This window comes from Bradyrhizobium sp. Crot121 (assembly GCF_059512385.1).
In genome coordinates, this window is sequence record NZ_JCAMOR010000009.1 from 1 (window position 1) to 55844 (window position 55844).

At 63.1% G+C, this 55844-nt stretch carries 55 protein-coding genes, 1 other RNA gene and 1 pseudogene (1 of these 57 running past the window's edge); 21 read left to right on the forward strand and 36 right to left on the reverse strand.

The window, feature by feature from the left end:
* The first annotated feature begins 327 nt into the window (after positions 1-327).
* Positions 328-1401, forward strand: coding sequence for a tartrate dehydrogenase (locus tag AC5ZGW_RS11025; protein WP_130228248.1), 1074 nt, complete (start codon positions 328-330; stop codon positions 1399-1401).
* Between the two features lie 176 nt (positions 1402-1577).
* Here AC5ZGW_RS11025 and AC5ZGW_RS11030 read toward each other — a convergent pair whose 3' ends face one another.
* The 8 genes from AC5ZGW_RS11030 to AC5ZGW_RS11065 form a co-directional block, all read right to left on the reverse strand.
* Positions 1578-2549, reverse strand: a complete 972-nt coding sequence (locus AC5ZGW_RS11030) for a Na+-dependent transporter (RefSeq protein WP_130228246.1) — start codon at positions 2547-2549, stop codon at positions 1578-1580.
* Between the two features lie 531 nt (positions 2550-3080).
* The gene (locus AC5ZGW_RS11035) at positions 3081-3575 is read right to left on the reverse strand and encodes a DUF2852 domain-containing protein (protein WP_130228245.1); all 495 of its coding nucleotides are present in this window, start codon (positions 3573-3575) and stop codon (positions 3081-3083) included.
* 120 nt (positions 3576-3695) lie between these two features.
* Positions 3696-4391, reverse strand: a complete 696-nt coding sequence (locus tag AC5ZGW_RS11040; RefSeq protein WP_130228244.1) for a TetR/AcrR family transcriptional regulator — start codon at positions 4389-4391, stop codon at positions 3696-3698.
* 287 nt (positions 4392-4678) lie between these two features.
* Complete coding sequence (locus tag AC5ZGW_RS11045; RefSeq protein ID WP_463327149.1) at positions 4679-5044, reverse strand: YciI family protein; 366 nt, start codon at positions 5042-5044, stop codon at positions 4679-4681.
* Between the two features lie 40 nt (positions 5045-5084).
* Positions 5085-5504, reverse strand: a complete 420-nt coding sequence (locus AC5ZGW_RS11050; protein ID WP_130228243.1) for a YciI family protein — start codon at positions 5502-5504, stop codon at positions 5085-5087.
* A 155-nt stretch (positions 5505-5659) separates the two neighbouring features.
* Complete coding sequence (locus AC5ZGW_RS11055) at positions 5660-6073, reverse strand: YciI family protein (RefSeq protein ID WP_130228242.1); 414 nt, start codon at positions 6071-6073, stop codon at positions 5660-5662.
* A 154-nt stretch (positions 6074-6227) separates the two neighbouring features.
* Complete coding sequence (locus AC5ZGW_RS11060) at positions 6228-6596, reverse strand: nuclear transport factor 2 family protein (RefSeq protein ID WP_130228241.1); 369 nt, start codon at positions 6594-6596, stop codon at positions 6228-6230.
* The gene (locus AC5ZGW_RS11065) at positions 6597-7250 is read right to left on the reverse strand and encodes a glutathione S-transferase family protein (protein WP_130228240.1); all 654 of its coding nucleotides are present in this window, start codon (positions 7248-7250) and stop codon (positions 6597-6599) included.
* 162 nt (positions 7251-7412) lie between these two features.
* On the opposite strand from AC5ZGW_RS11065, the gene AC5ZGW_RS11070 reads away from it, so the two are divergent.
* Positions 7413-8201: an SDR family NAD(P)-dependent oxidoreductase gene (locus AC5ZGW_RS11070; RefSeq protein ID WP_130228239.1), complete on the forward strand. Its 789-nt coding sequence runs from the start codon at positions 7413-7415 to the stop codon at positions 8199-8201.
* Here the strand turns inward: AC5ZGW_RS11070 and AC5ZGW_RS11075 are convergent.
* Positions 8198-8767, reverse strand: coding sequence for a histidine phosphatase family protein (locus AC5ZGW_RS11075; RefSeq protein WP_130228238.1), 570 nt, complete (start codon positions 8765-8767; stop codon positions 8198-8200). The two genes, AC5ZGW_RS11070 and AC5ZGW_RS11075, sit on opposite strands and share 4 nt — an antisense overlap.
* Positions 8768-8917: 150 nt before the next feature.
* On the opposite strand from AC5ZGW_RS11075, the gene AC5ZGW_RS11080 reads away from it, so the two are divergent.
* Complete coding sequence (locus AC5ZGW_RS11080) at positions 8918-9355, forward strand: hypothetical protein (protein ID WP_028163682.1); 438 nt, start codon at positions 8918-8920, stop codon at positions 9353-9355.
* Position 9356: 1 nt separating this feature from the next.
* Here the strand turns inward: AC5ZGW_RS11080 and AC5ZGW_RS11085 are convergent, their stop codons facing one another.
* Genes AC5ZGW_RS11085 through AC5ZGW_RS11095 form a run of 3 tightly spaced genes read right to left on the reverse strand, consistent with a single transcriptional unit; the run spans position 9357 to position 11449 of the window.
* A complete protein-coding gene (locus tag AC5ZGW_RS11085) occupies positions 9357-9770 on the reverse strand; it encodes a VOC family protein (protein ID WP_130228237.1) in 414 nt (137 codons plus the stop codon).
* Between the two features lie 36 nt (positions 9771-9806).
* Positions 9807-11084, reverse strand: a complete 1278-nt coding sequence (locus AC5ZGW_RS11090; protein ID WP_130228236.1) for an RNA polymerase sigma factor — start codon at positions 11082-11084, stop codon at positions 9807-9809.
* Positions 11081-11449: a YciI family protein gene (locus AC5ZGW_RS11095; protein WP_130228235.1), complete on the reverse strand. Its 369-nt coding sequence runs from the start codon at positions 11447-11449 to the stop codon at positions 11081-11083. The genes AC5ZGW_RS11090 and AC5ZGW_RS11095 overlap by 4 nt, the downstream gene beginning before the upstream one ends.
* A 404-nt stretch (positions 11450-11853) precedes the next feature.
* On the opposite strand from AC5ZGW_RS11095, the gene AC5ZGW_RS11100 reads away from it, so the two are divergent.
* The 3 genes from AC5ZGW_RS11100 to AC5ZGW_RS11110 all read left to right on the forward strand — a co-directional run bounded on the left by AC5ZGW_RS11100 (position 11854) and on the right by AC5ZGW_RS11110 (position 14154).
* A complete protein-coding gene (locus AC5ZGW_RS11100; RefSeq protein WP_130228234.1) occupies positions 11854-12819 on the forward strand; it encodes a 2-hydroxyacid dehydrogenase in 966 nt (321 codons plus the stop codon).
* A gap of 737 nt (positions 12820-13556) precedes the next feature.
* Complete coding sequence (locus tag AC5ZGW_RS11105) at positions 13557-13904, forward strand: hypothetical protein (protein ID WP_130228233.1); 348 nt, start codon at positions 13557-13559, stop codon at positions 13902-13904.
* Between the two features lie 64 nt (positions 13905-13968).
* Entirely contained in the window at positions 13969-14154 is a 186-nt protein-coding gene (locus AC5ZGW_RS11110; protein WP_028163688.1) for a hypothetical protein, read from the forward strand.
* A 256-nt stretch (positions 14155-14410) separates the two neighbouring features.
* On the opposite strand, the gene AC5ZGW_RS11115 is transcribed toward AC5ZGW_RS11110, so the two are convergent.
* The 3 genes from AC5ZGW_RS11115 to AC5ZGW_RS11125 form a co-directional block, all read right to left on the reverse strand.
* Positions 14411-14626 (reverse strand): hypothetical protein, encoded by a 216-nt coding sequence (locus AC5ZGW_RS11115; RefSeq protein WP_130228232.1) that lies wholly within the window; start codon positions 14624-14626, stop codon positions 14411-14413.
* A gap of 68 nt (positions 14627-14694) precedes the next feature.
* Positions 14695-14940, reverse strand: a complete 246-nt coding sequence (locus AC5ZGW_RS11120) for a transcriptional regulator (RefSeq protein ID WP_130228231.1) — start codon at positions 14938-14940, stop codon at positions 14695-14697.
* Between the two features lie 98 nt (positions 14941-15038).
* Positions 15039-15248, reverse strand: a complete 210-nt coding sequence (locus tag AC5ZGW_RS11125) for a cold-shock protein (protein ID WP_130228251.1) — start codon at positions 15246-15248, stop codon at positions 15039-15041.
* A gap of 528 nt (positions 15249-15776) precedes the next feature.
* Here AC5ZGW_RS11125 and AC5ZGW_RS11130 point away from each other — a divergent pair.
* The 3 genes and pseudogenes from AC5ZGW_RS11130 to AC5ZGW_RS11140 form a co-directional block, all read left to right on the forward strand.
* Positions 15777-16085: pseudogene (locus tag AC5ZGW_RS11130) on the forward strand (transposase); the annotation flags it as partial.
* A 495-nt stretch (positions 16086-16580) separates the two neighbouring features.
* The gene (locus AC5ZGW_RS11135) at positions 16581-18056 is read left to right on the forward strand and encodes a flavin monoamine oxidase family protein (RefSeq protein ID WP_165435405.1); all 1476 of its coding nucleotides are present in this window, start codon (positions 16581-16583) and stop codon (positions 18054-18056) included.
* A gap of 175 nt (positions 18057-18231) precedes the next feature.
* Entirely contained in the window at positions 18232-19923 is a 1692-nt protein-coding gene (locus tag AC5ZGW_RS11140) for an arylsulfatase (RefSeq protein ID WP_130228229.1), read from the forward strand.
* A 123-nt stretch (positions 19924-20046) separates the two neighbouring features.
* Here the strand turns inward: AC5ZGW_RS11140 and AC5ZGW_RS11145 are convergent, their stop codons facing one another.
* The 3 genes from AC5ZGW_RS11145 to AC5ZGW_RS11155 form a co-directional block, all read right to left on the reverse strand.
* Positions 20047-20964: a 5'-methylthioadenosine/S-adenosylhomocysteine nucleosidase gene (locus tag AC5ZGW_RS11145; protein ID WP_245474914.1), complete on the reverse strand. Its 918-nt coding sequence runs from the start codon at positions 20962-20964 to the stop codon at positions 20047-20049.
* Between the two features lie 115 nt (positions 20965-21079).
* Positions 21080-21850: a methanethiol S-methyltransferase gene (gene mddA, locus AC5ZGW_RS11150; protein WP_130228249.1), complete on the reverse strand. Its 771-nt coding sequence runs from the start codon at positions 21848-21850 to the stop codon at positions 21080-21082.
* Between the two features lie 199 nt (positions 21851-22049).
* On the reverse strand, positions 22050-22715 hold the full coding sequence (locus AC5ZGW_RS11155; protein WP_130228228.1) for a TetR/AcrR family transcriptional regulator: 666 nt from the start codon (positions 22713-22715) through the stop codon (positions 22050-22052).
* A 97-nt stretch (positions 22716-22812) separates the two neighbouring features.
* Between AC5ZGW_RS11155 and AC5ZGW_RS11160 the strand changes: the two genes are divergently transcribed.
* The gene (locus tag AC5ZGW_RS11160) at positions 22813-23457 is read left to right on the forward strand and encodes a glutathione binding-like protein (protein WP_130228227.1); all 645 of its coding nucleotides are present in this window, start codon (positions 22813-22815) and stop codon (positions 23455-23457) included.
* Positions 23458-23605: 148 nt separating this feature from the next.
* Here AC5ZGW_RS11160 and ybgC read toward each other — a convergent pair whose 3' ends face one another.
* The 6 genes from ybgC to AC5ZGW_RS11190 all read right to left on the reverse strand — a co-directional run bounded on the left by ybgC (position 23606) and on the right by AC5ZGW_RS11190 (position 28630).
* Positions 23606-24007, reverse strand: coding sequence for a tol-pal system-associated acyl-CoA thioesterase (ybgC, locus tag AC5ZGW_RS11165; RefSeq protein ID WP_080663688.1), 402 nt, complete (start codon positions 24005-24007; stop codon positions 23606-23608).
* A 116-nt stretch (positions 24008-24123) separates the two neighbouring features.
* Positions 24124-25044: a metallophosphoesterase gene (locus AC5ZGW_RS11170; RefSeq protein ID WP_130228226.1), complete on the reverse strand. Its 921-nt coding sequence runs from the start codon at positions 25042-25044 to the stop codon at positions 24124-24126.
* Positions 25045-25261: 217 nt separating this feature from the next.
* On the reverse strand, positions 25262-26305 hold the full coding sequence (gene ruvB / locus AC5ZGW_RS11175) for a Holliday junction branch migration DNA helicase RuvB (RefSeq protein ID WP_130228225.1): 1044 nt from the start codon (positions 26303-26305) through the stop codon (positions 25262-25264).
* A 253-nt stretch (positions 26306-26558) separates the two neighbouring features.
* Positions 26559-27176 (reverse strand): Holliday junction branch migration protein RuvA, encoded by a 618-nt coding sequence (gene ruvA, locus AC5ZGW_RS11180; protein WP_028163700.1) that lies wholly within the window; start codon positions 27174-27176, stop codon positions 26559-26561.
* Positions 27173-27700 carry a crossover junction endodeoxyribonuclease RuvC gene (ruvC, locus tag AC5ZGW_RS11185; protein ID WP_028163701.1) on the reverse strand — a complete coding sequence of 176 codons (528 nt, stop codon included), beginning with the start codon at positions 27698-27700 and terminating at the stop codon, positions 27173-27175. Before ruvC ends, ruvA begins: the two co-directional genes overlap by 4 nt.
* 183 nt (positions 27701-27883) lie before the next feature.
* Complete coding sequence (locus tag AC5ZGW_RS11190) at positions 27884-28630, reverse strand: YebC/PmpR family DNA-binding transcriptional regulator (RefSeq protein WP_130228223.1); 747 nt, start codon at positions 28628-28630, stop codon at positions 27884-27886.
* A 201-nt stretch (positions 28631-28831) separates the two neighbouring features.
* Here AC5ZGW_RS11190 and AC5ZGW_RS11195 point away from each other — a divergent pair, with 201 nt between their 5' ends.
* The 4 genes from AC5ZGW_RS11195 to AC5ZGW_RS11210 all read left to right on the forward strand — a co-directional run bounded on the left by AC5ZGW_RS11195 (position 28832) and on the right by AC5ZGW_RS11210 (position 34883).
* Entirely contained in the window at positions 28832-30595 is a 1764-nt protein-coding gene (locus tag AC5ZGW_RS11195; protein WP_496113914.1) for a methyl-accepting chemotaxis protein, read from the forward strand.
* 265 nt (positions 30596-30860) lie between these two features.
* The gene (locus AC5ZGW_RS11200; protein WP_207231038.1) at positions 30861-31325 is read left to right on the forward strand and encodes a (2Fe-2S)-binding protein; all 465 of its coding nucleotides are present in this window, start codon (positions 30861-30863) and stop codon (positions 31323-31325) included.
* A 10-nt stretch (positions 31326-31335) separates the two neighbouring features.
* The gene (locus tag AC5ZGW_RS11205; protein ID WP_130226468.1) at positions 31336-33543 is read left to right on the forward strand and encodes a xanthine dehydrogenase family protein molybdopterin-binding subunit; all 2208 of its coding nucleotides are present in this window, start codon (positions 31336-31338) and stop codon (positions 33541-33543) included.
* A complete protein-coding gene (locus AC5ZGW_RS11210; protein WP_130226469.1) occupies positions 33540-34883 on the forward strand; it encodes a c-type cytochrome in 1344 nt (447 codons plus the stop codon). Before AC5ZGW_RS11205 ends, AC5ZGW_RS11210 begins: the two co-directional genes overlap by 4 nt.
* Positions 34884-35130: 247 nt before the next feature.
* On the opposite strand, the gene AC5ZGW_RS11215 is transcribed toward AC5ZGW_RS11210, so the two are convergent.
* The 3 genes from AC5ZGW_RS11215 to AC5ZGW_RS11225 all read right to left on the reverse strand — a co-directional run bounded on the left by AC5ZGW_RS11215 (position 35131) and on the right by AC5ZGW_RS11225 (position 39271).
* Positions 35131-36414 carry an amidohydrolase family protein gene (locus AC5ZGW_RS11215; RefSeq protein ID WP_245474758.1) on the reverse strand — a complete coding sequence of 428 codons (1284 nt, stop codon included), beginning with the start codon at positions 36412-36414 and terminating at the stop codon, positions 35131-35133.
* A 533-nt stretch (positions 36415-36947) separates the two neighbouring features.
* Positions 36948-38477: a hypothetical protein gene (locus tag AC5ZGW_RS11220; RefSeq protein WP_130226471.1), complete on the reverse strand. Its 1530-nt coding sequence runs from the start codon at positions 38475-38477 to the stop codon at positions 36948-36950.
* A gap of 143 nt (positions 38478-38620) precedes the next feature.
* Positions 38621-39271, reverse strand: a complete 651-nt coding sequence (locus tag AC5ZGW_RS11225; RefSeq protein ID WP_130226472.1) for a LysE family translocator — start codon at positions 39269-39271, stop codon at positions 38621-38623.
* Positions 39272-39543: 272 nt separating this feature from the next.
* On the opposite strand from AC5ZGW_RS11225, the gene AC5ZGW_RS11230 reads away from it, so the two are divergent.
* Together AC5ZGW_RS11230 and AC5ZGW_RS11235 are read left to right on the forward strand one after the other, a co-directional pair.
* Positions 39544-40116 carry a hypothetical protein gene (locus tag AC5ZGW_RS11230; RefSeq protein ID WP_245474759.1) on the forward strand — a complete coding sequence of 191 codons (573 nt, stop codon included), beginning with the start codon at positions 39544-39546 and terminating at the stop codon, positions 40114-40116.
* Between the two features lie 272 nt (positions 40117-40388).
* Complete coding sequence (locus AC5ZGW_RS11235) at positions 40389-41138, forward strand: response regulator transcription factor (RefSeq protein ID WP_130226473.1); 750 nt, start codon at positions 40389-40391, stop codon at positions 41136-41138.
* A 21-nt stretch (positions 41139-41159) separates the two neighbouring features.
* Here the strand turns inward: AC5ZGW_RS11235 and AC5ZGW_RS11240 are convergent, their stop codons facing one another.
* The 9 genes from AC5ZGW_RS11240 to AC5ZGW_RS11280 all read right to left on the reverse strand — a co-directional run bounded on the left by AC5ZGW_RS11240 (position 41160) and on the right by AC5ZGW_RS11280 (position 49296).
* Positions 41160-42584, reverse strand: coding sequence for an HlyD family type I secretion periplasmic adaptor subunit (locus tag AC5ZGW_RS11240; RefSeq protein WP_130226474.1), 1425 nt, complete (start codon positions 42582-42584; stop codon positions 41160-41162).
* On the reverse strand, positions 42581-44335 hold the full coding sequence (locus AC5ZGW_RS11245; protein ID WP_130226495.1) for a type I secretion system permease/ATPase: 1755 nt from the start codon (positions 44333-44335) through the stop codon (positions 42581-42583). The genes AC5ZGW_RS11240 and AC5ZGW_RS11245 overlap by 4 nt, the downstream gene beginning before the upstream one ends.
* Positions 44336-44457: 122 nt before the next feature.
* Entirely contained in the window at positions 44458-44916 is a 459-nt protein-coding gene (locus AC5ZGW_RS11250; protein ID WP_130226475.1) for a hypothetical protein, read from the reverse strand.
* 173 nt (positions 44917-45089) lie between these two features.
* Entirely contained in the window at positions 45090-46478 is a 1389-nt protein-coding gene (locus tag AC5ZGW_RS11255) for a hypothetical protein (RefSeq protein WP_130226476.1), read from the reverse strand.
* 200 nt (positions 46479-46678) lie between these two features.
* The gene (locus AC5ZGW_RS11260) at positions 46679-47503 is read right to left on the reverse strand and encodes a TIGR00282 family metallophosphoesterase (protein WP_130226477.1); all 825 of its coding nucleotides are present in this window, start codon (positions 47501-47503) and stop codon (positions 46679-46681) included.
* Positions 47504-47509: 6 nt separating this feature from the next.
* The gene (locus AC5ZGW_RS11265) at positions 47510-48085 is read right to left on the reverse strand and encodes a 5-formyltetrahydrofolate cyclo-ligase (protein WP_130226478.1); all 576 of its coding nucleotides are present in this window, start codon (positions 48083-48085) and stop codon (positions 47510-47512) included.
* Positions 48086-48335: 250 nt separating this feature from the next.
* A non-coding RNA gene (ssrS, locus tag AC5ZGW_RS11270) (6S RNA) lies at positions 48336-48496 on the reverse strand.
* A gap of 96 nt (positions 48497-48592) precedes the next feature.
* Positions 48593-48976 carry a cell division protein ZapA gene (locus tag AC5ZGW_RS11275; protein ID WP_028163718.1) on the reverse strand — a complete coding sequence of 128 codons (384 nt, stop codon included), beginning with the start codon at positions 48974-48976 and terminating at the stop codon, positions 48593-48595.
* On the reverse strand, positions 48973-49296 hold the full coding sequence (locus AC5ZGW_RS11280) for a DUF4164 domain-containing protein (RefSeq protein WP_028163719.1): 324 nt from the start codon (positions 49294-49296) through the stop codon (positions 48973-48975). Before AC5ZGW_RS11280 ends, AC5ZGW_RS11275 begins: the two co-directional genes overlap by 4 nt.
* Before the next feature lie 396 nt (positions 49297-49692).
* Here AC5ZGW_RS11280 and tkt point away from each other — a divergent pair, with 396 nt between their 5' ends.
* From tkt to AC5ZGW_RS11305, 5 genes are all read left to right on the forward strand, one after another.
* A complete protein-coding gene (tkt, locus tag AC5ZGW_RS11285; protein ID WP_130226479.1) occupies positions 49693-51678 on the forward strand; it encodes a transketolase in 1986 nt (661 codons plus the stop codon).
* A gap of 142 nt (positions 51679-51820) precedes the next feature.
* Positions 51821-52828 carry a type I glyceraldehyde-3-phosphate dehydrogenase gene (gap, locus tag AC5ZGW_RS11290; protein ID WP_028163721.1) on the forward strand — a complete coding sequence of 336 codons (1008 nt, stop codon included), beginning with the start codon at positions 51821-51823 and terminating at the stop codon, positions 52826-52828.
* Between the two features lie 151 nt (positions 52829-52979).
* Positions 52980-54173 (forward strand): phosphoglycerate kinase, encoded by a 1194-nt coding sequence (locus AC5ZGW_RS11295; protein WP_130226480.1) that lies wholly within the window; start codon positions 52980-52982, stop codon positions 54171-54173.
* Positions 54174-54219: 46 nt separating this feature from the next.
* A complete protein-coding gene (fba, locus tag AC5ZGW_RS11300; RefSeq protein WP_130226481.1) occupies positions 54220-55287 on the forward strand; it encodes a class II fructose-bisphosphate aldolase in 1068 nt (355 codons plus the stop codon).
* A gap of 290 nt (positions 55288-55577) precedes the next feature.
* Positions 55578-55844 carry the 5' portion of a class I fructose-bisphosphate aldolase gene (locus tag AC5ZGW_RS11305; RefSeq protein ID WP_130226482.1) on the forward strand. Its footprint extends 759 nt past the window's final position, so 267 of the gene's 1026 nt are visible here — the first part of the coding sequence; the start codon lies at positions 55578-55580; its stop codon lies off the right edge, out of view.

Sequence of the window (55844 nt, forward strand, 5' to 3'; positions counted from 1 at the left end):
GACGATCGCGAGCCGCCCCTCATTCGGGTGAGACGCGCGGAGTTAAATCACTGATTTGCCCGACGACGGAAGCGGAAATGTTTTTTGTGTGAGGGCTGGACGGGGCAAATCAGGTTGAAATCGCTCGCGAATTTTTCTCCGTCATTCCGGGGCGATGCGAAGCATCGAGCCCGGAATCCATCCAACCACAGAGCATGCGGCGAAATGGATTCCGGGCTCGCGCTGCGCGCGCCCCGGAATGACGGACAAAACTTGGCGTGGGCGAAATGGTGGGTTACGCATCGGCCAAAGCTCGTCGAAGCCACAATCGCGCCCCGGGAGAAACTCATGCGCACCCATTCCATCGCTGCCATTCCTGCCGACGGTATCGGCCCCGAGGTGATCTCGTCGGGCATTCGTGTGCTGGAGGCGCTGGCGAAACGCTCCGGCGATGTTGCCTTCCAGTTCAAGACGTTCGACTGGGGCTCGGACTACTATAAGAAGCACGGCGTCATGATGCCGGCGGACGGGCTCAATGAGCTGAAGAAGTTCGATGCGATCTATTTTGGCGCGGTCGGCGCGCCCGATGTGCCCGACCACATCACGCTGTGGGGACTGCGGCTGCCGATCTGCCAGGGTTTTGACCAATACGCCAATGTGCGGCCGACCAAGATCCTGCCCGGCGTCGCCTCGCCACTGCGCAATGTCGGCGTCGGCGATCTCGACTGGGTGATCGTGCGCGAGAATTCGGAAGGCGAATATGCCGGCGCCGGCGGACGCGCGCATAAGGGCCTGCCCGAAGAGGTCGGCACCGAAGTTGCGATCTTCACCCGCGTCGGTGTTACGCGCATCATGCGCTATGCGTTTCGGCTCGCGCAGTCGCGACCACGGAAGTTTCTCACCGTGGTGACGAAATCGAACGCGCAGCGGCACGGCATGGTGATGTGGGACGAGATCGCCGCCGAAGTGGCGCAGCAATTCCCCGATGTCACCTGGGACAAGATGCTGGTCGACGCCATGACGGTGCGCATGACGCTCAACCCGAAAAGTCTCGACACCATCGTCGCGACCAACCTGCACGCCGACATCCTGTCCGATCTCGCAGGCGCGCTCGCCGGCAGCCTCGGCGTCGCGCCAACAGGCAATATCGACCCCGAGCGCCGCTTCCCCTCGATGTTCGAGCCGATCCACGGCTCGGCCTTCGACATTACCGGCAAGGGCATTGCCAACCCGGTCGCGACTTTCTGGACCGGCGCACAGATGCTGGAGCATCTCGGCGAGAAGGACGCGGCCATGCGTCTGATGGCGGCGGTGGAACGCGTCTGCGCCGCCGGCGTGCTGACGCCCGACGTCGGCGGCAAAGCGACGACGAAAGAGGTGACGGACGCCGTGATCGACGCGATTCAGGGATCGAATGTATGAAGCCCCCCTCTCCCCCGCTCTTGCGCAGAACTTCGGACGAATGACTGCCCAGCCGTCATTGCGAGCGAAGCGAAGCAATCCATCGAGCCGCGTGCGCGGAAGCATGGATTGCTTCGTCGCTATCGCTCCTCGCAATGACGGCGCTATTTCTGGCGGCAGTTCTGCCGCACCTGTCTCTACCGCCGCTTCGTCAGCCTGCCCATGATCGGCTTGAGCAGTTGCGGCGCAAGATAGATCGGGAATTGCGATAGCGCGAAGTAGAGCCAGGTCAGGCCCGGCAGCACGCCGTCGGTGGCGGCGACCATCAGGCCCATGTTCCGCTGCGACACCATCACGGCCAAGGAAAGCGCGCGCTCCATGCCGAAGCGGCGAAACACCAGCATGGTGCCGGCGAGCAGCGCAAAGAACACCGCAAAGGCGAGCAGCGTCAGCCCCAGCGCCTGCAGCGGTTCACGCCAAAAACTCGGCGCGACCGGACCCATGACTGCGCAAACGAACACCAGGAGGATCAGGATGTTGAGGCCGTCAATCGGCGCCTTGTGGCGCTCGATGGCGGCAAGCCCGAACAACCATCGGATGATCGCGGCGGCCGCGAGCGCGCCGGCCAGGATCAGAAACAGTTTTGCGCCGAGGGCGACCGGCGACAATGTCAAGGCAGAGCCGAAGAAGAGATAGGCGAACAGCGGCGCGGTGAGCGGCACCAGCGCGGTGCCGGTCACCAGCGTGATCAGCACCAGCGTGGCGTCCAACCCCATCAGCGCCGCGAGCGAGGGCGACGCCATCATCGGCGAAGCCACCGCCTGCAGCATCAGGCCCAGGAACAGATCCGGCGACGCCGTGCGCAGGCCCGTCGCAAGCCAGAACATGCCGGTGATGGCCGGGACCGCCAGCAGCGTCCATCCCGTCGCGGTCACAACGATCGCAGGCCGGCGCAAATAGAGCCGCAGCGCGGAGAGGTCCACGCGCATGAAGGAAATGCAGAGCAGGAGAAAGACGGCTTCGGTGACGAAGGGCCGCAAGGCTTCGCCGAGCGGCGGGATCGCGATGCCGATGAACACCAGGGCAGCAACGGCGCGTGTACCCTGGCGGCCAAGCCATGCAAGCGGCCTGACGATGGCGGCGATGATAGCAGTCAAGGCAACAGGCATCGGCGTTCTCCTGATAGAGCCGCAGCACGGGGAGACCTGTTGAGACAAGAACACGCGCCCGCCGGACCGCGGCGGCACTCGTTCATGTTTTGCAGATGAGACAAGACGACGTGCCGCTCCTTAAAAGGAGCGCCACCAGCGCGACGCAGTGAGGGTCAGGCAATCGTCCATGGGACTTGATTGGCATCGTGCGACGCCATTGGCAAGAGGCGCAGTGTCGTCCTGGCGAAAGCCAGAACCCATAACCACAAGCGGTTGTTGTGGCGTGCAAGTGGTTGCAGCGGAGCACACGCCAAACACTTGTGGTTATGGGTCCCGGCTCAAGGCTGGGACGACAGCGTCATTGCGGCAACGGAAGTGTTCAACACGGCCGCTTCAAAAACCAAACCGCCCGTCTGCTTTCGCAAACGGGCGGCTCAGGGCCATCAGGTTTTATGGGGGCACATCGCCTGAAGGCTAGCTCTCGATCTTATTCTTGACGCGTTTTCTTCACGCGAACCGGTGCCCACTTCGCTTGAAAACGCTATGGCTTTAGCCCTGCTGCGGCGGGGGCTGGTCGTTCGGCGGAGTCGGACGCTGGCGATGCTGGTTCATGAAGGCGTCGAACTCTTCCTTGTCCTTGGCGTGGCGCAGGCGGCTCAGGAATTCCTTGAACTCCTTCTGCTCCTCTTCGAGACGCTGCAGCGTCTCGGCGCGGTATTCGTCGAAGGCGCGGTTGCCGCTCGAGGGCGAACCAAAGCCCCAGCCGAAGCCGCGGCGCTCCATGCGGTCGCGCATGCGATCCATCTTGTACTGCATCCGCTCCATCTTGTTCTGCCAGCGATCCTGATCGTGGTGACTCCAGCAACCCATTCTTCTGCTCCCGAGTGTGAAAAAGAGGAGGGCGAGCCCGATCGGCCACCAAATGATGAAGCCGAGAATGGTCACGGCAATCCAGCCGGGGTGCCACGGGCTTTCGAACATGCGTGGGCGGTAGGGTTCTTCCACAGGGCCGCGCCATCGATTGACATCTGCGGTGTAGGCCATTTCCCTTCTCCATCACGGCATCACGCCGTTGTGAATGTAAATAACATTTACATACTTGGCCGATCCATTCCGAAAGTCAAGCCGACCCCACGGGGGTGCGACAAAATTATTTCGGCAATTTTATTTCGGTTTGCCCCAAGGACCAGCGGGCTTCTCCTCCGCCGGCTCGGGTGTGCGCTCGGTGGGGAAGCCGAGGCCGCGCAGATAGATCAGGACTTCGGCCTCCAGCAGCTCTTCCGGCGTCATCGGCAGTTTGCGACGCGCGGCGTCACCACGGCCAAATAACGAAGCGACACCGTGCGACATCGCCCAGATGTGCAGCGCCATCATCATCGCCGGCGGACGCGGCACGCCGGGCGGCGCCAAAGCCGCAAGCCGCTCGGCGGCGGCACGAATGACGGCAAAGGCGCGTTCGCTTGCCGCCATCAGTGCAGGAGTTGTCTCGACCGGAACGCCGGATTCGAACATCGCCGAATAGAACGCCGGCTCCTCGCGGGCGAAGGCTAGATAGGCCTTGCCGACGCGCTCAAACGCAGTGATCGTGTCCGGACGGCCGTCGTCCCAGGCCTGCGTCAGGAGCTGCTCGAACTGCTCGAAGCCGCGCTGGGCGATGCTCGACAATAGTTCGTCGCGGTCGCGGAAATGCCGATAGGGCGCGGCGGGGCTGACGCCGGCCATGCGCGCGGCGTCGGCGAAGGTGAAGCCGGCCGGCCCCTTCTGCGAAATCAAGTCGAGCGCCGCCTGCAGCAAGGCTTCTTTGAGATTGCCGTGATGATAGCCGCGCTCGCCGCGGCGCTGATCCTTGCGCCAGCTCATGTGAAAAGCTCTTACATGAGCCGGATGCAAAGGTCACTAGGGCCGAGGGCGCAACTTCGCGTCATTCCGGGGCGGCTCGCAGAGCCGAACCCGGAAGCTCGAGATTCCGGGTTCGATGCTATCGCATCGCCCCGGAATGACGGCGGTTCGTAGCCCGGGCGGAGCCAACGGGTCGCGCGAACGCGCGCCCGATGACAGGCTCCGCGCAACCCGGGACGGCTGTGTCCGCATTTCCGGGCCCCGGGTGACGCTGGCGCTTCACCCGAGCTGCAGGGCTGGCGGCGAAATTAACGGCCCGGAATCGGAAGGACCGGCATGATCTCCACGGAGTCGCCCGGGAAGATCGCGAAATGCGGGTGGTTCTCGAACATTTTGGCCGCGGCCTCCTGCGAGGCGGCGCGCACCACGGTGAACCCGGTCAACTGATTGGTGATGTCGGCAATGCCGTTCGCATCGACCTTCTTGGTCTTGCCGAGCGGGCCGCCCATCTCGACGATCACGCTCTGGTGCTTTTCGACCCAGGCGCCCCACGCCGCCATCCCCTGCTGCTCCTTGGCGCGCCGCTCGGCCTCCGGCAGCGCACGCCAGGCCGTCATTCGCGCGCCGTTCATGCTGCCGAGATAGACGGCGAGGAACGTATCGTTGCTGCTCATGTGCTTCTCCCTTGCGTTGAATTGACGATCGGTGCGTGGCTCAGCGGTGCGCCGAGTCCCGCTGCAGTTCTTCGAAGCCGGCGGCTGCCTTCTGCACCTCCTCCGAGAAATCGCTCATTTCCTGCACCTGGCGGATCTCGATGATCTCGTTCTCGCTGGCCGGGCATCGCTTGGCCCATTCGATCGCCTCCGCACGCGAGGCCACGTTGATCATCCAGTAGCCGCCGAGCACTTCCTTCGATTCGGTGAACGGACCGTCGGTGACCACGGGCTTGCCGGTCGCGAAAGAGACGCGGGCGCCCGCCGACGGCGGATGCAGGCCGTCCAGCGCGATCAGGACGCCGGCGTCCTTCAGCGCCTGGTTGTATTGCATCATCGCCCTAACGCGTTCGGGGTCGAGGTCGATCTTCGGCGGCGCGGTCTCAAAGCCGAGCGGGATCATCAGCATCATGAATCGCATGGGTGGTTCCTTTGGGTGGGCGGAGCGTCATTCTCTCCGTCGTCATTCCGGGGCATCGCGGAGCGATGAGCCCGGAATCCATTACTCCGCTTGCGCATGGGGCCTGATGGATTCCGGGCTCGTCCTTCGGACGCCCCGGAATGACGGAGAAGCCATTAGTTTCGAGCGACCTGGGCGCGCAGGCGCTCTTCCTGCTCGCGCAGTTCGGGGGTCAATGCCTCGCCGAAATCCTCGGTGGAGAACACCTGCCGGATCTCGATCTCGCCGTCCTCGAACGGGGCACGCTTCATCCAGTCGATCGCTTCATCGAGCGATTTGGTCTCGATCAGCCAGAAGCCGGCGACGAGATCGTTGCTCAAGCTGAACGGCCCGTGGCTGACGCGGGGCTGCCCGCCGCCATAGCCGACCCGCGCGCCCTTCGCACTCGGATGCAGGCCCTCGCCGGCTTGCAGGACGCCGGCCTTGACCATCTCCTCGTTGAAGGCGCCCATCGCGGCCAGAAGTTCCGTCGAGGGCATCACGCCGGCTTCGGTGTCACGGCTGGCCTTCACTATCACCATGAATCGCATCGTCTCGCGCTCCGTTAGGGGGTCACTTATTGGTTTGGTCACTTGTCTTCAGGCACTCGCAGATAAGACGAACCGGGTCTTGCCGCACCGACAGGTCCCTGCAAAATTATTCTGGAGATAATTGCGGCAATTGGGCGCGGGCGGCGTGCCCACCCTACGCGCCCTGCTTGACGAATTTGCCATCCTGATAGGTGGCGCCGAAATAGACGTCGATGCGCTTCACCTTGTCGCCGTCGAAGGCAAAGAACTCGGTATTGCGGAAGCTGTTTCCGTCCTTCGCCACGCAGCGATAGGTCACGAAGGCCTCGTCGCCTTTGACGAAGATCCGTTCCAGCTCATGGCTCGCGATCCAATCGCTATCCCGCCAGCAGCGGGCGAAATAGGTCAGCTTGTCCAGATTGTCGTCATAGGGGCTGGTGAAACGGAAGTCGTCGGTGAAGGCCGCCTCGACGCGCTGGCGGTCGTTCGCCAGATAGGCGGCGAAGATCGCGCGGATGATCCCGGCTTTGTCGGTGGATGGCATTCAGCTCTCCTTCGGCACCAGCTTGAAATAGGGCTCGGCCTCCTTCATCACCCGCGCGAAGGACGGACGCGCTTTCAGGCGCTCGAAATAAGCGCGCAGATTCTCGTGCTCGTCGCCCAACGGCACCATCATGTTGCCGTAGAACAAGGACGGCGCGGCGGCGCAATCGGCAAGCGTGAACGCCTCGCCCGCCGCCCAGCCGCCGGGCGCCAACTGCTCGTCGATGATGCGGTAGGAGGCGAGCAGCTGCGCCCTCGCCTCCTCGACGCCAAACGGATCCTTGCTGTCGGCCGGCCGCAGCCGGTCGCCGACGATCTTCTGCATCGGCAGGTGCAGATAGAGATCATAGAAGCGTTCACGCAGCCTGGTCTGCCAGGCGAGATCGGCCTCAGCCGGAATGAACTTGGTGCGGCCGGGATAATGGCGGTCGAGATAGTCGATGATGATGCTGGATTCCGGCACGACCTGGTTCCGCGCATGGTCCTGCAGCACCGGGAAGCGCCCGATCGGCGACAGTTTCAACAGCGCCGCGCGCTCGGCAGGATTGGAAAGGTCGACGGGATGGGGCGCGAACGGGACGTCGTTCTCATAGAGGGCGATGAGCACCTTCCAGCAGAACGACGACAGCGGGTGATAGTGCAGCGTCAGCGACATGGAAACTCCTGTTGCCGGCGGCCGGATGTGCCGCCACAGGGAAGACGAAGCAGGGCTCAGGGCGCCCGACATCGCCGGCGGATTTATTTCGCGGCCGCAGACCTTGCTTTCGCCAGGTAGACGGCGCAACAGGATCCGATATCGGAAAACGTTGGAACATCCATGACTTCATCTTCGCAGAAGGTCGCGCTCGTCACCGGAGCGGCGCGCGGCATCGGGCTTGCCACCGCCAGGCGATTCCTTGCCGAGGGCTGGCGCGTGGCGCTATTGGATATCGAGCGCGAATTGCTGAACGAGGCGGTCGCGAGCCTCAAACAGGCCGAGAACACGCTGGCGCTGCCTTGCGACGTCTCCGACGCCGCTGCTGTCGCGGCAGCAGTCGCCGCGGTGGAAAAACGCTTCGGCCGGCTCGATGCGCTCGTCAACAATGCCGGGGTTGCGGTGTTCGCGCCGCTGCTCGAGACCTCGGACGCCGATTGGAGCCGGATCCTGGCGGTGAACCTCACCGGACCGTTCCTTTGCGCCAAGGCAGCCGCGCCGCTGATGCGCGAGCATGGCGGCGGCGCCATCGTCAATATCACCTCGATCTCGGCGGTGCGCGCTTCGACGCTGCGCTCGGCCTACGGCACCAGCAAAGCAGGGCTAGCGCATCTGACCAAGCAGCTCGCGGTCGAGCTCGCCTCGCTCGGCATCCGTGTCAATGCGGTGGCGCCTGGCCCGGTCGACACCGCGATGGCGAAAGCGGTGCATACGGCCGCCATCCGCGCCGATTATCACGACGCGATCCCGCTCAACCGCTACGGCCTCGAGGAGGAACTGGCGGAAGCGATCTTCTTCCTCAGCTCCGAGCGCGCAAGCTACATCACCGGGCAGATCCTCGCGGTCGACGGCGGTTTCGATGCCGCCGGCATCGGATTGCCGACGCTGCGCGGACAAGGGCGGAACGGCTAGGGCCACCGGTTGACCGCGATGACGCGCCAGCCAGTAGCCAAGCGATCGATCCGGGTCAGCGACAGCGGATCGATCACGAACCGCAAGGCGTTCTCAGCCTGTAGGTCAAGCGCGATTGCGAGCACGGCGCGGATCGTGCCGGAATGCACGACCAACACGGCATCGCCCGCCGGCAGCGATGCCAGCCCCTCTCTCGCGCGCGCGATCTGATCGACGAAGCTTTCGCCGCCGGGCGGCCGGTTGCGCGCCGGCGATCGCCAGAAGGCCTGATAGGCGTCGCCGAGCTCAGCCACGAGATCGTTGTGACGCCGCCCGGTCCAGGCGCCGAAATCCTGTTCACGAAAGGCGGCGTTCTCGACCGCTGCGAGCCCGAGCGCGGCCGCGGTCTCCCGCGTGCGACGCGCCGGGCTGCAGGCCGCGAACGCGCCTTGCGGCAGCCTTGCCTTCAGCGCGGCAAGCGCCGCTTCGTCACCGAGGTCGGCCGGCGCGTCCGGGCCATGGATGACCCCTTTCGGCCCATCGACGGGCGCGTGCCGGATCAGCCACAGGTTGGTTTCGATGTTCATCTTGAAGCCTGGGCCAGCCTTGCGGCGAGCAGCATCATGCGAAGGAATCGCATGTAGTTCGATAGTCTAGACGAAGCTGCATGACAAAATCTTGCCGCATGCGACGCCGCTAAATATGCGAGGAGAACGAGGAGATCGGGGAGCCAGCGGATGTCAAGGGCGGTGATCAAGGCGGCTTTGATCGCAGCGGCGCTGCTCGGAGCAAGTTCGTTCGCGCGCGCCGAGGTCCGCATCCTGGCAAGCCCGGGCGGACAAGTCGAGCCGTTCATCGAATTGTTCGCGCGCGTGCGCGCCTCCGGCGAGCGCGTGGTGATCGACGGGCCCTGCCTGTCGGCCTGCACACTGGTGCTCTCGATGGTTCCGAACAACCGCATCTGTGTGACGCGGCGCGCCGTGCTCGGCTTCCATGCCGCGCGTTCGGTCGACAGGAGCGGACGTTTCTATGCCGAGCCGGAGGCCTCCGAGGCGGTGCTCGAGGCCTATCCGGCACCGGTGCGCGGCTGGATCGTAAGCCACGGCGGATTGACGTCGCGGCTTTTGCTGTTGCGCGGACGCGACCTCTCGGCGATCTATCCGCGGTGCCGATAGCTCACATTCCTTCGGCGGGGCAGTTCACCATCCAGGGGATGCCGAACTGATCGACGCACATGCCAAAACCCTTGGCCCAGAAGGTCGGCGTGAAGGCCATGGTCACGGTGCCGCCTTCCGCGAGCGCCTTGAACTTGCGTTCGCCGTCGGCGGGGTCTTCCACGGTGAGAGAGACCGCAAAGCCCTGCGGCTTGTTGAAATATTCCGGCGGCGAATCGGAGGCCATGATGATCTCGCCGTCGATCGTGATCTTGGCGTGCATGATCTTCTTCTTCCAATCGGGCGCGACCGGCATCGATTCCGGCGCCTGCTCATGGGTGAGTATCGCCTCGATCTTCGCGCCGAGCACCTTCTCATAGTATTTCAGCGCCGCTTCGCAATTGCCGCTGTAGAACAGATAGGGATTGACCTGCATGGCTTGCTCCTTGGGTTTGAGGGCAGTAGCGGAAAACTATTTCTTTGAAGATTTGGCGCCGCGCGGTTGGCTGTCGCGGATCAGGCGGTCGAGATGCATGCGGATGTGAGCGGCCTCCGCGGTCGTGTTGGCAAGCGCGATGGCGCGGTCGAAGGCGACGCGGGCCTCGTCATTGCGGCCGAGCTGCATCAGGAAGGCGCCGCGGACGCCATAGAAGTGGAAATAGTTCTGCAGCCGCTGGGCGAGCGGATCGATCATCTCGAGCGCCTCTTCCGGCCCGCGTACCTTCGAGACCGCAACCGCGCGGTTCAGCGTCACCACCGGCGAAGGCTGCATAACCTCGAGCGCGCCGTAGAGTAGGTCGATCTGTATCCAGTCAGTGTCTTCGGGCTTTTCGGCGCGGGCATGCAATGCGGAGATCGCGGCCTGCACCTGATAGGGACCGCTGCGGCGATGGCGCATCGCCTTGTCGATCAGCGCCAGCCCCTCGGCGATTAAGGTCTGGTTCCACAGGCGGCGGTCCTGGTCCTCGAGCAGGATCACGGCGCCGTCGGCATCGAACCGCGCCGCAGCGCGGGCGTGCTGCAACAACAACAGCGCGGTCAGCCCCATGATCTCCGGCTCGCTCTGGAACAGGCGCAGCAGCAGCCGCGCCAGCCGGATTGCTTCTTCGCAGAGGGGGCTGCGGATCTCGGCGGTGTCCCCGCTCGCCGAATAGCCCTCGTTGAAGATCAGGTAGATCATCGCCGCGACGGAAGCGAGGCGCTCGCTGCGTTCGGCCGCACCCGGCGCCTCGAACGGCACTTTCGCCTCCGCCACGCGCGCCTTCGCACGGGTGATGCGCTGCTCCATCGCGGCCTCGCTGACCAGGAAGGCGCGCGCGATCTGTTTCACAGAAAGGCCGGAGACGATGCGCAGCGCCAGCGCGATCTGCTGGGTCGGCGGCAAATCGGGATGGCAGCAGATGAACAGCAGCCGCAGGATGTCGTCGCGATAATGCGAGCCGTCGAGCCGTTCGGCGAGTGCGTCTTCGGCGTCGTCGAGATCGGAGATCGCCTGGTCGTCGTCCGGCAGCGCCTCCTGCTTGCGACTGCGCCTGATATCGTCGATCCCGACGTTGCGACCGACCATGATCAGCCACGCCGCGGGATCGCGCGGCGGACCGTTCTGCGGCCAGCTCTTCAGCGCGCGCAGGCAGGCGTTCTGGTACGCCTCCTCCGCCCGGTCGAGATCGCGGAAATAGCGGAGCAGCGCGCCGACCGCCTGGGGTCGCGCCGAAGTCAGCGCGGCGTCGATCCAGGCGGTATCGGTCACGGCTGAACACTCCCCGGGTTGAAAACCCCGACGGGCCTGATCTCATAGGCGCCGCCCGGATTGGCCGCGCCGAGATCGCGCGCGACCTCGAGCGCCTCGTCGAGATTCTTGCAGTCGACGACATAGAAGCCGAGCAGCTGCTCCTTGGTCTCGGCAAAAGGACCGTCCAGCACCAGCGGCGGATCGTCCTTGCGCAGCGTGGTCGCCGCCGTGGTCGGCAACAGCCGCGCCACCGGCCCCAGCCGGCCCTGCTTGGCCAGTTTCTCCTGCACGACGGAAAGTTTCTTCATGACGGCCGCGTCCTGTTCCTTGGTCCAGGAACCGACCATGTCCTCGTCGTGATAGCAAAGGATGGCATACAGCATGCGTCAGGCATCTCCGTTGTGTTGAAGACGAACGATTATGCCCGCAGCCGACAACACTTAGAAGAAATTTTGAGAAGGGGTGAGTTCCGCACCGCGGCCGCCGTCATTGCGAGCCAACGGGTCGCGCGAACGCGCACCCGATGACAGGCTCCGCGAAGCAATCCATGCCTCCACGAGTGGCGAGATGGATTGCTTCGCTCCGCTCGCAATGACGCGGGGCGGCAGCTTCCGCATCACCAGTAGATTCCGTACTTCGCCGCAATACGACGCGCCTTGGCTTCGTCGTCGCGCCAGCTATGGGCGTGGGCTTTCTCAAAGTCTCGCCTTGATCGGTGGCAGGAGAGTATGCGACCGATTCGATTCGTTATGTGATACAGGTCACGTTGTTGGCGAGGGGTTCAGGAATGACGAAAGGCGCGCTGGCGTTGCTGGTACATGGCGGCACCGAAAACTGGTCGCCGGTACGGTGGAAAGCCCGGTTCGACGAAGTCTGCCGGGACAGGCGCGTGCTGCTGTTACCCGATGCGGGCGCCGATCCCGCTGATGTGCACTACGCCGCGGTCTGGAAGCCGCGCCCGGGCGAACTTGCGGCGTTTCCGAATTTGCGCGTGATCTTCAATCTCGGCGCCGGCGTCGACGCGCTGATGGCGGATGCCTCGTTGCCCAACGTGCCGCTGGTCCGCGTCGCGGTGTCCGATCTCACCGGCCGGATGACGGAATATGTGACGCTGCACGTGCTGATGCATCACCGCCAGGAACTGTACTTACGCGAGTCGCAGCGCGAGAAACGCTGGGCGCCTCGGCATCAATGGGCAGCGGGCGCGATCACGGTCGGCATCATGGGAATGGGCACGCTGGGGGCCGACGCGGCGCAGGTGCTGCGGGCGATCGGCTTCCGCGTGGTTGGCTGGAGCCGCAGCGCGAAGCAGATCGACGGCATCGAATGCTTTGCCGGGACGGAACAGCTCGGCGCCTTCCTGCAACAGACCAACATCCCGGTCTGCCTGCTGCCGCTGACGCCGGACACGCGGCACGTGCTCAACCGCGACGTCTTTGCCAAACTGAACCGCAACAGCCCTATGGGCGCGCCGGTCCTGATCAATGCCGGCCGCGGCGGATTGCAGGATGAGGTCGACATTTTGCGCGCGCTCGACGACGGCACACTCGGCGCCGCCTCGCTCGACGTCTTCGAGACCGAACCGCTGCCTGCGGACAGCCCGTTCTGGAGCCATCCGAAGGTGGTGCTGACGCCGCACAATGCGGCCGACACCGATCCGGACGAGATCTCGAAATATGTCGCGCGGCAGATCGAGCGCTATGAGGCCGGCGACGCGCTGGAGCACGTGGTCGACCGCAGGCGGGGGTATTAGCGCAACTGTCGCGCCGGGCTTCAGTTATTCAAGAACGTAGGTGTCGCGAGAAGCGTCGCTTTCGGAGAGAAAGCTGACGTGCTGCGAACCTGACAACATCGATGCCTTTGACGCCTTCCGGACATTTGAGGGCTGGCAATCGTGGCTCGAGGAGCGCATAAAACCTCAATGACTGGGACTCGTCATCGAGGGTGCAGGTGCGGCGCTGTTTATAATCGCTCCGAAGCCATGGCTGAGAGCCGTGAGATCGGCAGCTTCGAATGTGCCGTTTGCGGAGCAACGATGGAGACGTGGAATACGGCGTGGGTTCCGACATATCGCCTGATCGCAGGTCCGGTGAGGCCGCCTGAAAAATAGAACGACCGAGCGCGAGCGCCTTTAGGAACCGGGTTAACATACGATCGTTGATCGCTCGGTTAGCCTTGCTGACGATTGGTCACAATGACGCGGTATTAGCCGTGAGCGAAGTCGCATTGCGCAGATCGTCCAAAGCAGTCGATGCATTGGGAAAGTAAGGGCCGCCTCAGTTACCAGCCCTCACTTCGTTGAATGTCAACTTCCGGCTCCAAGGCGCCCGTAATGGACGACCTTGAGTCTGGAGCGTCATCATCTTGCGCAAGGGATAGCTCCCGCTTCCCTGTTCAGTCGGAACCCATCGGGAGGACTGCTCGTTGGTTTTCTGATTGTGCCGAGGCGCGGGCCGCCACGGCCACTCTGTTTGCAAACTGAAAGGTCCGATGAGAAAACCGGTAAGCCGTTCCACCCAAGCTCAGGTTGCAGGCTTTAGTCCTTCGGAATCATTGCTGAGGGCCATCGTAGCATGGATAGATGAGCAGGAAGACAAGCCTGGCTTGTCCGAGGCGATAAGCCGCCTGGTGCAACTGGGACTTACGTCGCACGCCGATCAGGATCGCCAGAAGCAGAGCGCTCGCAAAATGGCTGGCGACACGATCGATGGCATAGGCGACACAACGACGACGGCAGATGATCGGGCAGTGCGCAAGCGTGATCTACTCGACGGCCCCAAGGAGTTCGACCGCGTGCGAATTGATCGCCCCAAGCGTAGTAAGCCGACCCGACGATAAGCCGAGCACCTCGAAGCCGCTGACATTGGGCGACTGAAGATCACCAGAAACAAGGAGGAGACGCATGAGACAGCATTCCCCATCGGATGCAGCCAATGAGGCGAATAATCTGTTCAAGCAGACCGAAAACAAAGTGATCACTGAGTACGAAAAGGCCGAACAGGCGTTCCATGCAAATCGGGAGCGGCTGAAAGCTGAACGGTTGGCCAGGGAAGCGGAGCGACGAAGTCAGCTCGACAGGGCGCCCTAGATGTCGCATTTCTAATTTGATGACGAGTCGCTTGCCGCAGACGAAGAAGGCCTGGGGTTGACCAGTCAAAGGGCCGCGGGGGCAATGTGTTGCCGATATCGAAGGAGCTTGAAACGTTTACGGATATCGATAGCTTGCCACGGAAGCGCGGGACGAACGAAGCCTCGTCTCCAGAGCGACATTGGTCTGCGAAAGAGTCCAGGCATTCAATTGAGATCGCGAAAAGCGCTCTTGCAAACCTAGTCCGGCTTGACAACTAGAGCATCGAAAGTACGACAATCCCGTCTTCGAGCTCGCCTGAAGCAAGACGCGCCCGCGCCATACGCTCGAATTCTGTTCGATGCTTCTGCAGATAGCTGAAGGCCTGCTTCTGCGTGCTGAATGTCGTCGCTAACCGGCACATTTGTCGATTTGCGCCGAACGCGAGAAAGAAGGTGATCGTCCCGCCGCCGTCCGACCTGGCTCTACGCACGACCCGCGCTCTCTGGCATGTGATCGGCCCTCCCAATTTTCTTCGCCGTTGGCCCTGGTTGCAGGTCGCTAAATCCGCGGCTTCCTTGGGCGCTTCTTTGGCGCAGGCACTGGAGGCAAAGCTACTCGAAGGGCTGCGTCAGCTGCTTCCTTGGCCTCACGCGTCTCTCGAAGTCGCGCCATGTTCGTGCGAACTTCGATCGCATGCCTTTCGACGTCTGCCAATGCCCGCGCCCCCTCTTCAGCGGCCAGGCGCTTGCGATAGGAACGCGCAATGCCTTCGGGGGATGGCTCTGTCGGCTTCTTCGCGCTCATCGCTCACCGGGCTCCACAACGGACAAAACCCGCTCAATCCGAGGATCGAGCGGGCAGAGGGTCCGTTTCAGTACATCCGTGAAACGGCGCCGACGATATCAAGCCAGCGAGAGGTTCTCAGCGCTGACCTTGCCTCGCATCTTGTCGGTCTTGACCTCGAAATTGACCTTCTGACCCTCTCCGAGTCCGGAAAGGCCAGCCCGTTCAACAGCGCTGATGTGAACGAACACATCGTTGCCACCGTCGTTCGGCTGGATGAAACCAAAGCCTTTTTGGCCATTGAACCACTTAACAATACCTGTAGTCATTTTCTTCTCCAAAGCGCGCAAGCGCATGCCGCGCGACAGCCGCGCGGTTATCTTCAACTTCGTCGATGTCTTTGGAAAAGGAGCCCGCAGGCGCATTCAACAAGGCACAGCGGCTAATCGAACAAGTCCTATATACATCACTTTTCGGATTTTGCAAGGAGAGAAGCCAACTTGTTCGCCCAGCCAATTCTGGTGCTCCGATCAGAGAGGCTTTGAGTGAGTCTGTAGGCCTGCAAGAATAGGCTTCCTTGATTGACAGTGGTCAACGAGAGTGGTGACGTTGATGTCACCAAGCTGCATCGCTGTTGCAAGCAGATCAGCACGTCGACTCCGGTGACGAATGTCGCCGCCGCCATCCTCAAAATCGCAATGAAGCTCCTGCGCATTTGACTGCCTGCACGGAAGTGTCGCATTCGCAGCCACAAGCAAGGAGATTCAATTGCAGGTACTTGTCACAGACAACAATGTTGATGGCGGTCTCGGCGAGCGGGAGCGGCCCTGGGATCTCCCCTGCGATCAAAGACGCTAGGCTGCGCGATTAAGAGCCAATGCACGCCGTCAAAGGAGCGCCGCATCACGCGCTGGGAGCATGAGCATGTGGTCGAGGAGGTCCAGAGACGGCTCGATTCCAATCCCGACGCCATGCGGACGCGGCGCGAGACGGTCGAGCATCCCTTCGGCACGATCAAAGCCCGTATGGGTGCGACCCACTTCCTGATGAAGCGCCTACGGAATGTAGCCGCTGAGATGGCGCTGCATGTTCTCGCCTATAACCTCACACGGGTGATGAACATCGTCGGCAAACCGAGCCTGATTGCAGCCATCCGCGCTGCCTGAAGGTCGGAAAGTGCGTCCAAAAGCGCAATACCGCGTCGCATACCCACTTTAGCTGTCATTGGACGATCCGACGCGAGAACATCGGCCGCCTGCAATGACTGGCAACTACGGCCGCCTGCCGACCTATCCGTTTGCACACAACCAAGGCCCTTAGCGGACCTCACTACTGGAGTCGCCAAAGTCCGCTTCCAACGTAAAGCGAACCAGTGTTCACGCGTTGCTACCGGCACAGCTATGGGTCGTAAGCTCCCCCAGATCTTCCCCGCTCACTACGGAAATAGTTCTACGCATCGAAGTTCGGTTACGGTTGAAACATTGCATCTTTCCTGAACTCAGCGGACTGACCAAGTCTCTGGTGAAGATCAATGTGACTTACGTTCTACCTCGGCTCCCAGGCCACTCCTTATCAGGGGCCGCGCAGCATCGTAATCGTTCGACTTGACAGGAATAACCCCAATGAGCGGCAACGATCGATTTCGATCTACCGGTGAAACCTTGGACACAGCTATCGTCGGCGCCGGGGTTGGCGGCCTCTACACCGCATGGCGCCTGCTCGGTTGCGGCCAACCTCCCGGCGGCATGGCGGTGTTCGAGGCATCCGCGCGCGTCGGCGGCCGCCTGCTCAGCGTGACCATGCCGGGGACCACCGGCATCGCCGCAGAATTCGGCGGGATGCGCTTTCTTTCCAGTCACGCGCTCATCACCTCGCTCGCGGCAAAATTCGGTCTCGGGATTCGCGAGTTCACCACGGGCAACTCGGAGAGCATCTTCTATTCCCGGGGCAAGCAGTGGCGTGCCGGCGACATCGCAAAGAAGCAACCCCTCCCCTATGGGCTGCGCCCGGACGAACTCTATCTCGATCCGTTCGAATTGATCGTCAAAGCCGTGCGACGGGTGATGCCTTCCATGAAGCACCTGTCGCCGGACGAGTGGGTGAAGATGAAAGAGTCGCTCACCCTCGACGGCTTTCCGCTGATCGACTGGGGCTTCAGCAATCTGCTCGGCCGATTTCTATCCGATGAGGCCTTGCAGTTCATCGAGATGGGAATTGGCTACAGTGCAGTCGTGAGCAACTGGAATGCCGCCGACGCATTGTCGTTGGTGATCGAGTATACCGGCAGCCCGACCGAGAAAACTCTGGTGGACGGCATGCAGGCCTTGCCGAACGCGCTTGCGGCCGCCGTCATGCGCGAAGGCAGCACCATTCATCATCAGCATAGGTTGGTATCACTGCGCACTCCAGCCCAGACAGGCGATGGCCTGCACGAACTCGTCTTCACGACGCCTGACGGACCGCGCGCCGTTCGTGCGCGCCGCGTCGTACTTGCGCTGCCGCGCCGGGCGATGGAGATCATCGACGACTGCGCTGTGTTGAAAGAGCCACCCATCGCAGCTCTGCTTGCAACCGTGACGCCGCGCCCGCTTGGCAAGGTCTTTCTCGCTCATGAGCAGCCCTGGTGGCGTTCGCTCGGTCTGACCAGCGGACGGGCGACCACCGACCTGCCGATCCGACAGATCTATTATTTCGGCACCGAGCCCGACCGGCCGGCAGGCGCGACAGGCCACCTGACCATGGGCTATTTCGATCGTCCGCAGCTCGATTACTGGGCTGGCTTGCGGCGCCTGGAACAGCCGGGCGCCAGCGGATTCACCATGCTCGATCCTGACGGCCCCGTGGCGACAGAAGTCCGTCGCCAGATCGGCGTCGTGCACGGGCTCGATCAGCCGATGGCAGCGCCGCTGTCAGTCGGCTTCATGAACTGGGAAGAAGATCCGTACGGCGGCGCCTGGCACACCTGGAATCAGGGCGTGAAGAGCTGGGAAATCATGAAGAAAATCGCATCTCCGGTGCCCGGAACGGCGCTGCACATCGTCAGCGAGGCATGGTCGACCAAGCAGGGATGGGTTGAGGGAGCGCTGGAGATTGCGGAGGCCGTGGTGGGCACCATGACGCGCATACCCGCAAACTGAGGCCCCTCCCTCTCTCGGGATGCGATCTGCCGGAAGTGCATAGTCGCGGTCAGGCTACCTTTAATAGGCTGAAGAGCAGGAGGCGGAAGGCTCGCTCGGATGCGCTCGCTGCAGGGTGCGCTCCGAGAAGCGCTTGGTATTGCAATCGGCAACAGTTCGAGGAAGGGAACAGATCATGAGTATCCGAAAGACCGTTTGGATCGGCGTACTCGCGCTGTTCGCTGCCGTGCTGGCGGCGACCGCACCACCGGCGGCCGCGCAGCAGCAACGGCCGCCGAACATTCTTGTCATCATGGGAGACGATGTTGGCTGGTTCAACGTCGGCGCGTACCACCGCGGAATGATGTCCGGCAAGACGCCAAACCTCGACAAGCTGGCGTCGGAAGGCATGATGTTCACCGACTACTACGCCGAGGCGAGCTGCACGGCAGGACGCGCCAACTTCATCACTGGCGAGCTGCCAATCCGCACGGGACTAACGACTGTCGGTCAGGCCGGTGCCGATGTTGGCATCCCGGACCAGGCCGTGACACTGGCCACCGTGCTCAAGTCGCTCGGCTACGCAACGGGGCAGTTCGGCAAGAACCACCTCGGCGATCTCAACAAATATCTGCCGACAGTGCACGGCTTCGACGAATTCTTCGGATATCTATATCACCTCGACGCGATGTCTGATCCGTACTGGTACTCGTTCCCCGCCAACCAGGACTACTACAACAAGTATGGCCCGCGCAGCCTGATCCACAGCTACGCGACGGACAAGGACGACCCCACCGAGATGCCGCGCTGGGGCAAGATCGGCAAGCAAAGCATCGTCGACGAGGGGCCGCTGCCCCCGTTTCCAGATATGTCGAACGTGCCGAATATGCATGATCTGCCGTTCCTGAAGCCGAAGTACGACATGACCACTTTCGACGAGGTATTGGTCAAATCCTCCAGCGACTTCATGGATAAGGCCAAGCGCGACGGCAAACCTTTCTTCGTCTGGCACAACACGACGCGAATGCACGTCTGGACGTTCCTGTCGAAGAAATACAGTGCGATGCAGAACAACGAGACGAACTTCGGTCTCGAGGAAGCGGGCATGGCTCAACTCGACGACAGCGTCGGCGCCCTGCTCAAGCATATCGATGACATCGGCGAAACCAACAACACCATCGTCATCTTCACGACGGACAACGGCGCCGAGGTGTTCACCTGGCCGGACGGCGGCATGACCCCGTTCAAGGCCACCAAGGGGACCAGTTTTGAAGGCGGCTTCCGCGTGCCGGCCATCATTCGCTGGCCGGGCCGCGTCAAGCCGGGGTCGGTCGAGAATGGAATCTTCTCTGGCCTCGATTGGTTCCCGACACTAACCGCTGCGGCGGGAAACCCGAACATTACCGACCAGCTCCTTAAGGGCGTGACGCTGGAAGGCCGCAGCTACAAGAACCACCTCGACGGTTACAATCAGATGGATCTGCTGACGGGCAAGGGTCCCTCCGTTCGCCATGAGATCTTCTATTTCGCCGGTCCGCATCTCGGTGCGCTTCGCCACGATAACTTCAAGTTTCAGTTCTTCCAGCAGCCTTATGGGTGGCCGGGAGAAAAAGACACCACCGACATGCCAACCATGGTCAACATCCGCCAAGACCCGTTTGAGCGGACGCCGTCAATCCGCGGCGAAAGCCTGAACAACATGGGCGGAGGTTATATGAATGATTTCATGGCCCGCGAATTCTGGCGCTTCGTGCTTGTTCAGCAAGAGGTTGCCAGATTGGCGCAAACGGCCATCGACTTCCCTCCAATGCAGGCGCCGGCGAGCTTCAACCTTGAAGCCGTCAAACGGGAAGTCGAGCAAGCCATCAAGGCACATCCCGGCCAGTAGTGCGCTCTATCGTTCAACACGCGGGCGCTCTTCCGAGAGCGCCCGACACGATGAGACCGCGAGCACATCTCGTGCATGGCTGGGAAGCGCCCGCGTTCCTGCCTGCGCAGCTACAGGTCTATGTTACTTGCTTCCTTCGCTCGAGCGGTTTTCGGGAGACTCTTGAGCTGGGAGAGCGCGGAGAAATGCTTTGACCACCGCGGCGGCGTTGTCCGACGCCAGGTGTTCGAGCTCATTCTCCGTGTTTTCGCCGGCATCGCCGCCGGCCAGATCCGACAGGCCGCGGAAGGCTATAAAGGGGATATGGTTCGAATAGGCGACATGGGCGACTGGCGCACTTTCATTGTCAACCAGGCTCGCCTTGAAAGTATCGTAAATCCACTTGCGGAATTCGGCATTGTCAATGAACGCGGGACCGGAGACGCCGGCACCTCCGACGACGACGCGAGGACGTGTGGTTCCGCAGACATCCGGATTAAGGCAGGCCTTCAGCTCGACTTTCGGCGCGACCGAACGTGCAATCTCCAGCATGGTCGGATCGACGTCAAACCAGAACCGCTTTTCCGGCTCGCGCTCACCCGGGTGAGCAATTCCGACCGCGCGGGGGAAAATCATGCCGTAGTTCGGCAGCGTCTTGCCGAGCCAGTTCGGTATCGACCAGCGGGCTCCGTCTTGCCGGGCAAACACAGATTCGAGATATTCAGACCAGCGATCGGCTACGACGACATCTCCTGGCGAAAGACTGGGGTTGATGCCGCCGGCAATCCCGGAGAAGACGATGCGCCTGATCTTGAAATGATCAATCGCGCCCTGCGTGGTCATGGCGGCGTTGACCATTGACACGCCGCTGAGGAAAAGAACGACGTCTTTGCCTTCGAGGCGACCCACGATGTAGGTCACGTCAGCTATGATCTCCGTCCGGGTCGCGCTCATTGCATTCTTGAGCGCGAGCCATTCGGGGCTATAGGCCGAAATGATCGCGATCCGCGGCGTGGGGTCGACCTGTTCGGCCGCGGCTGCGCGATCCGTCAGCAGCGTCAATGAGGCCAGCAGCAGTAGCGCAAGCCACAGAGCATCCCGCCGCCGCGGCCGACTGGCGGGCGCGTTACTATCCGGTCTCGAAGAGAGTTCTTGCACGAGCGCGCTACGAACAATCTCAGCGGTCGCTCGCGTTAGGCTCCGTTGTGTAGTGATCGGCCTTGATGGAACGAGGCCAGGGCACCAGCATCGCCACTCGCTCGCGATACTGCCGATACTGATCGCCAAACAGCGCAATCAGATCGCGCTCCTCCAGGCTGGCGCCAACGAAAATGTAGGCTGTTGCGACGGCCGCGAATAGAAAGTGCCCAGCCGTCATTGTTGGCGTCGACCAGAACGCGATGATGAAGCCCAGATAGAGCGGATGGCGTACCAGTTTGTACAAAAATGGAGTCTTGAAACGAGAGCCAACAGCGCTGACCGCCGGATCTGCGAACACCTGCTTCAGACCGAATAGCTCAAAGTGGTTTATCTGGAAGCTGGCGAACAGCACGATCAACCAGCCGAACAGTGCGAGCCCTGACAGGGCGATGGCGGCGGCCGGATCAGCAACACTCCAGATGATCGCTGGAATCGGGCGCCATTGCCAAGCCAGCAAGATCAGGACCAGACTGGCGAGAAGGACATACACGCTTCGCTCGATTTCTTGTGGAATGAAGCGGGTCCACCACTGCTTGAATGACCTGCGGGCCATCACGCTGTGCTGGAGAGCGAACAGCGACAGCAGCAGAAGATTGATGATCACCGCCTCGAGCGTTGGCGTAGCGGGTCCTTGGTCGATGTCTTTCGGCACGACGGCACCGAAGACGAAGCCGATCATATAGAGAATCGTGCCGAGGAAGGTTGCGTAGGCAATCAGACCGAAACCGATTGAGGAAATTCGGGCCATTTTTTCACCTTTCAGAGAGGGAGATGTTTTGATCATCTCGCACCGCTCGCATCGCATGGCGAAGGATGGAGGGGTGAGGTGACGGCGCTATTTCATTCCTGATTTAAACGATTGCAGACGTAATATTAGTCGTCGCACACCCCAGTCTGTTCAAAAAGGCATTGCGCTGGGCATCGCGAATTAGTCGGACTATGCCGCGCTAGCGGCACATCACCTCGATGGCGCCGTTGACGAGCGCTTCCAATTCCTCGCGCGAGACGCGGGCGCGGGCGCGGAGCGCGATGGTGTGCAGGGTGGCGGAAGCAAGCCGCCCGAGCGTGGCGATGTCGGCGGTTGCCGATAGCTCGCCCTTCTCCTTGGCGCGGCGGAAGCACGAGGCAAAAGCCTTGTCGAGCTCGACGAAGCCTTCGAGCGCCAAGGCGCGGATTTCGGGATCGGCGACCGCATCGGAAGCCGCCGTCACTACTGTGAAGCAGCCGCGCGGGGAATCGCCGGAAAGATAGATGTCGAGCGCCACCGCATAGATGCGCGTCAATCGTTCGCGGATCGGCAACTCCTCGCGGAAGATGTCGACCATCGCGGTGCGCGCATCGTCGCGGTAACGCTGATAGCTCTTGATGTAGAGCTCGCGCTTGTCGCCGAACGCGCCATAAAGGCTCGGCCGGTTCATGCCGGTCGCGGCACTGAGATCGTCGAGCGAGGTCGCTGCAAAGCCGCGCTTGCGGAACAGGTCGAGCGCCTTGCCGAGGGCAACGTCGGGCTCATAGGCGCGCGGCCGGCCGCGCCGCTTCGGCTCAGCGGCGTCAGCCTTTTTGCCAGCCGACGGTTTGGCAGCAGATGGCAGCTTCTTCTTTTTTTGTACCATTTCGCAGAAAATTCCTTGACCGAAACCATATTATGCAGAACAGTACAAAAATCAACAGGAGGCCCGGCCGCCGGGCCGAACCGCCAAGGAGGCACCCATGGAGCTTTATTTCTCGCCGCTCGCCTGCTCGATGGCGACCCGCATCGCGCTGTATGAAGCGGGCGCAAGCGCCGACTATCTCGAGGTCGATCCGAGGAGTAAGGTGGTGCTGAACGACGGCTCGGATTTCACAGAGATCAATCCGCTCGGCCTGGTGCCGACGCTGCGCACCGATGACGGCGCGGTGCTGACCGAGAACGCCGCGATCCTGCAATACGTCGCCGACCGCTTCCCAGAGGCCAATCTCGGCAGCGGCGCCGGCATGGAGCGCAGCCGGCTGCATCAATGGCTCTGCTTCATCGGCACCGAACTGCACAAGGGCCTGTTCGTGACGCTGCTCGACAAGAAGGCGCCGCAGGACGCGAAGACCTATGTCGTGGAGAAGAACCTGTCGCGGCTCGACTATCTCGAAAATTATCTGAAGGGGCGCGACTACCTGCTCGACCATTTCAGCGTGGCGGATGCCTATCTCGTCACCGTCATCAACTGGACCATGGCGACGCCGCCGGTTGACCTCGTAAAATGGCCGACGCTGAAGGCTTATTACGAACGCCTGCGCGCGCGGCCTTCGGTGACGAAAGCGATCGCGGAGGAGTTCGAGCTCTACAAGGCCGAAATCGCGCGCCACAAGGCTGCGGCGTGACACTACTGTCGTCCCGGACTTGAGCCGGGACCCATACCGCGGGATCTATCGGTGGGGCGATCTGGTCGACGTCGTCGCCAAACAACCGCTCACTGTGGTTATGGGTCCCGGCGTTCGCCGGGACGACACCGAATCTGTGGCACGATCTTCACACCACATCGGCCTTCAGCAAGAGCCGCAGCGATTTCGGGATCGGCTGCGCCCTGCCCTGGCTGATGAAGGCGACGCGCACCTGCGCTTTCACCAGCACTTCCTCGCCGCGCCGCACTTCCTGCGCCAGCATGATCGAGGCGCCCTTCACGGCGACCGGCCAGGTCACGACGTCGAGCACATCGTCCATCCGCGCCGGCCGCAGGAAATCGATCTGCATCGAGCGCACGACGAATGCAAAGCCCGGCGTCTCCACCTCGGTCTCGGCAAACAGCGCATGCTGCTCGGCGCCCATCAGCCGCAAATGATTGGTGCGGCCGCGCTCCATGAAGCGCAGATAGTTGGCGTGATAGACGATGCCGGAGAAATCCGTGTCCTCGTAATAGACGCGGCACTGCATGTGATGGCGGCCGTCGCGGATCTCGCCGTCGAGATGAGCTGTCACTTGCGAACCTCGATCGTCTCGCTGGGAAAATCGAGCTTTTGCGCAAAATCCGCGCCACACGCAAGCGCGTATTACGCCACGGCCGGTCCGGCCTTGCCGAGCGTCACCAGCACGATCTCGGGGGGAACGCCGATGCGGAACGGCATGATGCTGCAGCCGAGGCCGCCGGAGACGATGACGTCGCAATTGGTGCGCAGGTGGCCGTAGGCGAGCTCGACGCCCTGCCGCGGCGGCACCGCGGGCGACCAGCCGAGCACGCGGACCTGGCCGCCATGGGTATGGCCGGACAATTGCAGCGCCACGCGTGAGGGGACGCGCAGCGCGACGTCAGGCTCGTGTGCCAGCAGGATGACCGGTGCATCGTCGGTGACTTTCGCGAGCGTCGCGCCGAGATCGTCGACGCCGATACGGCGCACGGGGCGGAAACGCCGTGCCGGCATATAAGCGAGCTGATCGCCGAGGCCGGCGAGCCAGAACGGGCGGCCGGCCTTGGTCAGGCGCTTTGCATCGTTCTCGTAGACCGGAATGCCGTTGGCTTCGAGCGCACGATGGGCCACCGTCAGCCCCTGACCCTCGCGCTGCACGGTCTTGTCGTCCCAGTAGTCGTGGTTACCGAGGATCGCGTGCACGCCGAGCGGCGCCTTGAGGTTCGCCAGCACCGCGGCCCATTCGCTTGCCGGAATGAAGCGGGTGACATGGCGGTGGCCGGCGACGTAGTCCCCGAGCATGACGATGATGTCGGGCTCAAGTGCGTTGGTGCGCGCGACGATCGTCTCGATGCGCTCCAGCGACATCCAGGGATCGCAGGCGTGCAGGTCCGCGATCACGGCGATCTTCAGCGGGAAATCCGCCGGCCATCGCGGTGGGGTGAGATGGTAACGCGTGACGCGGAGCCGCAGGACCGGCTCGACGCCGAAGCCATAGGCCGAGGTCGACGCCGTGAGGGCGGTGAGGCCGCCGATGGATCTGAAAAATTGACGTCGTGAGAACATGGGGACAATCGGTGATGCCCCTCGTTGATGGGGTCCGATTGGAGCGGAATTGCGGTGCGCTTGTGCAGATTGTCAGGGGGTCTGCTGCACGAGGATGTGATGAGACACGTCGCCGTAGCCCGGGTGGAGCGAACGCGTAACCCGGGACTCCTGCACCAACGTTCAAGAGCGGCCCCGGGTTACGCTGGCGCTTCACCCGGGCTACGACAATCGAAGATCAATCGTCGTCGTTGCCGAACAGGCCGAATTGCGAGGGATCGCGCGTGGGCTCGGCGAGGCCGAGGTGGCGGAAGGCATGCGAGGTGAGGAGCCGGCCACGCGGCGTGCGCTGCAGGTAGCCGCACTGGATCAGGTAGGGCTCGATGATGTCCTCGATCGCATCGCGCGGCTCCGACAGGGCGGCGGCCATCGTCTCGACCCCGACCGGGCCGCCGCCATAGTTCATCGCGATGGTGCTGAGATAGCGGCGGTCCATCGCATCTAGGCCAGCGGCATCGACCTCGAGCGCGGAAAGCGCGTGGTCGGCGATGGCGCGGTCGACCGAGGTGGCATCTGCTGCCGAAGCAAAATCGCGCACCCGGCGCAAGAGGCGGCCGGCGATGCGCGGCGTGCCGCGGGCGCGGCGGGCGATCTCATTGGCGCCGTCAGGGCTCATGCCGATGTTCAGCACGCGGGCCCCGCGGGTGACGATCTTCTCCAGCTCCTCCTCTGTGTAGAAGTTGAGCCGGATCGGAATCCCAAAGCGGTCGCGCAGCGGATTGGTCAGCAGGCCGGCGCGCGTGGTGGCGCCCACGAGGGTGAATTTTGCAAGCTCGATCTTCACCGAGCGCGCGGCAGGACCCTCGCCGATGATGAGGTCGAGCTGAAAATCCTCCATCGCGGGATAGAGTACCTCCTCCACGGCGGGACTCAGGCGATGGATCTCGTCGATGAAAAGGACGTCGCGCTCTTCCAGATTGGTGAGCAGCGCGGCGAGATCGCCGGCTTTTGCAATGACCGGGCCCGAAGTGGCGCGAAAGCCGACGCCGAGTTCGCGCGCGACGATCTGCGCCAGCGTGGTCTTGCCAAGACCCGGAGGCCCGACGAACAGCACGTGATCCAGCGCCTCGCCGCGCTTGCGTGCGGCCTCGATGAAGATCGAAAGGTTCTTGCGCGCCTGCGCCTGGCCGACGAAATCGGACAGCGATTGCGGACGCAGCGCGGTGTCGCCGACATCATCGGCGCGGCGTTCGGGAGTGACGATGCGGGAGGGCGGGTTCATGTCGTCAATTCCGTGACGATCGCAGCGATCGTAGGGTGGGCAAAGCGCGCGTCCTTCCCTTCTCCCCTTGTGGGAGAAGGTGGCGCGCATGCAATGCGCGACGGATGAGGGGTTGTCGCCGCGGGCGAGGTGCTCGCGGAAAGAAACCCCTCACCCAATCGTGTTCGTTGCCGATTCCGGTGCTGCCCTCTCCCACAAGGGGAGAGGGCACAGTAACAGGCAGTGCGAAGGCATAGTCCCGTAGGGTGAGCCATCACTTCGCGAGTTCCTTCAGGCCCAGCCGGATCAACTGCGCGGTTTCGGCCTGCTCGCCTGCACTGCGCGAGGCGGCGGCGATGGCGGCGGCGGCTTGCGGCTGGCCGTAGCCGAGATTGACCAATGCGGAGATCGCATCGGTCACCGGACGCGGCGCGCGCTCGTTGTCGATGGCGCCGGCGAGATGGACCACGGCGGGATCGACATTGGCAAAGGCCGGGGCCTTGTCCTTCAGCTCGCTGACGATGCGCTCGGCGACCTTCGGCCCGACGCCGGGCGTGCGCGCCACCGCGGCCTTGTCACGCAGCGCGATCGCGTTCGCGAGGTCGGAAGGCGGCAGCGTGCCAAGCACGGCGAGCGCGACCTTGGCGCCGACGCCTTGCACGGTCTGCAACAGGCGAAACCATTCGCGCTCGTTGTCGGTGCGGAAGCCGAACAGCTTGATCTGGTCTTCGCGCACATAGGTCTCGATCGAGAGCACCGCGGCCTCGCCGGGGGACGGCAGCGCCTGCAGCGTGCGCGCGGAGCAATGCACCTGATAGCCGACGCCGCCGACATCGAGGATCACATAATCCTCGCCATAGGAGTCGATGAGGCCTTTCAATTTGCCGATCATAGGCTGGCTACTCTCAGTCGCAGCGCGGTGCTTTGGCGGTGATGGGCGTGCGTGATCGCGACCGCGAGTGCATCGGCGGCGTCGGGCGATTGCGGCTCGGCCTTAGGCAGCAGGATCTTCAGCATCACGGCGATCTGGTTCTTCTCGGCGTGTCCGGCGCCGACCACGGTTTTCTTGACCTGGTTCGGCGCATATTCGGCAACCTCGATGCCGAACATTGCAGGCGCCAGCATGGCGACGCCGCGGGCCTGACCGAGTTTCAGCGTCGCAACACCATCCTTGTTGACAAACGTCTGCTCGACCGCGGCTTCCGCCGGTTTGAAATCGCCGAGCACGGCGGCCAGCCCCTCATGGATCGCAAGCAGCCGGCCTGACAGCGGCAGCCGTTCCGACGGCTCGATCGAGCCGCAGCCAATGAACACCAGCCGATTGCCCTCGACCTCGATCACGCCCCAGCCGGTGCGGCGGAGGCCCGGGTCGATGCCGAGAATGCGGGTGGGTTTGCGAATCGGCTGGACTGTCATGGGGTAGTGATAACCGCTGCGTTTCGAGAACGAAACACAAACGGGGAGGTCATGCACGGGGAAAGCGGTGCCCCCACCTCGTCATGCCCGGGCTTGTCCCGGGCATCCACGTCCTTCAGCACGAGTGGATACGCGTGGGTGGCCGGGACAAGCCCGGCCATGACGGCATCACGAGAGATGGGGCTACCCGCCCATCTTCGCGATCAGCGCGTCCGAGATCTCGAAATTGGCGAACACGTTCTGGACGTCGTCGTGGTCGTTGAGCAGATCCATCAGCTTGAGCAGCTTCTCGCCGGTCTCGTCATCGACGGCGACGGTGTTTTGTGGCTTCCAGGTCAGCGACGCCTTGCGCGGCTCGCCGAATTTCGCTTCCAGCGCCTTCGCGACCTCGCGGTAGGATTCCGGCGAGGCGTAGATCTCGTGGCCGCTTTCGCTCGATACGACGTCGTCGGCGCCCGCCTCGATCGCCGCATCCAGCACCGCATCGTCGGAGGCGGCCTTGTGGTCATATTCGATGATGCCGACCCGGTCGAACATGAAGGCGACCGAGCCGGTTTCGCCGAGATTGCCGCCCGACTTGGTGAAGTAGGAGCGGATGTCGGAGGCGGCGCGGTTGCGGTTGTCGGTCAGGGCCTCGACGATCACGGCGACGCCGCCGGGGCCATAGCCCTCGTAGCGGATCTCGTCATAGTTCTCGCCCTCGTTACCGGCGGCCTTCTTGATGGCGCGCTCGATATTGTCCTTCGGCATGTTTTCCGCGCGCGCGGCAACGATCGCGGCGCGCAGCCGGGGGTTCATGGCGGGGTCGGGGGTGCCGAGCTTGGCCGCGACCGTGATTTCGCGGGCCAGCTTGCCGAACAGCTTCGACTTCTGGGCATCCTGCCGGCCCTTGCGGTGCATGATGTTCTTGAATTGGGAATGGCCGGCCATGCGAGGTCCCTTGGGAATCGCCTTTCAAAAAGGGGGTGAGGCGCGGCGTTATAGGCCTCCGACAGGCCAAAATCAAAGACTTGCGGCGTGATCTGGCATGCCGGCCGTGCCGCCTTCCGGAAAATCAGGCAGCCGTTAACCACGATTTCACCTACGGATGGGAGAATCGGACAGTCCATTTCAACTTGCAAGAGAACCCCAATGGCGGCGTTCGGTTTGTTTCGCAAGCGAGATCCGGAACCCTTGGCAGCAGCCGTCGAGCCGAAGGTTGCGACCGCAGCGGCGGCGCCGGCCGATAACCCCTCCCACGATACCGGTTCGGCCGGGGAAATCCTCGAGCTGCTGGAACTCGAGCTCGGCGGCATGATCCGGCAACTCGAGCGTGCCGCCCAATCGGTGGCCGGCGGGGCCGAGGCAACCGCGGCGACGCTTGCGACCATCCGCGAGCGCACGGATGCGCTGACCGGCCGCACCAATGCGGCGCAGACCACGGCCGCGACCTTCTCGGAGGCCGCCGACAAATTCACCGATTCGGCGCAGGGGATCGGCGCGCAGGTGCGCGACGCCGGCCGGCTCGCCGACGAAGCGGGCGCCGCGGCGCGCGAGGCCCGCGCCAATGTCGACCGCCTGCGTGAATCCTCCGCCGCGATTGGCAACGTCGTCAACCTGATCGCACAGATCGCGCGGCAGACCACGCTGCTCGCCCTCAACTCGACCATCGAGGCAGCGCGCGCCGGCGCCGCCGGCAAGGGGTTCGCGGTGGTCGCGACCGAAGTGAAGGCGCTGGCGGTGCAGACCCAGGGCGCGACCGAAGAGATCACGAAGAAGATCGAGGCACTGCAGAAGGACGCCGCGGGCTCGGCCGATGCCGTACACCGCATCGCGCAGGCGATCGAGGCGATCCGCCCGGTGTTCGCGCATGTCAGCGGCGCGGTGACGGAGCAGCATAAGACCACCGGCGAGATCGCGCAGAATGCTGCCTCCGCCTCGAGCTTCATCGTCGCGGTCGGCGACAGCGCCGCCGAGATCGATCAGGCCACCAGGGACGCCGAAGCGCATGGCAAGGACGTCGCCCAGGCCGGCCGCGCGGTGACCAGCTTTGCGCAAAAACTGAAATCGCGCTGCGCGGTGCTGCTGCGGCAGGGCGAGCGCGAAGACCCACGCAAGGGCGAGCGGCTGCCCTGCAACCTCAAGCTCGAGATGCAAGCGCGCGGCAGCGTCGTCACCGCGCCGGTCTATGAGATATCCATGGACGGCATCCTGATCTCGGGACCCGAGGCCGAACGCCTGCAACTGCACCAGAGCCTTGCCGCCACACTTCAGGATGTCGGCGCCGTCAAGATCCGGATCGCCGACAAGACCAAGGCCGGCGCGCAGGCACGCTTCGAGGCGCTGACCTTGGAGCTGCGCGAGACGATCGAAGACAAATTGTGGGCGATCCGCGACGAGAACACCGAGTTCGTCATGCGCGCGATGGAAGCGGGCGTGGCGCTGACCAGGATTTTCGAGAACGGGATCGCGAGCGGCGCCGTCACGATCGAGGATATGTTCGACACCGACTATGTCGAGATATCCGACACCAATCCGATGCAGTACCGCACAAAAATATTGGATTGGGCGGAGCGCGCGCTGCCGCCGTTCCAGGAGGCTTTCCTCGCCAAGGATCCGCGGATGGCGTTCTGCGCCATGATCGACCGCAACGGCTATCTGCCGGTGCACAACAAGATCTATTCGCACCCGCAGCGGCCGGGCGATGTCGCCTTCAACACCGCCAACAGCCGCAACCGCCGCATCTTCAATGACGCGGCCGGCCTCGCCGCCGGGCGCAACCAGCGCGCCTATCTGATCCAGAGCTACGCCCGCGACATGGGCAATGGCAACATGGTGATGATGCGCGAGATCGACGTGCCGGTCCGCGTACGCGGCCGGCACTGGGGCGGCTTCCGCACGGCGTATAGGCTCTGACGGCCTCTTTTCTAAGCAGTCACCGCACTGTCCGGCACTTCACGCAGTCTTTTCAAAACGCACGGTTCTTTCGCGCGGCCTTGATCGATTTTCGCTTCCATCCCCTAGAATAACGCACACGATGATGTGATGACACTCATCATCCTATGCATGGTCAGCACGAACTAGCATTGCGAAACATGTCTTCGCTTCCTAGCTCGTCGCGATGCGATACGGTTTCGTTGACGCGTCCGCTGTCCGCGGCCGCTGAATCTGGGGTATGCTTATGGCGACGACACTCACCATCAATGGCGAACAGAAATCCTTCGATGCGCCGCCCGAAATGCCGCTGCTCTGGGTGCTGCGTGACATCTTAGGCATGACCGGCACCAAGTTCGGCTGCGGCATCGCGCAGTGCGGCGCCTGCACGGTGCATATCGACGGCAAGGCGGTGCGTTCCTGCGTGCTGCCGGTGAGCGCGGTGCAGGGCCGCCCCGTGACGACCATCGAGGCGGTCGGCAATTCGCCTGCCGGCGCGAAGGTGCAGAAGGCCTGGCTCGAACTTGAAGTGATCCAATGCGGCTATTGCCAGTCGGGCCAGATCATGGCCGCAGCCGCGCTCCTGTCCGCGACGCCGAACCCCGACGATTCCGATATCGATGCGGCGATGGCCGGCAACATCTGCCGCTGCGGCACCTATGTGCGGATCCGCGAGGCCATCAAGCAGGCCGCCTCCGGACGTCAGTCGTAGGAGGCGCGCCATGCTGACAGCAGAAAAACTCCACCAAGAAATCCACCCGGAAAACAGCGCGAACGGCGTCTCGCGGCGCGCGCTCCTCACCGGTGGGCTGGCCACCGGCTTCCTGCTCGCCTTCCATCTGCCGCTGCGCGCGGCCGTCAACGAGCCGGAGCAGCCGAAGGACGCAACCGACGGCAAGTTCGCGCCCAACGCCTTTATCCGCATCGACGAGAGCGGCCAAACCACGCTGATCATGCCGCAGGTGGAGATGGGCCAGGGTATCTACACCTCGATCTCGATGATCCTGGCCGAAGAACTGGACGCCGATTGGGCAAAGGTTGCGGTGCTGCACGCACCGCCGAACGACAAGTTCTACGCCAATCCCGTCTTCGGCTTGCAGGCGACGGGTGGCTCGACCTCGATCCGCGCCTGGTGGAAGCCGCTGCGCGCTGCGGGCGCCAGTGCGCGGGCAATGCTGGTGCAGGCCGCAGCAGTGCAATGGCAGGTCGAGCCTGCGAGCTGCACGACGTCGAAAGGCGAAGTCGTGCACGCGGCAAGCGGCCGCAAGCTCGGCTATGGCGAACTGGCGCTGGCCGCGCAAGGCGAGATGGCGCCGAAGGATGTCCCGGTCAAGGACCCCAAGGACTTCGTCTATATCGGCCAGCCCCTGAAACGGCTGGATACGCCAGACAAGGTCAACGGCAAGGTCGTCTACGGCATCGACGCGATCCTGCCGAACATGAAGATAGCAACGGTGGCTGCCTGCCCCGTATTCGGTGGCAAGGTCGGCAAGGTCGACGACAGCGCTGCGGTGAAAATCCCGGGTGTGCGCAAGGTCGTGGTCCTCGAGGAAACGGTCGCGGTGATCGGCGATCACATGTGGGCGGCGAAGAAAGGCCTCGAAGCGCTCAAGATCGAATGGAACGAGGGACCTAACGCAAAGCTCGGCACAAAGGACATCTGGCAGCATCTGCGCGCCGCCATCGAGAAGGACGGCGCGGTCGCAAAATCGGTCGGTGACATCGCCAAGGGTCTTGCGAGCGGCGACAAATTCGAGGCGAGCTTCGAACTGCCGTTCCTCGCGCACGCCTCGATGGAGCCGATCAACGCGACAGTTCACGTCAGGCCGGATGCCTGTGAGATCTGGACCGGCACGCAGATCATGACGCGCGTGCAGTCGGAGGCCGCAAAGGCCGCCGGCCTGCCCGTCGACAAGGTGATCGTCAACAACCACCTGCTCGGCGGCGGCTTTGGCCGCAAGCTCGAGCCGGACATGGTGATCACGGCGGTGAAGATCGCCAAGCAGGTCGATTATCCCGTCAAGGTGATATGGACCCGCGAGGAGGACATCCAGCACGACGTGTATCGCCCGGTCTATCGCGACCAGGTCACCGCGACTCTGGTCGACGGCAAGGTGGCGGCCTGGAAATACAAGATCGCCGGTTCGGCAGTCATTGCGCGCTGGCTGCCTCCGGCGTTCCAGAAGGGAGTCGATATCGACGCAGTCGACGCCGCCGTAGAGACCCCCTACGACTTTTCCAACTTCCACGTCGAATATGTCCGCGCCGAGCCGCCGGCGGTGCCGACAGGCTTCTGGCGCGGCGTCGGCCCGAACAACAATGTGTTCGCATTCGAATGCGCAATGGACGAGCTTGCGCGCAAGGCCGGCAAGGATCCGGTCGAATTCCGCCGGAGCATGCTGACCAAGAGTCCGCGCGCGCTCGCGGTGCTGAACCTCGCCGCCGAGAAGTCCGGCTGGGGCGAAAAGCTGCCACCGCGCGTCGGCCGCGGCGTCTGCGTGCAGCCCTCGTTTGCGAGCTTCCTTGCGACCGTGGTGGAAGCCGAAATCGACGACATCGGCGAGATCGCGCTCCGCCGCGTCACCTCGGTGGTCGACACCGGGATCGCGGTCAACCCCGACACGGTGAAGGCGCAGATCGAGGGCGGCCTGATCTTCGGCCTCACCGCCGCACTCTATGGCGAGATCACCATCGACAAGGGTCGCGTGCAGCAGTCGAACTTCCACGACTACCGCATGATGCGCATCAACGAGACGCCGAAGATCGAAGTCACCGTGGTCAAGAGCGGCGAAGCGCCAGGCGGCATTGGCGAAGCCGGCGTCAACGCCGGACCGCCTGCGCTACGCAACGCGATCTACGCCGCAACGGGAGTGGCGCTGCGGCGCCTGCCGATCGACCGTTCACTGATCGCCGTGGGGAAGAAGGCATGAGACGGGTAAAGCGTATCCTGTTGAGCCTTGCCGTGATCATCATCGCGGCTGTTGCGATCGGCGTCTGGATCGTCCGTGGCCCGGGCCCGCTTGATTTCGCAGGTGGCAACAAGGCGGCCGTCGCCGACTACCGCGCCGGCAGGCCGACCGGCGTGCCAGCAGCGCTGGAGAAAGCGAGCCTGGTGGAGCGGGGCGAATATCTGGCCAAAGCGGCGGACTGCATGGTCTGCCACACCAAGCCGGGTGAGAAGCAATACGCCGGCGGGCTGGCGTTCAAGCTGCCGTTCGGCACGCTCTATTCGACCAACATCACGGCTGACAAGGAAACCGGCATCGGCAATTACAGCGACCAGGATTTCCTCAACGCTGTCCAGCGCGGCAAGCGCCATGATGGGGCGATGCTCTATCCGGCGATGCCCTATGCGTCCTACACCTACATGACGGACGAGGACCTGCTGGCGGTGAAGGCCTATCTGTTCAGCCTGCCGCCGGTGCGCGCGCCGGCGCCGGAGAACACGTTGGCGTTCCCGTTCAACCAGCGCTGGGCGATGCTGTTCTGGTCGGCGGTGTTCAACCCGGACACGCGCTTTGCGCCCGACACCTCGAAGAGCCCGGAGTGGAACAGGGGCGCCTACCTCGCCGAAGCGCTCGCGCATTGCGGCGAGTGCCACACGCCGCGCAATCTCGGCTTCGCGCTCGACAACCGCAAGAAATTCGCGGGCGCCGTCACCGCCGGCTGGCGCGCCTTCAACATCTCCTCCGACAAGGCCACCGGCCTCGGCAATTGGAGCGAAGAGGCGCTCGTCTCATACCTCTCGACCGGTCATGCGCTCGGCCACGGCACCGCCTCCGGGCCGATGGGCGAAGCTGTCGACAACAGCCTGAGCCAGCTCGCGCCGGAGGACGTTCGCGCCATCGCCGTCTACCTGCGCAGCGTACCGCCGCAGGCCTCGCCCGACCTGCCGGCGACCACGGCTCCCGCAGCACCTGCCTCGCACAAGCAAGGCGTAACGGCGGATGCGAGGGGCAAGATGGTGTTCGAGGGCGCCTGTGTGAGCTGCCACGGCTGGACCGGCGAGAGCCTGGTGTCGCCGACGGCGACGCTGACCGGCTCGTGGGCGGTCAACGATCCCGCGGCCACCAACGTCGCGCAGATCGTTCTGTCCGGCACCAAGCGCACCACGCCGGACGGCGCGCTCTCGATGCCGGCATTTGGCAACGCCTATTCGGATGACGAGATCGCGGCAGTCGCCAACTATGTCACCGCCCGTTTCGGCGCCAAGGGCTCGAAGCTCACGGCGAAGGACGTGGCGGAGCTGCGGCAGCAGACGGCGCAGTAGGTATTTGGAAGTGCCGTAGCCCGGGTGAAGCGCCAGCGTAACCCGGGGCCGCTGGTAGAGGTTGACGGAGGTACCCTGGGTTGCGCTTCACGCCACCTGGGCTACGAAACCGGTGTCCAATTCGCATCGACGCGAATTGGACGAAGGCAAGGCAATTCACAGCGAGCTTGTCGCGCCGCGAATCGTTGTCCCTCTCCAATTGACGGAGGTCTCCTCGGCAAAGGGGTGCCGAGTCCGGGATCATGCTCTACGCGGCGCGAACGTATCCGTAGCGCAGGTTCGAGGGTTCCTTGGCCCCCAAGGCGTACTCATTCTTGAGCGCCGCCAGGCGGTCCTCTGAAAAGGCTGGCATACTGCTATTGTCAGCGGCCCTCAGCTTGATCTTGTAGAACCTGGTCGCGTTGCCGGCGAAGATCTGCTGCTTGACGGCGCTGTTAGCGTCGCCGAGCGGCGCAAACCCGTACTTCTTCTGCATATCCTCCGGGATTTCGAGCCGGCGTAGCGCCTCGATCTGCCATTGCGGCGAGCCGTACCAAACCGAGTCGGTGCCCCACATCACATGATCCACGCCCATGCCCTTGATCAGCGTGCCGACCAGCGCGGCGCAGAATTTCGGATGCGCGACCGCCGAGTTGGCAAAGGACGTGCCTAGCTCGGCATAGACATTGGTGACGCCGAACTTCTGCGGGATTTCCGCAAGATCGGAGGCCCACTGGATGCGACCCGTTTGTTCGAAATCCGCCCATGCCTTGTCCGGCAGCTCGAGGAACGCCCGCAGCGCCGAGTGATAGATCACGAAGTTCATCTGCGGCCAATCCTTGGCTGCCTTTCCGATGTCCCAAGCCGTCGCGTATTCCCAGACGCCGGCGAACGATTTCTCGTAATCGGGCGGCAGCAATCCCTTGTGGATGCACAGCGTGTTGATGCCTGCCTTCACCGCCTTTTCATAGAACGGATACATCACCTGCTCGTCGTCGAGCCGCCACGGGAACTTGGAAGGCGCCAGCGGATCGCCGATCGTATAGGACTTCCAGGAGTCCGGCTTGTAGACCTCGATCGCCTTGTCAACCTCCTCCATCCAGCCGGGCTGTTTGGGCGTTATGACGCTGTGCGCCAGCAGGCGCCGGGAGCCAGCGAAGCCGTTGATGAGTTCGCGCGCCTTGACGATCTGCTCGTTGGAGAGCAGCCACCAGCTCGGATCGTCGAACGGTGCTCCGCTTAAGAGAGCCATATTGGTGTCGCTGTCGTAATAGATCTCCTTAACGTAGTTCTGGAACTTGTAGCGGGCGAGCGACGACACGCCTTCCTCCTTCATCTTCGGATTCCAGTGGTCACTCGCAAATTGCGCTAGTCCCAACAGCTCCTTGTGGTCGAAGTCGTCGCGGACAAAGTGGGTCTGAACGTCAAAGATGAACTGCTCGGCAAGGTTTTGCGCCCGGGCAAGCATCAAATCGGGTTCGCGGGCCTCGGCCGGCGCGACTTGAAAGACGTTACCGTAGACATCGTTCATGGCTAGAAAGGCCGCGGCCATGCCGCAGCTCGTGTGCAGGAACTGCCGGCGGCTCAGGCCCAGCCGTTTGCCGTTAGAATCAGCAAGCTCGTTAATTCGAGTTTCAACCTTTTTCTGAAGGGCGCTCTGCGGGGGCGGGAGATACTCGCCGTTTGATACGATCTGGGTAGGAATCGGCGTCGCCGCCGATGCCGCTTCAGCGCCGGCAACGAGGCGCTGCTCTCGTTCACTTAGCCAAGTGCTCATCATTCTCCTCCCCGGCTATGTTGGCATGCACCAATGCCGATTGCGCTCATTCGGCCGAGCGCTTGGCTTGCGATCTACGAAAGGCAAATGCGCTCGGCATACGGCGTTCTGTCCGCATCGCGTGATCAGAACAGAAAGACTGCTTGAGAATTTGATGGGATCAGCGGCACCCGTTTAGGTAGCTTAGCTAATGGACTCAACGCCCAAACTCGTATCAGCGCAAGCGATGTAATTCGGCAGCTTCGCTGTCCCAACGCTTCGTCGTCCCCGTTGCTGCGAGCGAGCGCAGCGGATTGCTACGATGCCTATCAGCCGCTCCTCGGGCCGGAACGCATCGCACGTCTGATCGTCGCGGCGGCGACCGCGCGATCGGCCATCAGTGTCTCAGTCGGTTCGACGGCGAAAAGGGACAGCATGAGGCCCACCATCGGCACTGCGGGCATCAGATATCGCGAGACGTCGAGAGTGTGAGCGGCGGCGGCGGTCGCGATCGAAGCCGCCCACATCACGACCACGATGCCTGCGCGCGTCACGAAAGCTGGCCGCCGACGCCGCACGGCTGCCACCGTCCAGAACATGACGGCGATAACGAAGGCAGCGGACAATGCCTTGAACAGATAGGCGGAAGTTACAGGGAAGTCGGACAATAGGCCGATCCGAACCGGTCCGCCTTGCAGATCGTTCGGCTCGGCCGCCCGGCCGTGCCGCGCCATGATCTCGGACACGTGCGGCACGTCGTCGCTGGACACCGGTATGAAAGGCTCGAGTCCATAAGGCGGCCATGCCGACGAAAAGCCATAGGCCATCTGGCGAATGAACTTGCCTGCGTAGACCAGCGGCCGATCGCGCGCGGCGGCCAGGAAGATCCGCCAATAGGCTGCCGTTGCCCCGACGGCATGTCCGGTCGTGTCGGCGAAATCCCGATCCAGTTCGCTGTCGAACAGGCACGCGTCGCCAAAGAACCCGAGTACGGGCCAGCGGCCCGGCTCCGCGGCGAAGTCGGTGGCAAGCCGCGCCATTGTGGCATCGGCGCGGTCGCCTGCCGCCGATACGATCTCACCTCGCGCGGCATCGCTTGCGAGCACGATGTTCAGGTGATTGCAGAACAGTGTCTTGGGGACGAACACGGCCGAGGCCTGGTCGGAGCTGGAAGCTCCGAACCGTGAGCCGGCAAGGAGAAGCGCCAGCGCCGCCGCGACGGAGATGGCCATCACGGCAAGGCGCGCGGGCGTCTTCGGCCGGACAAGGCAGGCGCCCACCAGGATGGCGGCGATCGGGACGAGGAGTCCCTGCGATCTCAAGCACGCTGCGATCGCCGCGCACAGGATGGAAGCGACGACCGCGCAGCATCGCGCCGCTCCGTCGATGCAGGAGGCAACGAGCAATCCGGCTGTTGCCAGATTGAGGAAGACCGCAAAGAGAAGGTCCGCGGTGAGGACGTTCGTGAACAGCAACAAGCCCGGATACGTCGCGACCAGGATGATCGGAATCAGCCCGACGGCACTGCGCGTCGCCGCCTGCGCGGTTATCGCAAGCGCCAGCATCAGAACGGCCCAGGCCGCCTGGTGCAGGCGCACCACCGTTCCGAGGTCGCCTCCAAACGCGAACGTCACGGCCAGGAATGCCGGGTAGCCCGGGTCACGCCCACCCGTCACGGTCGGCCGTCCTGCCTCAAGCGTGCGCAGCGCAGATTCCACGAACGGCGGCGTGTCACCCCAGATGACCGGGACCGCCGGCCTGAACGACACGAGAATTGCCAAGAGGAGTGCGGCCCACGCCAGCGCGGCCCATGGCCGCCACGGCGACCCGACGCCGAAGGAGATGGCTCCGCTTTTCATACGCGCTGGAGCTTTTTGGTCGGACCGCACGATCACCGTCCACACGGGAGAAGACCCGCCCCGGCGTCATGCTAGACCAGGACGCGCTACATCACCATCGACCCTCAGCAGTGGCACGTCATGAAAGCAGCGCAGCCCGGCAATCAATTGGCCGGACGCTTCGCCAGCACGAGGCCGATGCCCAGCGCGACCATCGCAGCTCCCGATGCCTCTCGCAGGCGGCGAATCAACGCGGGACGTGCTGCTGCGCCTTGGCGGATGCGACTCGCGGCGAAGGCGACCACGATGTCGGCGAGGGTGTTGAGCGCGACCGACACGAAGCCAAGCATCACGAACTGCAAAGCGACGTGGCCTGCGCTCGGGGTCACGAATTGCGGAACGAAGGCAAGGAAGAAGGCTGCGGTCTTCGGGTTCAGCGCCTCGACCAGCACTCCTTCGCGAAACGCCCGTCGCGGCCCGATCGGCGGTGCCGCTGGTCCCCCCTTCAAATCTGGCGATGCGTCCCTGCGGGCCGACAGAAGAGTGCGAAGGCCTATCCAGATCAGATAGGCGGCACCGATCAGCTTCAGCGCTGTGAACAGTTCCGCACTCGCGAGCACGATAGCGGAAACGCCCAAGCCGCCCGCGACGACGTGGACCATGCCGCCCAATCCGGTGCCAAAGCTGGAAGCCACGCCTTCCGCACGGCCGCCAGCGAGGGTGCGTGCAGCGACGTAGAAGATGCCCGGACCGGGCGTGACGGCGAGCACCAAGGCCGCGGCGAAGAAAAGCGCGAATTGAGTCAGATCTGGCATGATCGTGAGTTTTACAGCATCACGGGCCTAGCGCCCAGAGCGCAGATCCTGATCGAACGTCCCACGGATCTCGCGCAGCAGATCATGCGCTTTGTGCCTCCTCGCTCCCGACATATTTCCTCGCTGCGTTAACCATGCACGAGCGCGGCTGAGCAATGGTTCGACGCTTAATGCGCGCTTAACGCTTTTGCGGGAAACATAGAGGATCAGCGCAAAATCAAGTCGCAAGAAGTGCGAGTGGAAGTCTGCCCTACCCCGAGGAGGGGGATTGCATGGGACTGCTTCTCATTGGCTTGGTGGCAGGAATGCTGATCGGCTATGGCATGCCTCCGTCTACCCAGGCGAGCTTGCAGATGTGCGGGTCGAAAATCTGTTTCGATGGGAGCGTGCCACCTCAGGCGGAGCCGAAGGCGAGCGCGCCCACGCCCGATACTGCGGCGAAGGCAACGAAGGCTGCAACGTCGGCGAAGCCAGAGAAGCGATCACCGCCCCGTCGGGACACAAGGGTTCCGCGTGGCAAGAACCCGCCGCCGAAGGCGATGGAAGACCGCGCCGCGGCTGCCGGGACATCCGAGGCCGTCCTGAGCAAGGCGAAGATGTCGGTCGCAGCAAAAATGGAAGATCCGGCATCGGCCGAGTTCACGGACGCGAAGCGGGCAATCAGGAAGAATACGCTGGGGCGATCGGTGGACACGATCTGTGGTCATGTCAGGGGAAAGAAGGCGTCGGGCGAGGACACCGGGGAGAAGCCATTTCTGTATCTCGTGAAGGAGGATGACGTCTACGTCGTCGACGGCAAAGCGAACTCAGCCGCGGCGATCGCATATCGGAATATTTGTAACTGAAGCGTGACACCGGGAAAGCGGATACCGGTGACCAACGTGCGCGTTCGATCGGCCAGAGGCTTGTGCCAAAGGCCGGTTGCGCGACGCTGGATCATGATCCGATTAGACGGAATCGGATCATGATCTCATCTCTTTGTTTGAGCATGATCTTCCTGCGCAAACGCTTTGCGTTTGTCGCAGGGAAAACCGGTTTCCACTTTTCCGAATCATGCTCTCGTCATTGGCATGGAAATGATTGGGGTAGGGCGGCAATTCCTTCAATTGAGGATATTATGGACGACCTTGTCTCTGCTGCAGAGCGGCTCAACGGATCGCTGCCGTTGCCGGTCCTGCTCATCATCGATCCGCTCACGCTGGCGCGGACCTGCATTCTGCACATTCTCAGACAGGAGCTGAGCGGATTCGAAATCGTCGAGATGGCCACGACCGACAATCTCGGCTGCGCCACGGGACGCGACGTTCGGCTGGCAACGCTCAGCATCGGGGACAAATCGGTGGCTGATCCCTCCGTCGCCGGCGACCTCGCGCTGCTCGCCGATTGCTGCCCTAACGCCTCGATCGCCCTGTTCTGCAACCGGGACGACGAAGCCACCGCGCTTGCAGCCCTGCATCGGGGAGTCCGAGGCTTTTTTCCGACCTCGATCCCGGTCGAGCTCGCTGTCGCCGGCTTGCGTCTTGTTCTCGCCGGCGGCGTCTACAGACCGCTTTCAATTGAAGGGCAGGACGGGTGCTCTAGCTGCGAACCGATCTACCATAGCCCGTTGGCGCCGATATATCTGGCAAACAAGGACCAGATCGAATTCACGCCTCGCGAGCAACATGTGCTTGCGGAATTGGAGCTCGGCCTGCCCAACAAGCTGATCGCCGCCAAACTGAAGCTTTCGGAAAACACGGTGAAGATGCACATTCACCACATCATGCGGAAGTGTGCCGCCCGCAATAGGACCGAGGCCGTGCTGCGCTGGCGCGCAAGATCGACCATTCACCGCGGACCGGAGCCCGGCGCATTCTCGTCGTCCTGATCTGGCTATTCCTGCCGTCGCTCAGTCTTCACTGAAGGCGGTGTGGAAGCTATCGAGCAGAGGCCGCAAGGCGTAGATCGCCACGGTGCCGCGCCCGGTTGTGATGAACACCTGGGCCGGCATTCCCGGAATGATCTTCAAGCCATTCTCCACGATCTTGGAATCCTGGACGCGGATTTTCGTCGCGTAGTATGGCTGGTCGGTGCGCTTGTCGAGCAGTCGATCGGCCGATACGTGCATCACCGTTCCCTTCAGACGCGGGACGCGACGCTGATTGTAGGGCAAGAGGTGCACGTCGGCGTTCAGCCCCGGATGAACCACGTCGATGTCCTCCGGCTTCAGGCGCGCGATCACGACCAGCCTGTCCTGCCGGGGCACCAGATCCATCAGCGCGGCGCCGGCGCCGATCACGCCGCCTGGCGTATGAACCCGCAGGTCGGTTATCACCCCGTCCTCGGGTGCCTTGAGCTCCGTTCGGGACAATTGGTCCTGCGCCGCCAGCAATTTTTCGCGCAGTTGAAAGCCCTGGTTCTGCGCCTCGCGCAATGACTGTGCGATCTCGTTCTGCCGGTCGCTCTCGAGCTTCAGGAGCGTCGCCTGCGATTCGCTGATCACCTGCTTGGCGCGCGAAATATGCGCAATGATCTCGCCGCGCCGTCCCTCGATATCGGCCAGCTCCCGCTCGAGGTTCAACAGGCGCGGACGGCGCTCGAGTCCCTTGTTGACCAGGATGGTGACCATGTCGAGCTCTTCGCGCACGATCGCGGCGCGCTGCGCCACCGCGTCCTCCTGCGACTTGAGCCCCTCGATCTCCTTTGCGACCTGAAGCCGTTTTTCCCTGAGGATGGTGGCCTGGGACTGGAACACCTGCCGGCGCGTTTCAAAGATGTTCTGCTGTGCCGCCAGCACCGAATCGACCGAGCCGCTCGTGCTTCGGATTCTGTCGAGCCATGTCGGAAACGAGATCTGCTCCTGCCCCTGCTGCTCGGCCAGAAGCCTTGCCTCGCGCGCGGCCGCGTCCCACAACTGCCCCTGCAGGCTTTGCACCTCGGCGCGGGCCCTGGTGTCATCGAGCGCGATCAGCGTCTGTCCCGCACTCACGGCGTCGCCGTCGGCGACCAATATTTTCCTGATGATGCCGCCCTCGAGGTGCTGGATCGTCTTCCGGCTCGATTCCGATTCGACCACGCCGGACGCGATCGCCGCGCTTTCAAGCGGAGCAAAGGCCGACCAGATTCCCAGACCCAGCACAAAGCCGACGACCAATAGATTGCCGGCCAGGGTGACGTGGCCGAGCCTGTAGCGCGGCGAGGCTTGCGTCGGCGCCGGGCACCAGGGAAACTGCCGCGGCTCGAATTCGTCGATCGCGGTGATCACGACGCCGCTCTCGTGCTTCGGCAGGAAGGCGGGCGGCAACCGCACGAGGGCTCGGAGGTTTGCGATCATGGGAGAGCCGTTTCCTGCGATGCCACTTGGGAAGCCACTTGCGGCCGGCTCAAATACCGCTCGAAGATGTCCTCGCTCTCGCCGAACGCCGTGACCGCGCCGTCCTGCATGATGGCGATCTTGTCCGTCGCCGCGAGGATGCCCATCCGGTGCGTGACGATGACCACCGTGACGCTGGCGATCTTCAGTTGTTCGATAGCATCCAGCAGCACCCGCTCGCCGGTGTAGTCCAGGCTGGCATTCGGCTCATCCAGCACGACCAGCCGCGGCTCGCCAAAAAATGCCCGCGCCAGCCCCAGGCGCTGGCGAAATCCGCGCGAGAATATGCCGCCGTCATTGGCGACGACGGTATCGTATCCAACCGGCAGCCGCAGGATACTCTCGTGAATCCCGGCGAGCTTGGCGGCATGCATGACCTTTGGCAGATCGGCGTCGTCCAGTCGGGCGATGATATCCTTGATCGTCTCTCCGACGAGATCGATGTCCTGCGGCAAATAGCCGAGGTAACGGCCCTGCCGCCCTCCGCGCAGGGCCGAGATGTCGGTCTCGCCGAGCAGGACGCGCCCCTGCCCCGGCAACAAGATTCCGGCAATGATGCCTGCGAGTGTGGACTTGCCGGAGCCGGACGGACCGATGATGCCGAGGCACTCTCCGCGCGCGAGACGGAACGAGATGGTCTTGATGGGAAACCACTCGCCTTCCGAAATCTTCGCGCCGATATTGTCGACGACAAGATCGCCCGTCGACTGTTCCGGCAGACTGTCCGTGTTTTCGGTCGTAGGTGGAACGGCGGCAAGGACGTTGGTCAGCCGCTGATAGGCATCCAGCGCTCTCTTCAGCGCTTTCCAGCTTGCAACGGCGCCTTCGACCGGCGCAAGCGCACGGCTGAACATCAGCATCGTGACAAAGATGATCGCCGCGCTCTTGCCGTGATCGAGGACGAGCCACGCGGCTGCGCCCATGATGAGAACTTGCGCCAATGAACGCGTCGGCTTGGCGATCAGCATGATGATCTCGTTCCGCCGCTGCGCCAGGTCGTGCTCGCTTTGCGCGTTCCGCGCATCCACGTAGACCCGGCGCGCCACGTCGTCCAGCATTCCCATGCTGCGGATCAGGTGAACGTGGCCTGCGACCATCGCAAGGCGGCTATAGCTTCTGGACAGGGCGATCGCGGATTTCGCCAGCGCGCTTTCGGTGAGAAGATCGCCGACCACCGTGAGGCCGAACAGAAACAGCACGCTGCAGGCGCCAATGCCTCCAAGCAATGGATGCACGAAAAACAGCACGGCGAGGAATGGCGGAATCCAGAGCGCATCGAGCAGCGTCAGGGACGCGCCTGACTCGACGAACTGACGCACGGCCGTGAGATCGCGATAGGCATCCGAAGCGCGTGCTGAATCGTTACGAAACGCATGATCAAGGCAGGCGGAGAGCACGGTGGGCCGAAGCCGGTCTTCCAGCCAGGCACCCAGGCGCACCAGGACCGAGCGACGCAGCGCGTCAAGCACCCCGCCCACCACAACCGTGAGTGCAACGATCAAAGTGAGCATCAGGAGCGTTTCATTGCTCCGGCTCGGCAGCACGCGATCGTAGATCTGGAGCAGATAGATCGAGGGAGCGAACAGCAGCAGATTGTAGCTGCAGCTATAGGCGAGCACGATGGCGAGCGAGCCTGCGCAGGTCCGCAGCGCCGCCTGCAACGGCGTCCAGGGCGTCTGCAGCAGACTGAACCGAAGCAGCGGCACCAGCATGATCGTCACCGCCAGAGCTTCAAGGCTTGACCTTTTGCGCGGATCGTTTTGCGGGAGATCTGAGGCCGGCGGCATGGACCGCCGGCCTCAGCCGCCTCAATGAGGCCGCCGATCAGAAAGTACTAACCAATATGCACGTCAACGTCGCCGCCCATGCCGAGGTTGTCACTCCCGCCATTGCCGCCGATGCCCGCCGCGACTTCCTGGTGCATGTCCGCCTTCAGGTAGTTCGACTGATGCGCCGTCGTGTTGGCATACACCTTGGACGTGTCGTACCCGCTGGACGAGCTCTGATCGCCGTTCGACTTGGCGTCGCCGCCATAAGCCTTCGAGTACTTCGACGCCTTGGCGTCACCGCCGTCGGCATCCCAGGATGCCTTTTGACTGACGTAGTCGCCCGTCTTCACGTGTACGTCGGCACCATCGGCTTTGTTCGACGGATCGAACTTGATCGATGGTGAATTGCTGATGCTCCCCTTGAAGTAGCCGTCGCCGCCGTTTCCGACGCTCTGACCGCCTGTGTTGATTGACTTGAAGTCGATCGAATCGGAAACCTTGAGAAATCCCTTGCCTTTCGACATTTGAGCCTCCGTGCTGAGTTTACCTCGCGCGACATTCCTCCCTGTCCTGGAAGCGGATGCGCGATGCGAGTTTGTCCGCCGACGACGGGCCCGCGATAGATGCCAAATGGGATGTCATTCGATTCCGCGGACTACGCCCGAAAGGATTACATGCCCTATCGAAATTCGGCGCTCTATCCGATCAGATGAAGATCGGACAACAGATGCATCGCGACATCGCCGCCCAGCGCAAGATTGTCGTGGCCGCCGTTGCCGCCGATTCCGGCGATCTGAACCGCGCTCTGATCGATATGGACATTGTTGATCTGGTCCGCCTCGGCTGTCGAATGCGGCCCGGCGATGGCGATGTTGATGGGAGCATAGATCGCGACGCTGACATCGATGAGACTGCCGGAGAAATGGCCGCTGCCACCATTGCCCGCGCTGTTGTGTCCGGTTGCGATCGCATTCGAGCCGCCGCCCAGGAGTGCAGAGATGAGCGCTGCGCTGCCGCCCGCCGCGACATTGCCGCTGCCGCCGTCGCCCCCGCTGCCGGCCATCTGGAACGAGGACTGATCCAGATGCACGTCGTTGAGCTGGTATGCCTGGTTGGTGGAATTATATCCGGCGACCGAGATGTTGACGGGATCATAGACAGCGACGGACTTGTGGACGAGGTCGCCATGAAATTGGCCATCGCCGCCGTTGCCGGCCTGATTGCCGCCGGTGTCGATTGAACCTTGTCCGTTGCCGTTGGATTGACCATGAACGGATACGTCGCCACCGCCTGCGGCATTGCCGTTTCCGCCCTGCCCGCCGATCCCTGCGATCTGCACGGCGGACTGATCGATCTCGACCGTGTTCGACTGGCTCGCATGCGCGCTGCCGCCGGGCGCCGCAAACGCGAAGTTGACGGGATGGTAGATGACGACGGGCGCATCCAGCAGCGTTCCAAGGAAATGACCGTCGCCGCCGTTGCCGGCGTGATTGTCGCCTGTCGTGATCCCACTGGCGCCGAAGGAAGAGAGGTCGACGTTTCCGCCCGCGGCAATGTTACCATCGCCGCCATTGCCTCCGATGCCGGCCATCTGCAGCGCGGACTGGTTGATGTTCACATCGTTGGTCTGCTCGGCGATGGCGATTGAACCGTATCCCACCGATACTGCGATGTTGATCGGCTGATAGATCACCAGGGAGGCGTGAATGATGCCGCCATAGAAAAATCCGTCGCCGCCGTTGCCGGCCTCGTTCGCTCCTGTACCGATCGTGCCAGTATTGCTGTTACCCGAATTGGATTGGTGCGCGGGAGCGCCGCCGAACTGATCGGCATTATTGGGCTGGTGGACATCCGCGTTGCCATGAAGGCTGCCGCCTCCATCTCCAGTCGAATCGAGAGACGGGACAGACCCATTAGATGGCGAGCCGAACGAGGAGCCGCCGGCGCCGTCATGGCTATCGGCCGTGAGATGATGCAAACGGGCCGGAGAGAACTTGGTACCGTACGCGGGATCTCCATCATCCCAAGGATAATGCTGCGGCTGATCATGCAGCCGGATGCTGTCCGACATCCAATCGAACTTCATAGTCGCCTCCCTGGCGGGATCGCTCCGCGCAACGCGACGGACCACTCCCGACCGTGAGGCAATGTCACGCCGTATGCGTGAAAAGCCGAGCCATCAATTCGGATGCAACATTTCGGGTGAGATTGTACAAACGAAATCGGGTCGAAGAGGCGGTATCGCGCACGTTAGCGCACCCCATTCGCAGTCGACGCGTTCTTGAACTAGCCCACCCAAAAACCCGGCAGAGCCGGCTCGAGTCGTCCACCGACACGTACCGGCGCGATGCGGAGCGCGAGGCCGGTGGCGTCGTCGGTCTCGACCGCAACCCCGCTCAGCGTCGCTTCGCCGGCGGCCGGCTCAAAGCGGCCGGAGGGGATGCCGGTTTGGAAGCGCTGCAGCGGCTCTTCCTTCTGCATGCCGATGATGGAATCGTAGTCACCGGTCATGCCGGCGTCGGTCATATAGGCGGTGCCGCCGGGCAGCACCTGGTGATCGGCGGTGGGCACATGGGTGTGGGTGCCGACCACGAGGCTGACGCGGCCATCGCAGAAGAAGCCCATGCCCTGCTTCTCGGAGGTCGCCTCGCCGTGGAAATCCACCACGATCGCGTCCGCTGCCTGCTGCAGCGGACAGGCCTCGAGTTCGCGCTCGACCGCGGCGAAGGGATCGTTGGAGGGCTCCATGAAGACGCGGCCGATCGCGTTGATGACGAGCGCACGCTTGCCGTTCTTGGTGTCGACGAGCGTGGCGCCGCGGCCCGGCGCGTGCCGCGGAAAGTTGAGCGGGCGGATCAGGCGCGGGGCGCGCTCGATGAACACCAGCGCTTCCTTTTGATTCCACGCATGGTTGCCGAGCGTGATCGCGTCGGCCCCGGCATCCAGGAAGTCCTGGTAGATGGCCTCGGTGATGCCGAAGCCGCCGGCGGCATTCTCGCCATTGACGATGACGAGATCGAGCGACCAGTCACGGATCATGCCGGGAAGATGTTCTAAGATGGCGGTGCGGCCGGTCTTGCCGACGACATCACCGACGAAGAGGATACGCAAATTCAGCTACTCCCGGAAATCGAACGCCTTGCGCTCCGTTAGCACATAATCAAGCGCGACGTCGTGCGACAAAGCCGGAACCGCCTTGATTTCCTGCACCGCAAAGCCAAGCCCGATGCCGATCACGTGCTTGGTCTTGCGCAGATGGGTGAAGGTGAAGTCGTAATAGCCGGCGCCATAGCCGATCCGGTGACCGACCCGGTCGAAAGCGGCGAGCGGCACCAGCATGATGTCGGGGATCAACTCGGCCGCAACCGGCGACGGCTCGGGGATACCGAGCGAACCAAGCGTCAGCCGGTCGCCCTTGGCCCAGGCGCGGAATAGCAGGGAATGGCCGCGCGCGGTGACCGCCGGCAGCGCAAGCTGTGCGCCCTGCTCGGCGAGCTTCAGCATCAGCGGCATCGGATCGATCTCGCTGCGGACCGGGGAATAGCCGGAGACGATCGTACCCTGCGCGATCTCAAACGGCAGTCCGCGCTTGGCGATCTTCGCGGCGGCAGCAGTGCGCTCCTCTTCGCTCAGCGCATCACGTCGGGTGAGCGCGGCGCTGCGGAGCTCAGCCTTCGGAGAGATCGCGCGCATGATGTCTTGCTCCACGGTCATCACCCGCGAAGGCGGGTGATCCAGTATTCCAGAGCCGTCAGAGCGTTTTCAAGCGAAGTGGATACCGGTTCGCGTAAAGAAAACGCGTCAAACAAAAATGAAGAGCTTCGGATCAATCAGAACCGATGCTCCAGTGATCAACCTGCGAAGCCGCGGCGTACTGGATACCCCGCTTTCCGGGGTATGGCCGACGCCGGGTACCCGTGAACACCGCATGCAAAAAACAAAGCGCGAAGCCGCAGAGGCCGTTGGAGCGCTCGATCCCGGAGTTCCCTACGAAAGTAGGTGGGCACCATATGTCCGGGTCCACGGACCCGGCCAGGGACAGTTCCCTAAAGGATCGATAAGGCCCCGGGGATATATGGCTCCTGACGCGCAACGCAGCTTCGCAGGGGCTAATGTAGCGATGCGCGCGGCGTTCCGCCAGCGGGAATGGATTTCGGGTGGACGTTACCCTCACCTGAAAGGGGAGGGTAAGACAGCGGGCTAGCCGATCGCGATACCGCCGCCGATGGTGCGGTTGAGCACCTGCGTGGTTTTCTCGATCCGCTCAGCGGCGGCGTTGAGTGCGTTCGAGATCGCGACTTGCGTGGCGCGGGCGCGATCGACCGCCGCAGCGCCGGAGTCGCGCAAGGATTCGATTTCCTGCTCCAGGCTGCGGATGCGTGCGCCGGCGTCGACCAGTTCGTCGCAGGCGGTGAGCGCCGCCATCACGGTCAGGCGCGCATCGCCGATCTCACCGAACTTGCCGCGCAGCGATTCGATGCGCGATTCAAGGTTCTCCGCGAGCTTCAAGAGACGAACTTCCTGCCCCTCTTCGCACGCCATGCGGTATTGCCGGCCGTTGATGGTGACGTTGATGTGACTCATCGCGTGTTCTCCTCGCCATCAAGCACGGCGCGGATGGTGCCGATTGCCGCATCCAGCTTCTCGGCGATCTCGCGATTGGTGCGCTCGAGCTTGCGCGTCTTCACCAATGAGCTATCGAGCTCGTCCGCAAGCCGCGAGCGATCGGCACCGAGCGCCTGGATCCGGCTCGCCAGTTCGTTCTCGTCGCGGTCAGCCTCGCGCCGCCGCTCAACGGCGCTTTCCAGAGCATCCAGCGCCGCCATCAGCCGCCGTGTGGCGGCGTCGACGTCGGCGATAGCGGGCTCGGCATTGGCAGCCGCGTTGGTGGAACGATCGCTCATACGAGACAACGTACATCCTCGATGGCGTGGCCGTCCGCGAATCCTTGCGGTTCGGCAAGCGCTTAGGCGATGAAATTTACGTGGTGAGCGAGGCCGGCGCAACGCCGCCGGTAAACTATGCACCGATAGATGGAGCCGCCCCGGGGGTCGCACCTGTCGGTTTTACCCAGGCCCGTCCGCTCGGGAAACCGGCGCCCAGAGGGTTCGTGCCCCCTTCGGCCGGACACACCGGAGGCAACTTTGCGGCCGAAAGCGCGTTTCCTTGCCTTCGACTTCCCTTGGACTTCCGGAATTGAGGTGCTATCCAGCCTTTCCCCGTGCCTACCACCCGCATATGGCGGCCCTCCGGGCAGCGCGCATGCAAGCCAAGCCTCTCATTTCAGACGGATTTTCATCATGACGCAAGTCGATCACACCCGTATGGCCAACGCCATTCGTGGGCTCGCAATGGATGCGGTCGAGAAGGCGAAATCCGGCCATCCCGGGCTGCCGATGGGTGCGGCCGACGTCGCGACCGTCCTGTTTACACAGTTTCTGAAATTCGATGCGGCCGACCCGGCCTGGCCGGACCGCGACCGCTTCGTGCTCTCGGCCGGCCACGGCTCGATGCTGCTCTATTCGCTGTTGTACCTCACGGGCAACAAGGACATGACGCTCGACCATCTCAAGCACTTCCGTCAATTGGGTTCGCTGACGCCGGGGCATCCGGAGAACTTCCACACCAAGGGCATCGAGACCACCACCGGCCCGCTCGGCCAGGGCATCTCGACGGCGGTCGGCATGGCGGTCGCGGAGAAGATGCTCGCTGCCGAATTCGGCAAGAAGATCGTCAACCATCACACCTACGTGCTCGCCTCCGACGGCGACCTGATGGAAGGCGTGTCGCAGGAAGCGATCGCGCTCGCCGGCCACTGGCGGCTCAACAAGCTGATCGTGCTCTATGACGACAACGGCATCTCGATCGACGGCCCGACATCGCTTGCGGATTCCGTCGACCAGGTGAAGCGATTCAAGTCGGCGGGATGGGCCGCCGAGCACATCAACGGCCAGGATCAGAAAGCGATCGCGGATGCGATTACGCGCGCGCAGAAATCGAGCAAGCCGACGCTGATCGCCTGCAAGACCACGATCGGCTACGGCGCGCCGACCAAGGCCGGCACCAACAAAGTCCATGGCGAAGCGCTCGGCGCCGACGAACTGAAGGCCGCCAAGGAAAAGCTCGGCATCTCGCTCGAACCGTTCTCGGTGCCCGATGACGTGCTGAAGGCCTGGCGCGAAGCGGGTGCGCGCGGCGCCGCGGAGCGCCAGGAGTGGGACGCACGCTACGCCGAGCTCGGCAGCCGCAAGCGCGCGGAATTCGAGCGCCGGCTGCGGCACGAACGGCCGGCGTCGCTGGCAAAGGCGCTGAAGGGACACAAGAAGGCGCTGCTCGAAAACCCGCTCAACGTCGCGACCCGCAAATCGTCGGAGGCCGCGATCGAGGTGATCGCCGCCGCGATGCCGATGGAATTTCTGGCCGGCTCGGCCGACCTCACCGGCTCCAACAACAACAAGGCGAAATCGGCGGTCAACTTCTCCGCCAAGACGCCGAAGGGCCGCTTCATCCACTACGGCATCCGCGAGCACGGCATGGCCGCGGCGATGAACGGCATCTTCCTGCACGGCGGCTTTGCGCCGAACGGCGCCACCTTCCTGGTGTTCACCGACTATGCGCGGCCGGCGATGCGACTTGCGGCGTTGATGGGTACCGGCGTCGTCTATGTCATGACGCACGACTCGATCGGGCTCGGTGAAGACGGCCCGACACACCAGCCGGTGGAGCATCTCTCGGCGCTGCGCGCCATTCCCAACATGCGCGTGTTCCGCCCCTGCGATGCCGTCGAGGTTGCAGAATGCTGGGAGCTCGCGCTGAACCGGATCGACGGCCCGACGGTGCTGGCGCTGACGCGGCAGAACCTGCCGCAGCTTCGAACCACCGCGCCTGCCGACAATCCGTGCAGCCATGGCGCCTATGAGCTGGTCGCGGCGCAAGGTGACGCAAAAGTGTCATTCTTCGCCTCCGGTTCCGAAGTTCAGATCGCTGTCGACGCGCAGAAACAGCTCGCGGAACGCGGCATCCCGTCGCGGGTTGTGTCGGTGCCTTCGCTCGAATTGTTGCTGGCGCAGCCGGAAGAGCGGAAAAAGGCCATCATCGGCAACGCGCCGATCAAGATCGCGATCGAGGCGGCCGTGCGCTGGGGTTGGGATGCCGTGATCGGCCAGGACGGCGAGTTCATAGGCATGCACCGTTTCGGCGCCAGCGCGCCTGCCAAGGACCTTTTCAAGCATTTCGGAATTACCGCCGAGGCCGCCGTTAACGCTGCCCTGAAGCGCGTCGGCTAGCGGTTGAGCTTGCCCCGAAAAAGGACTAGGTAACTCCTATCTAATCCGTCCTCGTCCGGCCGAACCGGGCGATCCGCCGTAACACCCTCGCTGGAGCACGCGCCAGCGGGGACGGCAACAGCTATTAGAGGAGTGAAACAGCATGGCAGTCCGGGTCGCAATCAACGGGTTCGGCCGCATCGGCCGCAATGTGCTTCGAGCCATCGCCGAGTCTGGCCGCAAGGACATCGAAGTGGTCGGGATCAATGATCTCGGCCCGGTCGAGACCAACGCCCATTTGCTCCGTTTCGACTCCGTGCACGGCCGCTTCCCGGGCACCGTCACCGTCGATGGCGATACGATCAGCGTCGGCGACAGCAAGATCAAGGTGTCCGCCGAGCGCGATCCGTCCAAGCTGCCCTGGAAGGATCTCGGCGTCGATGTCGCGCTGGAATGCACCGGCATCTTCACCGCCAAGGATAAGGCGTCCGCGCATCTGACCGCCGGCGCCAAGCGCGTGCTGGTCTCCGCGCCCGCCGACGGCGCTGATGCCACCATCGTCTACGGCGTCAACCATGACACGCTGACCAAGGAGCACCTGGTGATCTCCAACGGCTCCTGCACCACCAACTGTCTCGCGCCGGTGGCGAAGGTGCTGAACGACACCGTCGGCATCGAGACCGGCTTCATGACCACGATCCATGCCTATACCGGCGACCAGCCGACGCTGGACACGCTGCACAAGGATCTCTATCGCGGCCGCGCGGCGGCGATGTCGATGATCCCGACCTCGACCGGCGCGGCCAAGGCGATCGGCCTGGTGCTGCCTGAACTGAAGGGCAAGCTCGACGGCGTCGCGATCCGCGTGCCGACGCCGAACGTCTCGGTGGTGGATCTGAAGATCGTCGCCAAGCGCGCAACCGACGCCAAGGAAATCAACGAGGCGATGAAGCGCGCCTCGGAGCAGCAGCTCAAGGGCATCCTCGGCTACACCACCGCGCCGAACGTCTCGATCGACTTCAACCACGATCCGCATTCGTCGACCTTCCACATGGACCAGACCAAGGTGCAGAACGGTACGCTCGTGCGCGTGATGTCGTGGTACGACAACGAGTGGGGTTTCTCCAACCGCATGGCCGACACTGCCGTCGCGATCGGGAAGCTGCTGTAACCATTTGTTTGTCGTCATGCCCGGCCTTGAGCCGGGCATCCACGTCCTTGTTTCCATAGGAGCAAGGATGTGGATGGACGGGACATAGGCGAGCGAAAGCGACGCCGTCCTTCGGACGGCGAAGCCCGGCCATGACAGAGGAAGCCCTGACATGAAAAACTTCCGCACCCTCGACGACGTCGATGTGAAGGGTAAGCGCGTGCTGCTCCGCGTCGATCTGAATGTGCCCATGGAAAATGGCCGCGTCACCGACACCACGCGGCTGGACCGTGTGGCGCCGACGATCACCGAGCTTTCCGACAAAGGCGGCAAGGTCATCCTGCTCGCGCATTTCGGCCGCCCCAAGGGACGCGATCCCAAGGAATCGCTGAAGCCCGTCGCTGAGGCGCTGTCGAAAGTGATCAAGAAGCCGGTCGCTTTCGCCGAGGACTGCATCGGCGAGGCCGCGGCAAACGCTGTGGCGGCGCTGAAGGACGGGGAGATCCTCTGTCTGGAGAATACCCGCTTCCACAAGGAAGAAGAGAAGAACGATCCGGCCTTCGTCGCGGAACTGGCAAAGCTCGGCGACATCTGGGTCAATGACGCGTTCTCGGCGGCGCACCGCGCCCATGCCTCCACCGAAGGCCTCGGCCACAAGCTGCCGGCCTATGCCGGACGCACCATGCAGGCCGAGCTCGACGCGCTCGGCAAGGCCTTGGAAGCCCCGAGCAAGCCGGTGATCGCGATCATCGGCGGCGCCAAGGTTTCCACCAAGATCGACCTGCTCGAAAATCTCGTGACTAAGGTCGACGCGCTCGTGATCGGCGGCGGCATGGCCAACACTTTCCTGCATGCGCAGGGCGTCGGCATCGGCAAGTCGCTGGCGGAGAAGGATCTCGCCGCGACCGCGCTGCGCATCCTGGACAAGGCCGCGGCCTCCAATTGCGCCATCATCCTTCCCGTCGATGCCGTCGTCTCCTTCCACTTCGCGGCCAATTCGCCATCGCATGCCTACGGCCTGGACGCGATCCCGGCCGAGGGCATGATCCTCGACGTCGGCCCGCAATCGATCGCCCGCATCCATGCCGCGATCGACGATGCGGCGACGCTGGTGTGGAACGGCCCGCTCGGCGCCTTCGAGCTGCCCCCGTTCGATCGCGGCACCGTGGTGGCCGCCAAGCACGCCGCCGAACGCACCAAGGCCAAGAAGCTGATTTCGGTCGCAGGCGGCGGCGATACCGTCGCGGCGCTGAACCAGGCCGGCGTGGCGCACGATTTCACCTATGTCTCGACCGCCGGCGGCGCATTTCTTGAATGGATGGAAGGCAAGCCGCTGCCGGGCGTCGAAGTCCTGAAAATCCGCTGACTACCAGTTCACGCGCGAACGCACTGCAAATACAGGGAGAATTCGGATGGCGCGCATTACCTTGCGGCAACTGCTCGACCATGCGGCTGAGCACGATTACGGGGTGCCGGCCTTCAACATCAACAATATGGAGCAGGCGCTGTCGATCATGGAGGCAGCCTCGAGCGTTGACGCGCCCGTCATCATCCAGGCTTCGCGCGGCGCACGCGCCTATGCCAATGACGTGATGCTCAAGCACATGATGGACGCCCTCACCGAGATCTATCCGCAGATCCCGGTCTGCGTGCATCTCGACCACGGCAACGAGCCCGCCACCTGCATGACCGCGATCCAGTCCGGCTTCACCTCTGTCATGATGGACGGCTCGCTGAAGGCCGACGGCAAGACGCCCGGCGACTGGGATTACAATGTCGGCGTGACCAGGACGGTCACCAACATGGCCCATCTCGGCGGCATTTCGGTGGAAGGCGAACTCGGCGTGCTCGGCTCGCTCGAGACCGGCATGGGCGACAAGGAAGACGGCCACGGCGCCGAAGGCAAGCTCTCCCACGACCAGCTCCTGACCAATCCGGACGAAGCCGTGAAGTTCGTGAAGGAGACCAAGGTCGACGCGCTCGCGATCGCGATGGGCACCTCGCACGGCGCCTACAAGTTCACCCGCAAGCCGGACGGCGACATCCTCGCCATGAATGTGATCGAGGAGATCCACCGTAAATTGCCGAACACGCATCTGGTGATGCACGGCTCCTCCTCGGTGCCGCAGGATCTGCAGGACATCATCAACGAGTTCGGCGGCAAGATGAAGCCGACCTGGGGCGTGCCTGTCTCCGAGATCCAGCGCGGCATCAAGAACGGCGTGCGCAAGATCAACATCGATACCGACAACCGCATGGCGATGACCGGGCAGATCCGCAAGGTGTTCAAGGAACACCCGGAAGAGTTCGACCCGCGCAAATATTTGAAGCCCGCGATGGAAGCGATGACCAAGCTGTGCAAGCAGCGGCTGCAGGAGTTCAATACCGCCGGTCAGGCCAGCAAGATCAAGAAAGTGCTGACCACGGCGGAAATGGCCAAGCGCTACGCCAAGGGCGAGCTCGATCCGAAGGTGGCGTGAAGCCGCCGCTGCCGTAGCCCGGGTGAAGCGAAAGCGTAACCCGGGGCCACTTGCAACGCGGACACAGATGTCCCGGGTTACGCGTTCCGCTCCACCCGGGCTACAAGCTCTCCACCCTCCCCTCGCACCCGGAAGGCGGAGGGTCGTTCGATTTGTAGTCGCTGTTCGATTTTAATGTTAATCCTGCTCCGGCTTGCGCGACCGCCGGCCGCGGCGAACGTTTTCTAGGCAATTGCCCGATAACCGCCTATTTTGGTTTGCAAGGGCATGAACCATCTGGAGGACGTTCCATGAATCTCGCTGACCTCAACAAGATCGCGCTTGCCATGGTCACCCCGGGCAAGGGCATTTTGGCCGCCGACGAATCCTCAGGGACCATCAAGAAGCGCTTCGACGCGATCGGCGTGGAATCGACCGAGGAGAATCGGCGCGACTACCGCGAGATGCTGTTTCGCTCGACGGAGGCGATGAGCAAATATGTCTCCGGCGTCATCCTCTATGACGAGACGATCTGGCAGAACGCGAAGGACGGCACGCCGCTGGTCAAGCTGATCGAG

Bases quoted from the DNA above. Each gene is read 5' to 3' on its own strand.
- AC5ZGW_RS11025 (WP_130228248.1), top strand. From the start codon at position 328: ATGCGCACCCATTCCATCGCTGCCATTCCTGCCGACGGTATCGGCCCC.
- AC5ZGW_RS11030 (WP_130228246.1), bottom strand. From the start codon at position 2,549: ATGCCTGTTGCCTTGACTGCTATCATCGCCGCCATCGTCAGGCCGCTT.
- AC5ZGW_RS11035 (WP_130228245.1), bottom strand. From the start codon at position 3,575: ATGGCCTACACCGCAGATGTCAATCGATGGCGCGGCCCTGTGGAAGAA.
- AC5ZGW_RS11040 (WP_130228244.1), bottom strand. From the start codon at position 4,391: ATGAGCTGGCGCAAGGATCAGCGCCGCGGCGAGCGCGGCTATCATCAC.
- AC5ZGW_RS11045 (WP_463327149.1), bottom strand. From the start codon at position 5,044: ATGAGCAGCAACGATACGTTCCTCGCCGTCTATCTCGGCAGCATGAAC.
- AC5ZGW_RS11050 (WP_130228243.1), bottom strand. From the start codon at position 5,504: ATGCGATTCATGATGCTGATGATCCCGCTCGGCTTTGAGACCGCGCCG.
- AC5ZGW_RS11055 (WP_130228242.1), bottom strand. From the start codon at position 6,073: ATGCGATTCATGGTGATAGTGAAGGCCAGCCGTGACACCGAAGCCGGC.
- AC5ZGW_RS11060 (WP_130228241.1), bottom strand. From the start codon at position 6,596: ATGCCATCCACCGACAAAGCCGGGATCATCCGCGCGATCTTCGCCGCC.
- AC5ZGW_RS11065 (WP_130228240.1), bottom strand. From the start codon at position 7,250: ATGTCGCTGACGCTGCACTATCACCCGCTGTCGTCGTTCTGCTGGAAG.
- AC5ZGW_RS11070 (WP_130228239.1), top strand. From the start codon at position 7,413: ATGACTTCATCTTCGCAGAAGGTCGCGCTCGTCACCGGAGCGGCGCGC.
- AC5ZGW_RS11075 (WP_130228238.1), bottom strand. From the start codon at position 8,767: ATGAACATCGAAACCAACCTGTGGCTGATCCGGCACGCGCCCGTCGAT.
- AC5ZGW_RS11080 (WP_028163682.1), top strand. From the start codon at position 8,918: ATGTCAAGGGCGGTGATCAAGGCGGCTTTGATCGCAGCGGCGCTGCTC.
- AC5ZGW_RS11085 (WP_130228237.1), bottom strand. From the start codon at position 9,770: ATGCAGGTCAATCCCTATCTGTTCTACAGCGGCAATTGCGAAGCGGCG.
- AC5ZGW_RS11095 (WP_130228235.1), bottom strand. From the start codon at position 11,449: ATGCTGTATGCCATCCTTTGCTATCACGACGAGGACATGGTCGGTTCC.
- AC5ZGW_RS11100 (WP_130228234.1), top strand. From the start codon at position 11,854: ATGACGAAAGGCGCGCTGGCGTTGCTGGTACATGGCGGCACCGAAAAC.
- AC5ZGW_RS11105 (WP_130228233.1), top strand. From the start codon at position 13,557: ATGAGAAAACCGGTAAGCCGTTCCACCCAAGCTCAGGTTGCAGGCTTT.
- AC5ZGW_RS11110 (WP_028163688.1), top strand. From the start codon at position 13,969: ATGAGACAGCATTCCCCATCGGATGCAGCCAATGAGGCGAATAATCTG.
- AC5ZGW_RS11120 (WP_130228231.1), bottom strand. From the start codon at position 14,940: ATGAGCGCGAAGAAGCCGACAGAGCCATCCCCCGAAGGCATTGCGCGT.
- AC5ZGW_RS11125 (WP_130228251.1), bottom strand. From the start codon at position 15,248: ATGACTACAGGTATTGTTAAGTGGTTCAATGGCCAAAAAGGCTTTGGT.
- AC5ZGW_RS11140 (WP_130228229.1), top strand. From the start codon at position 18,232: ATGAGTATCCGAAAGACCGTTTGGATCGGCGTACTCGCGCTGTTCGCT.
- mddA (WP_130228249.1), bottom strand. From the start codon at position 21,850: ATGGCCCGAATTTCCTCAATCGGTTTCGGTCTGATTGCCTACGCAACC.
- AC5ZGW_RS11155 (WP_130228228.1), bottom strand. From the start codon at position 22,715: ATGGTACAAAAAAAGAAGAAGCTGCCATCTGCTGCCAAACCGTCGGCT.
- AC5ZGW_RS11160 (WP_130228227.1), top strand. From the start codon at position 22,813: ATGGAGCTTTATTTCTCGCCGCTCGCCTGCTCGATGGCGACCCGCATC.
- ybgC (WP_080663688.1), bottom strand. From the start codon at position 24,007: ATGCAGTGCCGCGTCTATTACGAGGACACGGATTTCTCCGGCATCGTC.
- AC5ZGW_RS11170 (WP_130228226.1), bottom strand. From the start codon at position 25,044: ATGTTCTCACGACGTCAATTTTTCAGATCCATCGGCGGCCTCACCGCC.
- ruvB (WP_130228225.1), bottom strand. From the start codon at position 26,305: ATGAACCCGCCCTCCCGCATCGTCACTCCCGAACGCCGCGCCGATGAT.
- ruvA (WP_028163700.1), bottom strand. From the start codon at position 27,176: ATGATCGGCAAATTGAAAGGCCTCATCGACTCCTATGGCGAGGATTAT.
- ruvC (WP_028163701.1), bottom strand. From the start codon at position 27,700: ATGACAGTCCAGCCGATTCGCAAACCCACCCGCATTCTCGGCATCGAC.
- AC5ZGW_RS11190 (WP_130228223.1), bottom strand. From the start codon at position 28,630: ATGGCCGGCCATTCCCAATTCAAGAACATCATGCACCGCAAGGGCCGG.
- AC5ZGW_RS11195 (WP_496113914.1), top strand. From the start codon at position 28,832: ATGGCGGCGTTCGGTTTGTTTCGCAAGCGAGATCCGGAACCCTTGGCA.
- AC5ZGW_RS11200 (WP_207231038.1), top strand. From the start codon at position 30,861: ATGGCGACGACACTCACCATCAATGGCGAACAGAAATCCTTCGATGCG.
- AC5ZGW_RS11205 (WP_130226468.1), top strand. From the start codon at position 31,336: ATGCTGACAGCAGAAAAACTCCACCAAGAAATCCACCCGGAAAACAGC.
- AC5ZGW_RS11210 (WP_130226469.1), top strand. From the start codon at position 33,540: ATGAGACGGGTAAAGCGTATCCTGTTGAGCCTTGCCGTGATCATCATC.
- AC5ZGW_RS11215 (WP_245474758.1), bottom strand. From the start codon at position 36,414: ATGGCCGCGGCCTTTCTAGCCATGAACGATGTCTACGGTAACGTCTTT.
- AC5ZGW_RS11220 (WP_130226471.1), bottom strand. From the start codon at position 38,477: ATGAAAAGCGGAGCCATCTCCTTCGGCGTCGGGTCGCCGTGGCGGCCA.
- AC5ZGW_RS11225 (WP_130226472.1), bottom strand. From the start codon at position 39,271: ATGCCAGATCTGACTCAATTCGCGCTTTTCTTCGCCGCGGCCTTGGTG.
- AC5ZGW_RS11230 (WP_245474759.1), top strand. From the start codon at position 39,544: ATGGGACTGCTTCTCATTGGCTTGGTGGCAGGAATGCTGATCGGCTAT.
- AC5ZGW_RS11235 (WP_130226473.1), top strand. From the start codon at position 40,389: ATGGACGACCTTGTCTCTGCTGCAGAGCGGCTCAACGGATCGCTGCCG.
- AC5ZGW_RS11240 (WP_130226474.1), bottom strand. From the start codon at position 42,584: ATGATCGCAAACCTCCGAGCCCTCGTGCGGTTGCCGCCCGCCTTCCTG.
- AC5ZGW_RS11245 (WP_130226495.1), bottom strand. From the start codon at position 44,335: ATGCTGGTGCCGCTGCTTCGGTTCAGTCTGCTGCAGACGCCCTGGACG.
- AC5ZGW_RS11250 (WP_130226475.1), bottom strand. From the start codon at position 44,916: ATGTCGAAAGGCAAGGGATTTCTCAAGGTTTCCGATTCGATCGACTTC.
- AC5ZGW_RS11255 (WP_130226476.1), bottom strand. From the start codon at position 46,478: ATGAAGTTCGATTGGATGTCGGACAGCATCCGGCTGCATGATCAGCCG.
- AC5ZGW_RS11265 (WP_130226478.1), bottom strand. From the start codon at position 48,085: ATGCGCGCGATCTCTCCGAAGGCTGAGCTCCGCAGCGCCGCGCTCACC.
- AC5ZGW_RS11275 (WP_028163718.1), bottom strand. From the start codon at position 48,976: ATGAGTCACATCAACGTCACCATCAACGGCCGGCAATACCGCATGGCG.
- AC5ZGW_RS11280 (WP_028163719.1), bottom strand. From the start codon at position 49,296: ATGAGCGATCGTTCCACCAACGCGGCTGCCAATGCCGAGCCCGCTATC.
- tkt (WP_130226479.1), top strand. From the start codon at position 49,693: ATGACGCAAGTCGATCACACCCGTATGGCCAACGCCATTCGTGGGCTC.
- gap (WP_028163721.1), top strand. From the start codon at position 51,821: ATGGCAGTCCGGGTCGCAATCAACGGGTTCGGCCGCATCGGCCGCAAT.
- AC5ZGW_RS11295 (WP_130226480.1), top strand. From the start codon at position 52,980: ATGAAAAACTTCCGCACCCTCGACGACGTCGATGTGAAGGGTAAGCGC.
- fba (WP_130226481.1), top strand. From the start codon at position 54,220: ATGGCGCGCATTACCTTGCGGCAACTGCTCGACCATGCGGCTGAGCAC.